Consider the following 57671-nt stretch of genomic DNA (forward strand, 5'->3'; position numbering starts at 1 on the left):
GTTCATCCTGAGCCAGGATCAAACTCTCCAATAAAGTTAGTTTGTCTAGCATCTAAAAATAAAAATTGACGTTCACGTTGTTTGTTTCGTTCAGTTTTCAAAGAACTACTTCGCCGCTCAATTGCGACTTCCTTATGTTAACATCTTCGTTTTTCGATGTCAACTAAGTTTTCTAAATTTCTTTTTTGTCGTTTACTGCGTTTCCGCATCAGCGACGTTTATTAATATATCATGCAGTATATGTAGGGTCAATACTTTTTATAAAGAAATTTCACGTCCCGTTAAAAGCTTAAAAAATCATATCTCCTTATCATTTTACTAAGTTTACACACGAGTGAAAATTCTAAATTTTATGTTATATTATTATTATAGGAGCGTGGTGAGAATGAGCATTAAATATTCGAACAAAATCAATAAAATCCGAACCTTTGCATTGAGTTTAGTATTTATCGGCCTCTTCATTGCATACTTAGGTGTCTTTTTTCGCGAAAACATCATTATTATGACAACCTTTATGATGGTTGGTTTTTTAGCTGTCATCGCTAGCACTGTTGTTTACTTTTGGATTGGTATGTTATCTACAAAAACGATACAAATTATTTGTCCAAGCTGCGATAAACCAACAAAAATGCTCGGTCGTGTCGACGCATGTATGCATTGCAATCAACCTTTAACACTTGATCGAAATCTAGAAGGAAAAGAATTTGATGAGAAATATAATAAAAAGAGTTATAAATCATAGGTATATGGAGCTTACAAAACTAAAAAAGTTTCATCTCATTAAAAAGGTGATTTCTTAACTAAGAAATCACCTCTTGTATTTGTTCTTATTAAATTTGATTCTTCACTTAACATTTTAAATCCTCATGAGTCTAACACGATTTCCATATATAATAAAGAAAGAGGGTGACTTAATCGTCACCCTCTTTCTTTATTATATATTACGCCTTATGACACTCTGGACAAACGCCATAAATTTCTAAGCGATGACTATTAATAATGAATCCTGTCGTTTTCGCAGCTTCCTCTTCAAGCTGTTCCAAACCTCCATAAGGAAAATCAACAATCTTACCACATTTTTCGCAAATCACATGATAATGTTGACTTGTAACATAATCAAATCTACTTGAAGCGTCCCCATAAGTTAATTCCTTTACAAGTCCAACTTCTTTAAACACACGTAAGTTATTATAGACAGTTGCAACACTCATATTTGGAAACTTACCTTCTAATGCTTTATAAATGTCATCCGCTGTTGGGTGCGTCATAGATTCCACAAGGTACTCTAAAATAGCATGACGCTGTGGAGTAATGCGTACACCCGTATTTTTCAGCATTTCTAGCGCTTCTTTTAATTCTTCTTTGACCACCGTCATGCACCCCGATTCTATACGGATTATTATTTTATAATTCTTATAAAGAGTGTACTCCTTTTCTTATAAATCGTCAATATTTCTACTATAAGTATGTGGTTTATTTTTGTATATAGCCTTATTCTTATGTAACTTCCCGTATTTCCTATACATTTACATAGAAAAAAGTGCGACATAATCGCACTTGGAATACTATCATCTGAGGAGGTATGCCCTACACTTTCACTTTATGTATCGCAAGAAAATATGTATAGACGCATGCCTTACATATGTATTTTTTCTCCTCATTAATATAGATTTATTTTATATAAGAAAGAACATCCTCAATATGCCCTTTCACTTTCACTTTACGCCACTCATTTACAAGCTCACCGTCTTTATTAATAAGGAATGTAGAACGCTCGATTCCCATGTACTCTTTTCCAAAGTTCTTTTTCAACTTCCAAACATCGTACAATTCTGCTACTTTATGATCTTCATCTACTAAAAGTACAAATGGAAGCTCATGCTTCTCGATGAATTTCATATGTCTGTTCACCGAATCAGGACTTACGCCAAGGATGACCGTGTCCTTCTCTTGGAATAATCCATATGCATCACGAAAATCACATGCTTCGGTTGTACACCCTGGAGTCATATCTTTCGGGTAAAAATATAAAACTACATTTTTACCGCGAAAGTCAGCTAAGCGAATTTGTTCTCCGTTACTTCCTTCCAATGTAAATTCTGGTGCCATTTCTCCTACTGTAATCATTGTTATCACTCCTTCTCTTTTCTTTTACTATATCAAATGCGACCTTATTTTTCATTGTCTATTACAGATCTCATCACAAAGGCAAACGGTAATGTATATCCAATTAGCGCTTCTCCAATTGCAATCCATCTTCCGATTCCAATCGGAGCTATATCACCATATCCAACGGACAATAAAGTAACCGCGCTAAAATATAAACATATTTCAACGAGCTGAAAGGAATGAGCACTTAACCTCTCCCCATCTTCTTTCAAAACTGCAAAACCCATTTCCTCTAGCACAACATAACTTAATCCAAACGCAATCAGTACCGTTGTATAAATCAAAAACAACGTAGCTAAATTGTACAGCGAAAAGAAACGATTGGAATTTGAATATGAACTCCATAATAATTGGACACTTCTCAAAATAGCGATTGCTGCAATTAATAGAATAAATCCCCATAACATGTCCTCCACCTCGTTTTATATGTATGAGGACTGTAGCTGATTTATCCCTTAGAAACGAACAAGCTTCTATAATTAATTTCCTGCACCACGATATCGTTTAACCCCTTGATTCCAGAGGGTAATTGCAATAGTAAAACAGATAACACCAACAATTGGAGTTGCGAAAGCATAGCTATTCCACTCTGTTTTTCTTAAAAAGTATGCTGCTGGATATACCCCAACAAATGCAAACGGTAAAACAAACGTTAAAACAAAGCCAATAACACGGTTATAAATATCAACAGGATAGCGTCCATAATTCCCTATGTTATACATAAGCGGCATAATGGAACTTTTCGCATCCGACCAAAAGCCAAGACTTGCAAGCGTAACAAATATCCCGCCGTACACAAGTGCCCCTCCCCCTACCATAAGTAGGAATAAGAAGAAATCATACCAGTAAAAAGATAATTGCAGCTCCATTGCTGCATAACCCATCACAATAATCCCCGTAATGGCTCCAATTAAAGATTCAAGTTCCATTCTTTCTAATATAATTTGAAATAAACTATGAATCGGTCTCGTTAATATACGATCCATTTCTCCTTTAATAATGTAACGATCATTAAAATCCCATATATTAAAGAAAGCCGAAAAAATGGCAAACGGTACTAAAAAGAAACCATAAATAAAGATTACTTCTTCTCGGCTCCACCCTTTTAGTGCTTGGGTATGCCCAAACACAACGAGAATGAAGATTAAATTAACAGCTTGTAGTGATAAATCTGAAAGTAATCCGACGATAAAATCGCCACGATACTCCAATTTTGTTTTTATATATTGACTTGCATATTGCAAAAATAATTTTATATATATCATCTCGTCATCCCCCTTGTACGATTAGACGTTTTCTCGCCGTTTTCCACATCAGTACAATTGGAATAATAAGTATAATTGCCCAAATCACTTGAAATAATAAAGCTTCATATAACTTATTTCCTTGTATACCTTCAGAGAAAATCATACTCGGAATATAACTAATTGCTTGAAACGGTAAAAACACCATTGCTTTTTGGGCCCATAACGGATAAAAACTAATCGGTAATAATAAACCAGAAAATAAATCGATAACAACACGTTTCGCATACATAATTCCACTATTATTAAATAAGAAGAATGTAAGCATTCCTGTCATTAAATTTATTTGTGTATTAATGATAAAACTAAATATTAAAGATAAGAAGAAATATAACCACGTTTGAAAATTTGTTGTAATTTGTAATGAAAATAATAACGTAACAATAACCATACCCGGAATTGAAAAGAAAGCAAAACGAAATATCCCTTCTCCAAGCCCTTGCATAACTTTCATACCTAAATAGTTATATGGACGAATTAGCTCTACCGCCACACGTCCTTCTTGAATTTCCATCGCAATTTCTCTATCTATATTATTGAAATAAAAAGCGCGTGCCATCCATGCGATCGCAATATACGTAGTCATTTGCGAAATAGATAAACTTTCAATATTCTCTTTCCCGCTATAAATTGCTTGCCATAAAAAATAATACGCACCAATGTTAATCGTATAAATTAAAATCCCGCTGTAATAATTTGTACGATAAGCAAGCATCATTAAAAAGCGAATCCGAATCATTTCAATATACTTACCCATGCATAATACCTTCTTCATAAATGTTACGAATAATTTCCTCTGTAGACACTTCGTTAATTTTCAAATCTTTAATTTGAAAGGCTTGTACTACTTTAGAAATCAACATAGAAATGATAACTTCTTCATTCGGTATTTTTGCAACCCATGCGTTTTCTTCTTTCGCTTTTAACCAAACAACATGGCTATCTGGCATAACCATTGATAACTCCTGGTATGAAACTGGGGCAACAAACTGAAAATGTATTTCCTTCTCTACTCCCCACTGCGTACGAAGATTATCTAAAGATCCGTCATACATAATATTCCCTTCATCAAGCATGATGACGCGTTCACATAAAGCTTCAATATCAGTAATATCATGTGTCGTTAATAAAATTGTTGTTTTATAACGTTCATTCATCTCTTTTAAGAATTCTCGTATTTTCAATTTCACAAGAACATCTAGTCCAATTGTTGGCTCATCTAAAAATAATAACGGCGGATTATGAATTAACGCCGCTGCCAATTCACAACGCATTCTTTGACCAAGAGATAATTTCCGTACCGGTTTATCTAACAAAGGACCGATATCTAACGTTTCAATAACATGTTCCATATGTTCCTTATACTGAGCGTCTGATACACCGTACACTTTCTTCAATAAACGAAATGATTCTTGTACAGCAATATCCCACCAAAGCTGGGAACGCTGACCAAACACAACGCCGATTGTTCTTACAAATTCTTCTCTCTGTTTGTGTGGATTCATTCCATTCACTGTAATTTGTCCTGATGTCGGAGTCAAAATCCCTGTAAGCATTTTAATCGTCGTTGATTTACCAGCACCATTCTCACCAATATAACCAACCATTTCACCTTGCTTTACAGTAAAAGAAACATCATTTACTGCTGGTACTATTTTATAATTACGATTTAATAAATCGCGAAATGCACCCTTTAATCCCGGACGACTTGAATAGGCTGTAAACTCTTTACGTAACCCTTGTACCTCAATTACCGATTTCATAATCGGACCCCCTTCCTAAATGTCACAACGAATAGTTTACCCAACTGCTCCTTCTATCACAAACAATACGTCTTTTCAAAAAACATGTTAGAATAATACATAGATTTTTGTAAGGAGATGAATTGTAGTGAATTTCACAAAATCAGAAGCGTTACATAAAGAAGCTTTAGAACATATCGTTGGTGGTGTTAATAGTCCTTCCCGTTCTTTTAAAGCAGTTGGAGGCGGTTCTCCTGTTGCAATGGAACGCGGAAAAGGTGCTTATTTCTGGGATGTAGATGGAAATAAATATATCGACTATTTAGCAGCGTATGGCCCTATTATTACTGGGCATGCTCACCCACACGTAACAGAAGCAATTAAAACAGCGGCTGAAAACGGCGTACTATACGGTACTCCAACAGCATTAGAAGTAAAATTCGCAAAAATGTTAAAAGAAGCAATGCCCGCTTTAGATAAAGTTCGCTTCGTGAACTCTGGTACAGAATCCGTTATGACAACCATTCGTGTTGCCCGTGCTTACACTGGCCGCACAAAAATTATGAAATTCGCTGGTTGTTACCACGGTCATTCCGATTTAGTACTTGTAGCAGCTGGCTCTGGTCCTTCTACTCTTGGAATTCCTGATTCAGCGGGTGTGCCACAAAGTATCGCTCAAGAAGTTATTACTGTTCCATTTAATAATGTAGAAACTTTAAAAGAAGCGTTAGATAAATGGGGACATGAAGTAGCAGCTATCCTTGTAGAGCCAATCGTTGGAAACTTCGGTATTGTTGAGCCAAAACCTGGCTTCCTTGAAAAAGTTAATGAACTTGTTCACGAAGCTGGTGCACTAGTAATTTATGATGAAGTTATTACTGCTTTCCGCTTTATGTATGGCGGCGCTCAAGACTTACTTGGCGTAATCCCAGATTTAACAGCACTTGGTAAAGTTATCGGCGGTGGACTTCCAATTGGTGCTTACGGTGGTAAGAAAGAAATTATGGAACAAGTTGCACCACTCGGCCCTGCATACCAAGCTGGTACAATGGCTGGGAACCCTGCTTCTATGGCATCAGGGATTGCCTGCCTAGAAGTACTTCAACAAGAAGGCGTATACGAGAAATTAGATGCACTTGGCGCAATGCTTGAAAAAGGAATTTTAGATCAAGCTACAAAACATAACATCGATATTACAGTAAACCGTCTAAAGGGTGCATTAACTGTATACTTCACAACAAATACAATTGAAGATTACGATGCAGCCAAAAATACAGATGGTGAAATGTTCGGTAGATTCTTCAAGCTGATGCTTCAAGAAGGTATTAATTTAGCACCTTCTAAATATGAAGCATGGTTCTTAACGACAGAACATACAAAAGAAGATATTGAATATACAATTGAAGCTGTTGGCAGAGCATTTTCTACCCTAGCGAACAATAAATAATCTCTTCATTACAAAAGGAAAAAAGAAAGCCCATCTTTCTTTTTTCCTTTTTTCTATTTCATAAATCCCTCATTAATAGTATAATTATTCATAATTATCTGTTTTATATTCTTTTATATCCTTACTATCCATGTATACAAGGCAGTTCACGCCTTAAATAGTAAGATTATTCAAAATCCATTTTCCAGAGGGGGGATTGACGGATGCTCAACAAAAAAAATAAATGGACACCGTCTTTATTTCGGAATTATAAAAATGCAGAACATGATGCGTGTGGAATCGTTTCCGTTATGGAAAAACGAAGAATTCCTACAAAAGAAAACATCGATCTTTGTATACAATCGCTAGTCAAAATGAATCATAGAGCTGGTTTCATTAATGGCGAAGGAGATGGTATCGGAATTCATATCGACATGCCAAAAGCACTTTGGAATGAAAAACTGAAAAGTAGCGGATATAATCCAACGATTGTGGATCATCCCCACTTTATCGTTGGACATTTTTTTCTAAACAAAAAAGAAAACATTGCTGAGTTAAAAGATTACATTCGTACGCAACTAAACAATGAAAGCTTTACAATTGTTCTCGAAAATGATGATGTAATAAACTCAGATGCACTCGGTCCTCTTGGTAAACAAGAAGAACCTTTATTTTGGCAAATTGCCCTTATCGTCGAAAGTGAAGTTAAAAATATTGAACAAACATTATTTTCTGTAACAATAAAAATCGAAGAAAATGAAGCAATTCATGTTGCCTCATTAAGTCATGAACATGTTGTATATAAAGTTCTCGGTGCTGGCGATACACTCGTTGCTTATTACAATGATTTACAACACCCACTTATCGCTTCAACTATGACACTAGGACATAATCGCTATTCTACTAATACGTTATCTAATTTTTTTCGTGTACAACCATTTAGCATTCTCGGACATAATGGCGAAATTAACACGATTGCAAAATTACGCGATCAAGCTGAAATGATTAATGTACCACTTACTGCCGGGGGCAGTGATTCCCAAGATTTAAACCGCACCTTAGAAACCCTTCTCGTTCAGTATAACTACAGTTTATTTGAAGCAATGGATATATTATTTCCACCAATTATTAATGAAATAAAACTTTACGAAACAAACTTACAAAACTTATACACTTATATACGTGAGGCTTGGGGGCATTTCGCACAAGGTCCAGCTGGTATTATTTCACGTTATAAAGATGAAGCTGTTTTCAGTGTCGATTCCCTTGGATTACGCCCAGTTTGGAAAGTAGAGACAGAGAGCTCCTATATTTTCTCTTCTGAACCTGGAGTTGTATCACCAACTGAATATGTAGCAGAGCCGAAACCACTCGCTCCTGGAGAAAAAGTTGGATTAAAATGGAATCAACAAGATGAGCTCGTTCTCTATGAATACGACAATTATCAAATTGAAGTATATAACCGTTTTAAGAAACGAATCGATGTTACCAATTATCATGTAAACTTATCTATCCCTGAAACGAAAGAAACTGAGGGATTATGTGATTCGGTTCAAGTTGAAACGAATCAATACGTCGCTTTTGGCTGGGATCGAGAACATATTCAGCTCCTTGAACAAATGGCGACAAAAGGCGTCGAACCAATTCGGTCACTTGGGCATGACTCACCACTTGCCGCACTTGATACAGATAGACGAAATATTGCTGATTTCATTAAGGAAAGTGTAGCCGTTGTTACAAATCCAGCAATCGATCGCGATCGAGAAGTTGAACACTTCTCCACACGTACTGTACTCGGAGAGCGTCCGGGTTTATTAGATAACTCTAAACAACCATTTGTAATCGAGATGCTTTCACCCATTATTTTAGAAGGGCATTTAGCTCAATCTATCGCGGCAGACTTACACACGATTACGTACGAACAACTTATACAGCTATTCATTACTCATAGCTCTGTCTCTACAATTTCTATTACATTTAGTCCATCAGAAACTCTACAAATCGCATTAAATCGAATTAGTTTCGAAGCGATAGCAGCCGTTAAAAATGGTGCTTCCCTACTATTATTAGATGATGCTAAATCTCATCAAAATGAACTGTTATGGATTGACCCACATTTAGTTACTGCTAAAGTACATCAAGCATTAACTGAAAATAAATTACGCCGGAAATGCTCTCTCGTTATACGTTCCGGTGCCCTTCGCTCCTTACACGATATCGTCACGCTATACGGATTAGGGGCAGATGGTATTAATCCATATTTATTGTTCGCAACGGTAAATGATGAAACAAAAGTACCAATTACTAATTTGTATACCGCACTTAATAAAGGACTAGAGAAAGTAATTTCAACGATTGGAATTCATGAATTACGCGGTTACGGTCGCCTCTTCTCCTCTATTGGATTACATGAGGAAATCGCAAATATATTACAAATTACAAACTTCTGCGGTTCAAATAATTTAGCTTTTTCACTTGAATCACTTGCTGAAGATGCAAAAATTCGAGCTGAGGATTTTAACAATCCAAAAGTTAGAATGCGAAAATCATTTCATATATTCCCGCGGATTTGGAAAGCAATTGGTGATGTTGCAAAAGGAAACTCTTATGATGATTACCGCGACAAGTTAAGTGAATTAGAAGAAAACACTCCCATCGCAATTAGGCACCTTGTTCAAACAAAACAAGCACAGCATGTAGTTCCGACTGAAGAAGTGTCCATCGGCATTCACAATCATGATTTACCATTTATTATTAGTTCTATGTCATTTGGTTCTCAAAATGAAATTGCCTTTCGCGCGTATGCAGAAGCTGCCAATCAGCTAAATATGATTAGTTTGAACGGTGAAGGCGGCGAAATTAAAGATATGATTGGTAAGTACCCACATACACGCGGACAACAAGTTGCATCTGGCCGATTTGGAGTAAACGCTGAACTACTAAATTCATCAAATTTAATTGAAATTAAAATAGGTCAAGGAGCAAAGCCTGGTGAAGGTGGACATTTGCCTGGTTCAAAAGTGACTGCCAAAATTGCGGAAGCACGTAATGCTACAATTGGTTCGGATTTAATTTCACCTTCTAACAACCATGATATTTATTCAATTGAAGACTTGGCTCAAATGATTACAGAAATTAAAACGGCTAATCATCTTGCAAAAGTAGCTGTAAAAGTTCCTGTCGTTCCTAACATCGGAACAATTGCTGTCGGTATCGCAAAAGCTGGCGCTGACTTTATTAACATTAGTGGATTTGATGGCGGAACAGGTGCTGCGCGTATTCACGCATTGCAACATGTTGGTCTTCCTGTAGAGATTGGTGTTAAAGCTGCTCACAATGCGTTACTAGAAGCAAATATGAGACATAAAGTAGAGATTTGGGCAGATGGCGGTATTCGAAGTGTAAATGACGCCTTAAAAATCATGCTCCTCGGAGCAAACCGGATCGGATTTGGCACATTATCAATGATTGCAATTGGCTGTACAACTTGCCGTGGTTGTCATCTTGATACGTGCCACGTCGGAATTGCAACACAAATTGAATCTGAAGCTCAAGCGAAAGAACATGGACTGCGCCGTTTCGTTCCACGTGAATTAGAAAGCGCAGTTACAGGGCTATTAAGCTTATTCACTACTTTCGGTACAGAATTGAAACGTTTAACAGGGCAGCTCGGTTACACAAACTTACAAGATATTATCGGACGATCGGATTTATTAGAACAAACTCGAGGCAAGGACTTATTAGACTTACGTAATTTAATACAAACGATAGAAGATTCATCTGTGAAAATAACGGCATCTGTACAAGAAAAACAATTTGAAACAACAAATTCTCTCCAGTCAAAAGAATTAGTAAGCGTCGGCGTAGAGCAACGCGTAATGGGCGGTCTAGAATCCTGTTATCGTATTCGTAGCAAATTATATGAAAACACTCATCTTGAACCACTTACATTAAAGTATACAAACGGATCTGTTCCTGGAAACGGATTAGGCGCGTACAATAGCGAGAACTTATTTATACACGTAAATGGTGGCGCGCAAGATGGAATTGGAAAAACTTCATTTGGCGGTGGCATTTATATAACGAAAGCAAAAGGAACAGATGGAACATATTATAACGGTTCTGTCGGAAAAGGATTTGGATACGGTGCTCAAAAAGGTGCATTATACGTGCAAGGTAACGCTGATGCTCGTGCTGGCATTCGCCTTTCTGGAGCAGATATGATAATTGGAGGCAGAATTACAAAACCACTCCGCGAAAAAGAACAAGGAAATATCGGAGTATATTCTAATATAAAAGGATTTGCTTTTGAATATATGACAAATGGTCGCGCTCTTGTTTTAGGAGATCCTGGTCCATGGATTTGTGCCGGCATGACTGGTGGTGTTGTTTATTTACATTATGAGCCAAACTTAGGTTTAACAGAGCACGCTTTAAAAAGAAGAATTGCTAAAGGTGCAAATGTAACATTGCAGCCAATTAGTAAAAATGGTTTGCAAGATGTGAATGAATTATTATTAGACTACATTCGTGTATTAAATGAGCACGAACAATATGAAGAAGTCGCTTTGTTAACACCATTATTAGATGATATCCAGCTTCACTTCTATGAAATTATCCCGAAAAAAGAACAGGCGGATCCATCTATTTCAACTGAATGATATGTACAATATTTATTTTCATAAAAAAATTGACGAAGCGAGCATCGCATAGTAATCTAGAATAACAATTTGAAACCTGCTGAAATTCAGCAGGTTTTTTTATTAAAGAATAGATGTTTAAAGAGAATTTGGAGAAATTATAAATTGATTGTAATTTATTTATTAAACTTTTTAACGTCACTAAAATATCACTTGCTAACATATTGTAATGAATGTATAGTATCATGTTGTACATTCATTATGACAAGAGAAAGGATATCAATAAGGGTATGAAACTTGGTGCTCGCATTTTAAAAACGGGTATTGCCATTACATTAGCTTTATTTGCTTGTATTTTACTTCAATTACCGAGTCCTGTATTTGCGGGAATCTCAGCTATCTTTGCTGTTCAACCGTCTGTATACCGCTCGTATTTAACTGCTCTTGAGCAAATTCAAGCAAACGTAATTGGTGCTGTATTCGCTATCGTATTTGCTACTGCTTTTGGACATAATCCTTTTATTATTGGATTAACGTGTATATTAGTAATTGCTCTTACTTTACAATTACGCTTAGAAAAAACAATATCACTCGCTTTAGTAACAGTTATCGCCATTATGGAGTATCAAGGCGAAGATTTCTTTAATTTTGCCTTACTTCGATTCGCGACGATTATGATTGGAATTATTGCGGCTTCGCTTGTAAATTTAGTATTTATGCCGCCAAAATATGAAACAAAACTTTACCATCGCATCGTTGATAATACAGAGGAAATTGTTAAATGGATTCGTATGAACAGTAGGCAAGCTTCTGATTTTACAACGCTAAAAACCGATATTGATCGCATGAAAGAAAAAATGATTAAACTAAATCATTACTATTTGCTGTATAAAGAAGAAAGAAGCTATACGAAAAAAATACAATTCGCGAAAATTCGTAAGCTCGTTTTATTCAGACAAATGTTAGCGACAACAAGCCGCGCTTTAAGCACGTTAAAATCATTACATCGCACCGAAAATGAACTGCGCTATATGCCAGAAGAGTTTCAGGAATCTATTCAAAACGAACTTGATTCATTAACGCATTATCACGAACAAGTGTTATTAAAATTTATTGGTAAAGCAAAGAAACAACAATCCGTTGAGATGCTTGATGAAGTTGAAACCGGTAAACAAGAATTGATTGATATCTTTATGGATTATCAAAATAAAGACGATGAGGAAGCATATAAAATATGGTTACACCTCTTCCCTCTTATTTCTTCAATTATTAACTACAGTGAGGAAGTAGAGCATTTAGATTTACTTGTGGATAGCTTCTACACATACCATAAACCAGAAAGCGAACTCCAAATCGAAGATAAAAAAGAAGACGAATAAAAAACAGCTCCTTTTACGCTAAAGGAGCTGTTTCTGTTATATGCTGAAGTTGATATAGATTGTAATAAAATCCCCTCTTTTTCATTAACTCTTCATGAGAACCCTTTTCTTTTATTTCACCATCTTCAACATAAATAATTGTATCAACATGCGTAATCGTCGCTAATCGATGTGCAATAATAATTGTTGTCCGATCTGCAGCTAACGTTTGCAGTGCCTCTTGAATATATCGTTCATTTTCTAAATCTAAAGCGGAAGTTGCTTCATCTAATATAAGTAAAGACGGATTCTTTAGAAAAACCCGTGCGATTGCTACACGCTGTCTTTGTCCACCAGATAATTTCACACCACGTTCCCCAACGACAGTATCATAGCCCTCTGGCAACTCTGTAATAAAATTATGAATTTGTGCAGCTTTGGCAGCTGAAATCACTTCCGCCTCTGTAGCTTTCGGATTGCCATATAAAATATTAGCCCCGATTGTATCGCTAAATAATAAATTATCTTGTAGCACAATTCCAATATGACTACGTAAATTTCTCATATTATACTTTCTTACATCTATCCCGTCTATATAAACTGCACCTTCAGAAACATCGTAAAAACGCGGAATTAAACTAGCAAGAGATGACTTTCCTCCTCCGCTTGCCCCTACAAGCGCAACCTTCTCTCCCGGGCGCATAGTTAATGACAGATTATGCAATATTTCTTTTTCATCCGCATTATAACGAAAAGAAACATTATCAAATATAACTTCCCCATCTAGCCTTTTCGTTTGCACCGCATTTGGCACATTAACAATATCGTATTTTTCATCCAACAATTCAAACACTCGATCCATCGAGGCGAAAGACTGTGTTAATGTTGTAGATGAATTAACAAGGCGACGAAGCGGACTATATAAACTATCCATATATCCAACAAAAGCAACCATCGTACCCAGTGTTAACGACCCTTGAATTACCTCATATGCCGCAAAACCAATAACAAGTAACGGCCCTAAATCCGTTAACGTATTCACTACCGAAAACGTTCTCGCTGTCCAACTCGTATGAGTTAGTGCTTTCGTTAAAAATTCATTATTTCTCTTTTCAAACTGTCCTCTTTCATACTCTTCTAATGCAAAACTACGTGTCACTTGCATCCCTTGAATACGTTCATGTAAATACCCTTGCATAGTTGCTAACGCTTGCGAGCGCTCTTTCGTCAATTTTCGAAGGCGCCCGAAAAAATATTTCACTGCAACTACATAAATAGGTAAGATTAATAAAGCAACAAAGGTTAATTTTATATTCATAGAAAACATAACGATAATGGCAATAACAATTGTTGCAGTATCTAACCAGACATTCATAAGACCAGTAATTACAAAGTCCTTCGTTTGTTCTACATCATGGATTACACGTGAAATAAGCTCCCCTGTTTTTGTGTTCGAATAATAACGTAAGCTCAATTTTTGCAAGTGCCCAAAAATGTATTTTCGTAAATCGTATAGTATTGTATTGGCAATGCGCTGCGCGAAATATTGACGATAATATTCTATCGGCGGTCTTACTACTGCAAAAATAAAAAAAGCAATCCCAATTGCGGTTATTAATTGAGACGTTTTTTCTTGAAGCGATCCCGTGCCTTGAATAACATCATCAATAATATACTTTAATAACCATGGCATAATAAGCGGGATACCGAACTTCACAAGACCAATAATAATTGTAATAGCAATAAGCCATCGATATGGTTTAACAAATTGTAAATATCTTTTTATACCTTGCACATAATCCCCCCTCTAATAGGACAAACCTGCCGGGAAATTCCCTGCAGGTTTGTTTTAATTTCTGTACATTAAATATCTTTCGTACCACATATCTACGAAATCCGGTGCGAATGGACCTTTTCTTTGATGAATCCACTGTGTTAAATGTGCTACATTTCGTTTTAAAATTGTATCGATAACAGGTGGATACTGCATGATTTGACTATGCTTTTCATACTCATCTTCATCCAAAAGTGTATATGTCATATCTGGATACACTTTAATGTCTAAGTCGTAATCAATATACTTTAATGCTTCAGAGTCATATGCAAAAGGAGAACTTAAATTACAATAATAATATACTCCTTCTTCTCTCAGCATTCCAATTACATTAAACCAATAATTAGCATGGAAGTAACAAATCGCAGGTTCGCGAGTAACCCATGTTCGACCATCTGATTCTGTAACTACTGTACGATCATTTGCTCCGATCACAAGGCTCTGCGTCCCTTTTAAAATTGTTGTCTCTTCCCACATTCTATGAATGGAGCCATTATGTTTATAACTATGTATTTGTACCTTTTCTCCTTCTTTGGGAAATCCCATATATGCTCCCTTCTTTCAACCGCAAATGCTTTTCTTAAGTTGTCTTAACTACCCCTTGAACTGCATTCACTTTTTTTCTATTATAACTTTTTTGTCAAAATTTTAAAACTAAAGCGATAGGACACTTGTTTTCATGAGGAATATAATGAAGTTTGTATTATTGAATACCACATCACTAACCCTTTTAACGAAGGAACATTTCCTATGAATTAGCAATACGTATTTTAGAAGATTAAACGAAGATATAACAAAAAGAAAAGCCCCCTCACCTCTGTTTAAGAAAGGACTTTTCACCTAAAATCAACAACATATCTCACCCTTAATTTGAAATTATTTTTTCGATTTCAAAAGATTGAATCACATTATTCGTTTGCTGTTCAAATTTTTCATGTAAAAGTTTTAATGCTATTTCTGTTCTGTATATTTCTTGACGGATAAAATGCAATTCTTTTTTATCGCACGTATCCCTTCCACTCATTTCAATTTGCTGATACTTCTCTAAATGTGATTGTAACTTTAAAAGCTCATCCATCGTTTCCAACTGCTCTCCTACCAACTTATCAAAATCGTTCATCACTTACCCCCTTTTTGATTCATTCGCCATTTATAATTCCTATTACATATTTCTAATCGTGAACTTCTTTCTCCTTTGACTACATTTGTTGACTTATTAGAAGTTATGTCGTTCCCTTTATTTTCATTACAGTGACACGCACACAAAGAAAACACTTCTCTCGAATTGGAGAAGTGTTTTTCTTTCATTACTCGTTTGAACTAGAAGATTGTGATTGTTTTGCAGCTGATTGTGCATTTTGTTTTTTCACTGCATGCACATCTGTTTCAGTTGCAAACTCTGTACCATAACTAGCATTTGCACTTTGAGCAGCAGAAGCTTGTGCTTTCTGTGCCTCTGATTGTGCGTTCGCTTGTTTTACTGCTTGTACATTCGTTTCAGTTGCAAACTCTGTACCATAGCTAGCATTTGTACTTTGAATGCTAGCACCAGAAGTTGCCTTATTATAACCTTGTTGTTTTTTACTCATCTTTCTCACCTCCACAATCAATAATGTAACCAATTCACTTAGAAGTTATCCCTAATTTTCTTTTTGAAAATTCACGTATATATCTCTTATCACTCATTCAAACTACATATGATGGAGGTGGGAATATGTATACTGGACGTGATATGACTGAGCTAACTATGATTTCCAAAAATGAATGGAAAGAGGATGAATTAGCTTATTTTCATCATTCATTTCAGCAAATTATGCCTTATCTAAATGTAGAGGGACAAACGATTTATAAAGAAGTTGTGAAAGAAATCGAGTCACGGGGCCGATTATAAACGCGTGGATTTTCAACCTCAAAATACAAACTTATTTTCAATATAAAAAAACGTGTTCCAAAGTTCTGGAACACGTTTTTTATTATTTATCCCGCTATTTGCCGGGCAGTAAGACCCCACCTCAAAATGCAGCGAAAGCAAAGAAGTTAGGTTGGGGCCTTGCTGCCCATAAAAGCCCGATTGGTGAGGGCTAATAATCAGTGGGGGATGAAGAAAACCCCCACTGATTAAAGTTTCACTTTACTGCATTGTAATTTTCTCAACACACTTTTCGTAAATTGTACGATGTGATTTCGAGAAAGGTAACTGTTCAAACGCTTCTTTCGATACAAACTTTAATGTATCCGTTTCGACAATATTACCTGTTACTTTTCCGTAAAATATGAAGATATCCCAAGTACGATGTGTAAAAGTATGTTGTACATTCATCGCGTATTCATCAATAGAAACAGAGAGATCAAAGCTCTCCTTCATATAATCCGTAAGCTGTTGTTTTTGATTACGAATACCTTCACTTAGTTCAATATTCGGGAACTCCCACATATTAGCCAGTAATCCCGTACTTGGGCGTTTATTAATTACGTAACGGCCATCTTCAGTTTGAAGTACTCCCGCAACGAGCGGTACCATTGTAGGTGCTTTCGCTTTACTCTTCACTGGTAGTTCTTTTTGAACACCTTCAGCATACCCTCTGCAATGTTCACGTACAGGACAAAGTAAACAAGATGGATTTTTCGGTATACAAATTAATGCCCCTAATTCCATCAAACCTTGGTTAAAATAAGATGGATTTTCTATAGAAATAATTTCACGCACAATCTCTTCAAAAACTTTTCTCGTTTTCGGTTTTGCAATATCATCCCACACTGATAAAATACGAGATAATACGCGCATAACATTTCCATCAACCGCTGGCTCTGGTATGCCATATGCAATACTTAAAATGGCACCTTTTGTATATGGTCCCACTCCTTTTAATTTTTCAATTTTCTTTACATCGCTCGGTACTGTCCCGCCGTATACTTCTTTTACCTCTTTTACTGCAGCATGTAAATTTCGTGCTCTAGAATAATAACCTAAGCCTTCCCATGCTTTTAATACTTCTTCATCATCGGCAGTTGCTAGCGCTTCAAGCGTAGGAAACTTCCCCATAAAATTTGCGTAATATGGTTTTACAGCCTCTACCCTTGTTTGCTGTAACATAATTTCTGAAACCCAAACACGGTATGGATCTTTATTTTTTCGCCACGGTAAATCACGTTGTTCTTTTTCAAACCAACCAATTAAATCATTTTGAAACTGTTCTATGTTAAACTCATTTAATATTTCAAGTGTCAAACTTGATCCCCCTCATTTTTTTGCATATACGTACTATTATAAAGATTTTAGGAAAAAATTTAAGTAAGATGACATAGGAAATAGAAGGCAAAGGACTTGAGGTATCGAATAAAAAGAGTTACATTAATAAAAAACGGAGGTGGATTTCTATGGACACAGCCACTCACCTTGTTATGGGCGTTACTCTAGGCAGTTTGGCAACATTAGATCCAGCTATAGCACAAAGTGATATTGGGCCACAAGCAGTGATGCTTGCAACAATTGCCGGTTCCAATATTCCTGACATCGATACAGTTTTAAAATTGCGTAATAACGCTAAATATATAAGAAATCATCGCGGGATTACTCATTCCATCCCTGCAGTGATCCTTTGGTCACTCCTTATAAGTGGCATCTCTTTCGCCTTCTTTTCAGACGCTCCCTATCTGCATCTACTACTTTGGTCATTTATTGCCGTCTTTCTTCATGTCTTTGTGGATATTTTCAATGCCTATGGTACACAGGCATTAAGGCCCTTCACAAAAAAATGGGTAGCGCTCGGCATAATTAATACGTTTGATACTGTCATTTTCTTTATCCATATACTTGCTATCGCCTGTATGCTTGTCGGAGCACATAAAGGCTATACTGCTTTAGCAGCGTATATATTAATGTTTGTTTACTACATTGGCCGCATTATGATGCATCGAAATATTAAAAGTGTAGTATACAAACGTTTCAAAAATGTAGAGAAAGTAATTATTTCTCCTTCTTACAAATTTTATCATTATCATTTAGCCGTCGTTACAACTGAATATTACTACGTAGCAAGATGGCACCGCGGTAACATCCTTGTATACGATAAATTTAATCGCGTGCCGTTCCCGAATACCGCCATTATGCAAGCCGCTGTGCGAGATGAAAATATATCTGCTTTCTTATCTTTCTCGCCTGTATATCGCTGGGATATTTTCGATTATGATAACTATTATGAAGTTCGATTCATTGATTTGCGGTATCGAAGTAAAGATTATTATCCATTCGTCGCAATCGTTCAGCTCGATCAAAATTTAAATATTATTAGTTCATATACAGGATGGATTTTCAGCGAAGAGAAACTTCGAAAGAAACTGGAATTGCTTCCACATTAAAAAAAGCGACCTACGTCGCTTTTTTTAATGTTTCAAATGATCTTCTTGATTGATTAAATGGCTATACTTCGGATTATTTGTACGCATTTCATGAAGGCGCCCTCCATGATTATTAACCCATGTTCGTACCACTTGTTCAGTCATTTCCTCACCTTGGTAACGACCTGATTTAGCATAAGTTGTTCGGAAGTCTTCCCACAGTAATTCAACCCATGCACGAGCTTGGGCGTAAGAAAGGTTGTCATTTTTATCTAATAATTCTTTCGTTAATGTTTCATAAATATCATTCATGTTCTATTCTCCTTTTACCTATTTATTCCCTTAATTTCTAAAGGATAGTTTCTTCTATTTTGCACATTCTATAAGTGATACTTCTTAAAGGGGTATCGACTGATAGTGAGGGGGCGTTCTTAATGGGTAGACAAGCCGAATTTTGGTCTGAGTCAAAAAACAACAGCAAAATCGACGGTCAACCGAAAGCGAAATCACGCTTCGCTTCGAAACGACCTAACGGCACAATTAACACGCACCCACAAGAGCGTATGCGTGCTGCAAATCAGCAGGAAGAGTAGTACAAATTAAATTCCTACACGAGGTGATAAAGATGAGCTACCGTGACCATTTAGATCGTCGTTCTGAATTATTTAACCATACGTGGACTCGTCCAAAACATGCGAAAGCGCAAGTTAATGGACAGACGCAACAAACCCAGTCTCTCATTATACTGGCAAACGAATGTAAAAAACGCCAATTTTAGAATCTCCTATCTCCTTTAACGCCTACCAAAGATGAAAACCAGAGAGATATTCACTCTCTGGTTTTTATTTTTCCTGCAGCAAGGAAATTGGTATTCCAATCTCTTCATTATCATTTTGCTTATATCCCCAAGCAAATACCCCATTGAAATACGTAATTTTAAATACCACACCAGGTTCTTCTACTAATTCATATGTCTCACCAATATGGAATTTATTTATATCTATCATATAAGCACGAGCCATAGCCATTTTTCTCATTAATACATCGAATTCATTTACAATTCCAAGTTGCTCAGCCTTTACTGCTTGCTCCTTCAAAACCCCAATTTCTTCCCTTAACTCATGTGGTGTCATTTCACTGTAGCGTTTTGGCGTACCCATCTTATTTCCTCATCCCTCTTCACGTTTCATTTGTAAAAATATATCTATCTCATCAATAGAGAATCCTTTTCGATATAACGCTTGCTTCACCTTATTTTCGAATGTCCAACCATCATACTTCTTATATTTCTCATAATATTTATTCCCATGATAGTGTAACGCTTCTTGTTGCTGTTCGTCATCTTTTTCGTCTTTCAATTCTTCCAAGCAAATTTGAATCACATCTCTAGAATATCCTTTACGAACAAGCATTTCATCTAACTTTAGCTTCATTTGTAAAAATGAATGCTTTTGATAAGATTTTTTCTTCTTTTCTATAAGAAACAAAGCATTCTCCATTTGCTTCTCCTTTGGATACTCTTGTAAACTATGTGTAATGATTAAATCCTGAACACCTTTACTTAATAGCCCTCTCCTAATAACAGTTGGACCTTTTTGATTCACATTACTTTGCGTTCGCACGTATGAAATAGCGTACTCTTTATCATTAATATATCGATCATGTAATAATTTCGAAACGACTTCAGAGATGATGGCCTGTCCCACTTCTTTTTTTCGTAAGAAATCTTCTATTTCTTGTTTTGTTCTCATTTGATAGGATAAATAGGAAATCGCTTGTAAATATGCTTTTTGTACCTCTTCATTGTACAAAATATTCCCTAACGCTACTTCATCAATTTCTAAGCCTTTTTGTAACCCATGTTTCATTAAGATTGATTGATTCACACTAAACCCGTACTCTTCGCCTTGACCTTTATCAATATAAATATTAAATCGTTCTTTCGATCGTTTTTGCACTTCTATTTTTGTAATGACAGTCATACTCTCACCTCTCTATTATTTTAACATAGTCAAGGAACGTTTTTTCTTTTCAAGAATATATATAATGAGGAGGAAATAATTGTGAAAATCGCAATTTCTGGTGGCTCTGGCTTTATAGGCAAATCCCTTTCTAGTTTTTTTATTCAAAAGGGATTTACTGTTTACATTCTTACTCGAAAAAAAATTGCTGAAACTTCACACACTAACCTTCAATACGTACAGTGGACACCGGATTTACAGACCTTCCCTCTCTCATCTATCGATGTAGTTATTAATCTAGCTGGAGAATCTATTAATAGTAGATGGACAAAAAAACAAAAAGAATCAATTTTAAACAGTAGAATTCAAACAACAAAAGGACTCATTAAACAATTACAAACCCTTGAAACAAAGCCACACACATTTATTAATGCAAGTGCCATTGGATACTATGGGACATCTGAAACCGAATCTTTTACAGAACAGCAAGAGACTCCAGGAGATGACTTTTTAGCAAACACAGTATATTTGTGGGAGCAAGAAGCATCTAAAGCCCGCTCCATTGGAATAAGAACTGTCTACACAAGATTTGGAGTCGTATTGGGCGCAGATGGAGGAGCTCTTCCAAAAATGCTACTCCCCTATCAATTATATATCGGCGGTACACTTGGATCTGGAAACCAATGGTTATCATGGATTCATATAGACGATGTCGTTCGCATGATTGATTTCATCATTCACAAAAAAGAAATTGACGGACCTTTTAATATTACAGCGCCAACGCCAATACGGATGAAAGAGTTCGGTGAAATTATTGCCACTATAACTAGGCGACCTCATTGGCTACCTGTTCCTTCATTTGTACTTCGCGCTTTACTCGGTGAGATGAGTATACTTGTATTAGAAGGGCAACATGTATTACCCAATAAAGCTATTAAACATGGATATCAATACACATTTCCAACAGTTAACCATGCATTACAAAATATCCTCTTGCATACAATGTAGTACTTTTAAAATACAGTTTTACGGGTAGTCTATCTCCTCCAAGACTTCTTACTTTTTAAACACCGGAGCATTACTACACGAAAAACCTTTCAGTTACTTTGTCTAAACCTATTCTACACATTACAAGGTGACGGAAATGAGGTCTCTATGAAAATATTGCTCAAACAAGCCATTGTATATCCTATTACATCCCAAAAGTTTCAAGGAGATGTACTCGTTATAGGAGAACGCATTGCCGCGGTCAAACCTCATATTGATACTACTCAGGATATGACCGTTATAGATGCACGAGCTCTTCATCTCTTGCCTGGATTTATTGATGTTCATACTCACCTTGGCCTCTACGATGAAGGTACTGGTTGGGCTGGTAATGATGCAAATGAAACATCCGAAGTTTCAACACCACATATCCGTTCTTTAGACGGGATTCATCCTTTTGATATTGCATTTCAAGACGCTGTACAAAATGGTGTTACGACTGTTCACGTGATGCCCGGAAGCCAAAACATTATCGGCGGTACTACTTGCGTAATAAAAACTGCTGGAACTTGTATTGATCATATGATTATTCAGGAACCTGCTGGTTTAAAAATTGCCTTTGGAGAAAACCCTAAAAAGTTCCATAGCAACGGCACAAAAGAATCAATAACACGTATGGGAATTATGGGGTTACTTCGTGAATCATTCTATGACGCACAACACTACGGGCATGAAGCTGATTTTCGAATGCTACCTATTTTAAAAGCACTCCGCCGAGAAATACCGGTACGTATCCACGCTCACCGCGCAGATGATATCACTTCAGCCTTACGCTTTGCGACAGAATTCAATCTTGATTTACGTATTGAACATTGTACAGAAGGGCACTTTATTGTTGAAGAGCTTTCGAAACACAATTTAAAAGTTTCAGTTGGACCTACTCTTACGCGACGTTCGAAAATCGAACTTAAAAACAAAACGTGGGATACTTATCATATTTTATCGAAAAATGGAGTAGAAGTTTCTATTACAACCGACCACCCTTATACACCCATTCAATATTTAAATATTTGCGCTGCCATTGCAGTAAGAGAAGGATTAGATGAGAAAACAGCGTTGGAAGGAATCACTATTTTCCCAGCTCGAAATTTACGTTTGGAGGATAGAATTGGAAGCATTGATGTTGGAAAAGATGCTGACCTCGTGTTATGGACACATCATCCTTTCCATTATTTAGCCAAGCCTGTACTCACTATGATTGACGGAAAAATAATTTACAAAAAAAATAAAAAAAACTAGTTTATTTTTTTGACTAGATACAGTATTATACGATTATAAACTGAATGAAACCATAATCAATTTGTGTCGTGATTATCATTTTCAAATTGATGAATGGGGAAGGCAAATGGTGCGCCACCAGCGTTAGAAACTGGTTCTAGTGGGTTCGATTCCCACCCCGAAATTTTTTAAAGATTGATATAAAAATTTCGAGGGTGGGTGCTTTTTCGTCATGCTACCCTCGTGTGAGGAGGAGTTAGTGTGTTGAAAAAACGCGACTTACACGACAGCCACGTTCTATACGAATTAATGGTGGATCCTGCTGTCTTCCCTTTTGTGCGTCAAAAGGCCTATTCTTATGAAGAATATTTATTTTTAACGAAACAAACAATCGAAGCCGAAGAGCGTGGAGAATTAATCTCACGCACAATTTTAGATGAATGGGGTAACCCCATCGGCACAATTACTTTATTTGATGTGCAAGAAAAAGCTGGATTCCTCGGAACTTGGCTTGGCAAACCATATCACGGTAAAGGATATAATAAATTGGCGAAAGATTCATTTTTTAGCGAACTTTTCTATGAATTAGATATTGAAACGATTTTTATGCGTATTCGTAAAATAAATATTCGGTCTATTAAAGCTGCCGAAAAACTACAATATGTAAATCTAGCAAACGAAACAAGAAAAGCCGTTTATGATGAAATTAACGCGCATGAAGAAGTATATAATTTATATGAAATTCCAAAAGATCAGTATACACTTGCAACAATGCGAGATACAACATTCCAAGAAGCACACCAATTAAAAGAAGCGTAATCTAAAAATTCAGAAATGATAATTAATCATTACTAGTTTGACATATATGTATATCACCCCATGTCTTTGGAAACGATAGATAGTGACTTTAGGACACGAGGTGATTTGTAATGGATAAAAGGAAACGTGATAAAGCAAAAAACACATTATCTAGTACACAAGAAGTTCTCTATCAGCGAGAATTTCGAAAAGCAGATCGTGCAGCGGGCTATCGCTCAAAAAGTATTTAAAGTGAAACTGAATAATTAGAAGGTTTCCCCCCTAATTATTCAGTTTCATTACATAAGATTTTCCAATGAATTAGTAAAAAAGGTTCCTTATTTATAAGGAACCTTTTTTTGTGGACAACCTTATCCACAAAAAACGTAGAATTGTGCATAAATTACAAAAGTATTTTACGAATTCATTTATTTAAATGAATTCGTAACGTGAGAATTGTGGATAATTTTCTAAAAATTGTGGATTATGTGGATATAGCTGTTAATATTCCGATTTTACTGTCTAATGAAGGCGTAATCCCTTGTGGATAAAGTGAAACTTTAATCAGTCGGAGTTTTGTTTATCCCCACTGATTATTAGCCCTCACCAATCGGGCTTTTGCGGGATAAGTTAATAATTCACGTTTATTTTTTTACAACAATAAAAAAAACCCCCTTTAAATGCTTAAAAGAGGGTTTCATATTAAGTAAAAGATTCGGCAAGAACTGGTGATTTAATAGGTATATGATTCGGCTCTGCATGATTTTCTGCCAAAATTGTATCCACAATATGACCAGCTGGCTCAGGACGATAAATACTTTTCATTGCTTCTTTCATCTGAAGAAGCTTCATATCATCTTTTAATAACGCCTCTGTTTTTGCAAAAACTTCACTATCATCACGAATTACAACTGCAGCCCCTTTTTTTTCAAAATACAACGCATTTTCATTCTCTTGTCCTGGGACAGGTTTATATAAAATGACGGGTACTTGTAATGCTGCTGCTTCGCTTAATGTAATACCACCTGGCTTCGTAATCATACAAGAAGTAACACGGAACAATTCATCAATGTTTTCAACATAACCAAATACTTTTAAAGCATCAGAACTTTGTTCCTGTAGTTCCATTAAATCCTGCTTTAAAGCTTCGTTTTTCCCACAAACGACAACTACTTGTAAGTTTGGTACTGACATAAATGACTGGCATAGCTCTTTTACACTCCCTAGCACACCATGAGCACCTGCTACAATTAGTAACATCTTTTTATCCTTACATAACTGATATTTATTATATATAATTGCTGGATTTATCTTTAGCTCAAAACTGCTACGAATCGGAATCCCTGTTTCAACAATTTGTTCTGCAGGTACACCGATATCAACCATCACTTTTTTCACATGATCGGTTGCTACAAAATAACGATCTACTTCTCGATGGATCCATATTTTATGCACGCAAAAATCCGTTAATACGTTATAAACAGGAATAGAAATACCTATTTGCTTTTTCAATTCTGGTACAGCGATGATTGGAAAGGTATTAATAACAATATCCGGTTTCTCCACCTGTAATAGCGTCTTCAAACGCTTTCTCCCAAAATTCGCATACCAAGATGCTATTTTTTTATCATAAATTTTCTCTACACCATAATAAAACAAACGATATAATTCTTTTCCTACCGTATAGCTTTTTAAATATAAATATTTTGTAATATCGGTTATAACTGGATGTGATTCTCCAAACAAGTCGCATACAATTACATCTTCGATTCCTTTTTGGCGAAATGTTTGTTCTAATGTTTTTGCCACTTGCACATGACCGTTACCGTAATGTGCAGTTAATATTAAAACCTTGGGGTTTTTTATCAAACAAATCCACTCCTAGCTTTTTGTTTCTCCATATTGCATATACGACAATAGGAAAAACATTTTCCTTAAAAACTACATACTCGGATTCTAATACTTTCCTGTTAGCTATGTATCTGTCGTGGATATGCAAAGCATATAAGATTGACCCCTTAATCCTATCTGTGCTCATATCTTTACATTATACTTTCCTATAAGAGCTTTCGCAATAACTTACAAATGTTCTATATTCCATAATACTCACTCTTTTACTTCTTAATTCTTTTTACTATTTTGATTTCCCTTTACAATTATGTAAATTTCTCCGCTTATTCTTTACAAAAATATGGATATTCCCTTTTCAGTATACTCTTTTCTAAATATATACTCTAGATTTTATTATGAAGAAACAAAAAGCCTAACCAAATGTTTAGGTTAGACTGCTTGTAAAATATGTTTTGCATGTTCAACATTTTCTTCTGTCGGTGGATTCACATCCGCAAGTGGATACTTATGTCCAAGTGCCTCCCATTTATAAACACCGAGCTTATGATATGGTAGCACTTCCACTTTCTTAACATTAGATAGACTTTGAATAAAGTTTGATAATTTTTGCAAATCCTCTTCACCATCGGTAACACCGGGAACCAATACATGTCTTACCCAAATTGGTTTCTTTATATCCGATAAATAACGAGCAAATTGTAAAATGTGTTCATTTGGTTTCCCTGTTAATTTACGATGTTTCTTTGAATCAATATGCTTCAAATCCAATAAAACTAAATCTGTATACTCCATTAAAATATCTAGCTTATTTTGGAATTCTGGTTCTTCAGAATAACAACCGCCAGAAGAATCGATTGTTGTATGGATACCAGCTTCTTTGCACTTTTTAAACAACTGGGTTAAGAAGTCTAGCTGTAATAGTGGCTCTCCACCGCTAACTGTTATACCGCCTCCAGAAGCTTCAATAAATGGAAGGTAACATGTCACATCCTGCATCACTTCTTCAACTGTTATTTCTTTACCTTTACCGATTTCCCATGTATCAGCATTATGACAATATTGACAACGTAATAAACACCCTTGTGTAAATATGACATAACGAATCCCTGGGCCATCAACAGTACCACAAGACTCTACAGAATGTATTCTTCCTTTTACCATGTTACTTCCTCCTTTATTGAAACAGCCTCCCTCCGCTATATATTAAAAGCAGAGGGACACTTTTTTCACTTACATGCTTTCATGCATTGTACGGTTTATTACATCAATTTGTTGTTCACGAGTTAATTTAATAAAGTTAACAGCGTAACCAGATACACGAATTGTTAATTGTGGATATTTTTCAGGATGCTCCATTGCATCCATTAATGTTTCACGGTTAAATACGTTAATATTTAAGTGGTGTCCTTCTTTTATTGCATATCCATCAAGCATAGATACTAAGTTGCGTACTTGTACATCATCTTCTTTACCAAGTGCTTTTGGAATAATAGAGAATGTATTTGAAATACCATCTTGTGCATCTTCATATGGTAATTTAGCTACAGATAATAATGATGCTAATGCACCTTTTGTATCACGGCCATGCATTGGGTTTGCGCCCGGTGCAAATGGTTCTCCAGTACGACGTCCATCTGGAGTGTTACCAGTTTTCTTACCGTATACAACGTTAGATGTGATTGTTAAGATTGACATTGTATGAACAGAATTACGGTATGTTTTATGTTTGCGAATCTTGTTCATAAATGTTTTCACAAGATTTACTGCGATTTCATCTACACGATCATCATTGTTACCGTATTTAGGGAAATCTCCCTCAATTTCGAAATCAACTGCAATACCATTTTCATCACGAATTGGTTTTACTTGTGCATATTTAATTGCACTTAAAGAGTCTGCTACTACAGATAATCCAGCGATACCTGTTGCCATTGTACGAAGAACATTTGTATCGTGAAGTGCCATTTCAATACGTTCATAGCTATATTTATCGTGCATATAGTGAATTACATTTAATGTATTTAAGTATAGACCAGCTAACCATTCCATTGTCATATCGAATTTACGCATAACTTCTTCATAATCTAATACTTCAGAAGTAATTGGTGCGTATTCAGGACCAACTTGTGCTTTTGACTTTTCATCTTTACCACCGTTAACCGCATATAGTAATGCTTTCGCTAAGTTTGCACGTGCTCCGAAGAACTGCATTTGTTTACCAATTCTCATTGCTGATACACAACAAGCAATACCGTAGTCATCACCGTAGTCAGCACGCATAATGTCATCATTTTCGTATTGAATTGCTGATGTTTTAATAGACATTTTTGCACAGTAGTTTTTAAAGTTCTCTGGTAATTGTTTAGACCAAAGAACTGTTAAGTTTGGTTCTGGTGCTGGTCCTAAATTATCTAATGTATGCAAGAAACGGAATGAGTTTTTTGTTACTAACGGACGACCGTCTAACGCCATACCACCGATAGATTCAGTTACCCAAGTTGGATCTCCAGAGAATAGTTCATTATAATCAGGTGTTCTTGCAAATTTCACAAGACGTAATTTCATAATGAAATGGTCAACAATTTCTTGTGCTTTTTCTTCTGTTAAAGTACCATTTGCTAAATCTCTTTCAATGTAAACATCTAAGAATGTAGAGGTACGTCCAAGGCTCATTGCTGCCCCGTTTTGCTCTTTAATTGCTGCAAGATAAGCAAAGTATAACCATTGGAAGGCCTCTTGTGCATTTGTAGCTGGCTTAGAAATATCGAATCCATGAGAAGCAGCCATCTGTTTTAACTCTTGAAGTGCACGCATTTGCTCAGATAATTCTTCACGTAAACGCATTGTATCTTCGCTCATTACACCGCCAGTTAAATTATAATCCGCTTTTTTCGCTTCAATTAAATGATCTATACCATATAGCGCTACGCGGCGATAGTCACCGATAATACGTCCACGTCCATACGCATCTGGAAGACCAGTAATAACACCTGATTTACGAGCCGCTTTCATTTCTGGTGTGTATGCATCAAATACACCTTGATTATGAGTTTTACGCCAGTCTCTGAAAATCTTGCTAAGTTCTTTATCCATTTCATATCCATACGCTTCACAAGCTTGTTCTGCCATACGAATACCACCATATGGTTGTAAAGAACGTTTAAATGGTTTATCAGTTTGGAAACCGACCACTTTTTCAATATCTTTATTTAAATATCCTGGTTCATGTGATGTAATAGAAGAAACAATTTTTGTATCCATATCAAGAACGCCACCGTTTTCACGTTCCTTTGTTGTTAAATCCATTACTTGATCCCAAAGTTGTTTCGTTGCTTCAGTTGCTTCCGCTAAGAAAGAGTCTTCTCCCTCGTAAACGTTTACATTATTTAAAATGAAATCGCGAACATCAATCTCTGCTTTCCATTTTTCACCTTTAAAGTTTTCCCACGCGCTTTTTACATTTTCTAATACTTGAGTCATCCTAATCTCCTCCATTTTTGATTAGTACAGGACTACGTTTTTTTATATAACAGCTTACACACTTAGAATACTACTTTTTTTCGGAAGTGGACGAAATAGTTGTGACATGTTTGTGAAATGTTGAGCAAACTACTACATACATAGTGTTAACCTCACATAAAACTCTTTAGAATTAACCCTTTCTTTAATTGTATTTTTTTGGTATTCTTATATACGAGTCCTATTTTGTAATATAAGAACGATACCCATTGTAGAGCTGTAATACTCTTATCTCCTAATCTGTTATAGTTTTTATAACAGAGCAAAAAAGTGTACATACGTTGTACACTTTTTTTGTTACCACTATAAAACATCTCTTTTTCTATTTCCATCGTAAAATCCACCACGACTGTTTGTTAATGCAATTAATTGCTCTAATCCTTCTATATGATCACCAATAATTCGAAGGACAGCTGGAGGATGACCTATTTTTGCGAAATGTTCACTGGGACGAATACGGTTCATCTTATCAACATCGACACGACTTACACAAGCGATTTCAAAACCTGAAAGTACAGCTTTAACTTGTGCTACACAAGGTGACAATAATGATTTATACCCTATTTCCTTCAAACAAGTACGACTAAACGCATTAGGTACAGCAATAAGAGAGCCTACTCCTAAATCTTTTCTATCACAAGCTAAATTTAATGCATATTTAAATGCTGTTACAAGATGAAGTGGTACTCTCAAATCTAAATAATGATTTAAATCATTTAATGCGACATCCGTTCCATCTGCAATAGCTTTTGCAAAGGGATATAGCTCACTAGCTGGAATAACAAAATCACCGTCTATAAATAAAACAATTTCTCCTTTTGCAAAATAAGTTCCAAGCGAACGCCCCACATCGTTTCCAAGTGCTTCTTTATACACAATTGTTGTTGCTCCCTTGTCTTTTGCAATTGTTGCCGTTTTATCGGACGAACCATTTACAACAACGATGATTTCAAAAGGTTCAATTTTGCGAAGCTCTTCTATAACGTTTCCAATTGTTTTCTCTTCATTTTGTACAGGAATAATTACCGATAATTGCTCTCCTTTATACAAATTAGATGTAACGCCCCATCCTTGATAAAAATCTTCAAAATTTAGAGTATGATAGACACTCTCTCTTTTCCTATTTCCATCATAATATCCTCCGCGCCCATCGCTGCCTAATATCCGCTCTGCTACAGCTTCTATATGATCACCTATCATTCGTTTTTCAGATTGAGAAAGATCCGTGCCATATGCAGCATGCTCGAATGGACGAAATTTATTTGGCGTAATAACGTCAATTGCACAATGACGACTAATTCTCCATTTACTTTGTGCTAGGCGTAGATGAGCCACAATAGGATTAACAAAACATTCGTCTCCAATACTTTGCACAAATTCCTTTGTCAGCGCATGAGGTACAGATAATAAAGAATCAATTTTTAATTCTTCACGCTCTAACATTGCATTTAATATCTGGCGCCATACTGTCACGGAGTGCGGTTTTTGTTTCTTTAAAAATAATGCGTCCAAATTATTTAAAACGATGTCCGCCTGATCATGTAAAATCGGATTAAGGAATAATTGTAATTTTGAAGTTTGAATAGCAAAATCTCCATCTACAAACAGTAATACATCACCTATCGCATGTTTTGCACCAACTGCGCGTCCAACGTCGTTACCAAGTGACTCTTTATGCTGGATTACTGTACATCCTAAGCTCTCAGCAATCGCTTCTGTACCATCATTACAACCATTTGCTACTACAATAATCTCTACTGGATTCAATGGTTTTACCGATTGAACCACATCTGAAATCGTATCCACTTCATTACATACGGGAATAATAACTGATAACGACTTAGCCATTGTTTTCTTCACGAAACCATTTAATAGTTTCTTTCAATCCTTGTTCCCACGTTACTTTCGCTTGAAACTGAACGAGTTCTCTTAATTTCGTTACGTCTGGTCTTCTATTTGGAATCTCTTCAAATCCATGTGGATATACTTCCTCAAATGGAACGTGCACAATTTTGGAAATAGACTTCGTTAATTTTTTTATATCTTCCGCTACTATCCTTATATTTTTTTCATTCTCAGAACCTATATTAATAATTTCACCATTTACCTTCTCATCCATTGCATGAATTGTTGCCTCGACCGCATCACTTACATACGTAAAGCAGCGTGTCTGCTTTCCATCTCCATACACGAGAATATCGTCACCTTGCAAAGCCGCACGAATAAATCGTGGAATTACTCCTGCGTACGGACCATCTTTCGCTCTTGGACCATAAATATTAAAATAACGAACAATCGTTACAGGTAAACCTTCTAATGCGTACCCTAAACATAATGTTTCCTCTAACGTTTTACAAATTGCATAACTCCAACGTATTTTGGAAGTTGCACCGTATAAACGATCTCCTTCTTCAGAGAATGGCGGCTCTCCCTTTCCATATACTTCAGAAGTAGATGCAAATACTACTTTCTTCTTCCCTTTTAACGCTGCTTGTAAAATATTTCTCGTTCCATCGAAATTTGTTTCAATAAGCTCTACACTTTTTTCCATTGTAGTTTTGACTCCCAAAATTGCAGCTAAATGAAACACCACATCATGTTGATTCACTAATTCATAAATTGAATTTTTATCTAAAACGCTTATTGGAATAACCCGGAGCTCTTTCATTAACTCATTATGATATTTATTTTTTCCTTTATAGAAGTTATCCACAATAGTAACTTCATAACCTCTTTTCACCAACTCTTCAGCTAAATGCGAACCAATAAATCCTGCTCCACCTGTAATTAAACATTTTTCACTCATACACTCACCTTCTTTACGATTCCACGTGTATCTATTAATCGCTCAATCCCTTTAAAAAGATTCCAATCGATGCTAGAGTGATCCGTTACAATTAAAATACAATTTGCTTGTTTAATTCTTTGTTCATCTAATGGAACAGATTGATATAGTGTATCTCCAATTTTCGCTGTAGAAATATACGGATCATGATATTCTATCTTGTATCCTTCTTTTATTAATAATTGAATAATTGGCAACGCCGGTGATTCTCTCAAATCATTTACATCTTTCTTATATGCAATCCCTACTATTAAAACCGTTGCGGGTGATTGCACCACACCTTTTACTTTCCCGATTATTTTCGCTGGCATTTCTTCATTAATTACATGTGCTGCCTCAATTAATTGACTAATTGCTCCAGCCTTTCTTATTCTCCATTGAAAATATAAAGGATCTACCGGAATACAGTGTCCTCCTATTCCTGGTCCTGGCCAATACGGAGTAAATCCAAACGGTTTTGTAGATGCCGCTTCAAGCACCTCATAAAAATTAATATTCAAACTTTCACAAAGTATATTTAACTCATTTACTAATGAAATATTAACTAAGCGCTGAATGTTTTCAAATAGCTTACACATCTCCGCTACTTTCGGAGAACTAACTGGAACAACTACATCAAATATAGTGCTATACAAATCCTGTACTTTTTGTTTACACTGCTCGGTTTGTCCACTAATAACTTTTGGAATTGTTTCAACTGAATACTGGCTATTCGCTGGATCAATTCGCTCTGGAGAATACCCAATATAATAATCTTCTCCTACCTTTTTACCTGTTTGAGAAATAATAGGAATGATAACTTCCTCCAGTGTACCTGGATATGTGGAGCTTTCAAAAATGAAGGTTTGTCCTTCTTGAAGGTGTTGTTGTATATAATGGGAGGCTGAAACGAGTGCACTTAAATCGGGTTCTTTATTCTCATTAATTGGCGTAGGCACAGTCACAATAACATACTCACTATTTTGGAACTCCGCAAAACCTTTATCTGGTGTATTTACCATTAATTTTCTCTCGTTCAATAAATTTTGTAATACGTTAGAAGAAACATCAGGAATATAACTTTCTCCTTTAATTATTGATTCTATCTTCCTATTATCTTTATCTAATCCAAGTACAGCATGTCCTCTTTCTGCAAAAAGGACCGCTAAAGGAAGGCCAACATATCCTAATCCAATAATGGTTACTTTACTACTAGCATTCATCTATATTCTCTTCTTCCCTTCTCAATTGTAGTATTATATCTCTATCCCTTTCTCCGTCTGTAAAACTCCCGCGCCCATTCGTATGTTGTAATAAATAAGCAATCGCCTCAAGCTGATCACCGAAAATACGATCGAATGCAGGAATTCTTCCCTTTACAAACCCATGTTGCTCTGGACGTACTCGATTTGTTTTTATAACATCTACAAATTCCACTGCTGTAATAGAGCATTCTTCTAAAATAGCTTTCATTTGAGCTAATGGTGGAATGATAAGGGAATCATATCCAATTTTCTCTATTACCTTTTTATGCATAGCATGTGGCACTGCCGTTAATGAGTTGTTCCATAAATCTGGTCGTTTCGCTACCAAATTCACGAAATATTTCCCCATACTAATTGGATCTGCCGGGTGAAACATATCTAACAAACATTGCAAATCATTTAACGCCACATCATTTCCGTCTTCAATAGCATGCAAAAATGGAATTAGCTTTTTTGCCGGAATAGCAAAATCACCATCAACAAATAAACAAATATCTGCCGTAGCATGCATAGCCCCTATCGCTCGTGCTACATTATGTCCAAGTGCCTTCGCGAATTCAACTACAATAACATTCTCTAGCTTTGCTTGTTTAATTGTCTCGGTATCTGCTCCATTCGCAACAACTATAATTTCATCTACACCTGCCTTTTTCACTTCCTGTATGACAGATCTTATAGTCATTTTTTCTTCTGATACGGGTATAATAGCACTGTATTTCGCTTTTTCCTTTTGTAATAAAACTGGTTTATACTTCCCTATAAACCCTCTATCCCTGTTTCCCTCCGAAAAACCGCCACGTTTACCATATGTTTCGATTACGTATTGCAAAGCACACAAATGATCACCCATAATACGACTAGTCGCCTTCGGATAAGGAGAACCAGGTGATGTACCCGTATGCACAGGACGAACCTTATTCGTGTGAATTACATCGACCGAAGCCATATCGGCAATATCTACTCCTCTAGACATCGCCATCGCTTGAAATAGTGCTGGATCTGCTAAATTCCACCACCCAAGATTCTCAATAACATCTCGATTCATCGCATGTGGAATTGCGATTAAAGAACCAACAACAAGCTCTTTTTTATTCAAATAACGATTCAACATGAATTTTCCAACTGTCGTATAGTGTGGTCTCATCTTTAAATAAACAGACCATGTTAAATTATTCACAACAATTTGATGCCCTTGCTGAACTCCTTTCACGAAACGTTGTAGCTCTTTACTCTCAATAACGATGTCACCATCTAAAAACAATACAATTTCACCTTTTGCTTCTCTAGCTCCAATTGCCCTTCCTACATCATTACCAAGAGAATGTTTATAATAAATTACATGGCAACTATGCTGTAATGCGACTTCATTCGTTCCATCTGTCGATCCATTATCTACTACAATAATTTCATACGGCTTCAGCTTCTCCACTTCTACTAAAACTTGTGATAAAGTACTTGCTTCATTATGCGCTGGAATAACAACTGATATTCTCATACTTGTATCACTCTTACCCTTCCAAGCGAACATAAGCAATAATAGGAATACGCACAAGTACATCTTCAGGTGGTCCATAAGAAGGAGATGTACGAACACTTACTGCCCCGTCCGTCACAGATAAAAGAATACCTGCAACAATTTCGGCCGCTGTCACAACTTGCACTAATTCACCAACATGGTTACGCAATTCATCAGTAAATAACATATATAAGTCTCCTTTCTTACGCTTCTTTCATTGATATAATACTTGTAAATGGTAATAAAACTTCTGTTCCTATTCCTTCTTGCAGCGTTAAGAAATCGTCACCAACGGCTACAATAACACCTGTTAACTGTCCAACTGTCACAGTAATTTCTACGTTTTTACCTAAATATTGCTTTGCAATTTCTTTAAATGGTGATGTATTGCATTCTTTTAAAATGTTACAAATAATAGATTGAAATTGACTTGATTCTATAAACTCTTCCGTAGCTTGCTTAGAATTTCTTTGAATAAACTTTGCAAAGTTTTGCGAAAATAAAAGTCGTTCCACAGCAGGCAGTAACTTGTCATCTAAAAAATAGCCTAATTGTCTATTAAACAGTCTGGATAATTTATGCCAATATTTTCTGAACAGACACATATGCTTCTCCTCCTATTATTTTTAAAGTATAAAAAATTACATCCATACATCTTAATTTATACAAAGCAGACTTTTTTTGTGATAGGTAAGACATACATTTTCTAAAAGAAATAATTGTTTCAGAGCATAAAAAAAGATAGATGGTTTCCCATCTATCTCTTTGCTAATCTTTAATTTTTAATTGTCACAATGGCAGCTACGCCGTAATATACCGCTCTTGATAATTCTGCTTGTCCGGATATAGAAGCTGTAACAAGGGATCCACCACTTGCCGAAAAATATTTTGCAGCTTCTAACGGAATACCATCTTCTTTCACATCAATATGTGTTCCATCTTGCCAGTCTATTTTCTGCATTGTTGCTGAAAAGTCCCCAGTCACTTTACCAATTTCCTTACCATTCATCTCTAAAAATATCCATTCCCATTTTGTTAAACTTAGTACTTGTTTCAACTCTCCAATTTTCTTTCCATTTACACTATAAAATATATAGAAGTTACGCACGCCCATCTTCTTTTGAACACGCAGCAATCTTTCTCCCGATTGATTATATAAATAAAATTGTTGCTTATGTAGTCCCTTAAAAAGAAAAGAAAGTGCACCTTTCCATATACTTTGAATAACGGAATTATACTCTTCTTTTAAAAACCCTACTGCACTGCCATCTAATCCAAAGTACGTTATTACTTGAAATACCCCTACCTCTCTACGAACAACGAACTTTTGTTGTTCAAATAATCTAGAGCTCCCTATATTACAATTATCCTGTCTAAGCATTTTTGCTCTTCGTTTTTCTATAAAACTATATATTAGTAATCCAAACGCTGGTAGCAAAATACCTATTAATTTCAGAATTTCTTTATCTGAAGTGAATATTGTTCCTTTTTTATATTCCATAACTAATCCAATTACAACGATAATCCATACAATGATAGCTATAAACAAAGTTCGTTTCGCATTGCGTGCATGATGCTTATGTATACTCATAAACCTCCCCCTTTTCCATTTATTTCATTATCGCACCGCACATATATTTCCTCAATGCAAAAAAGACTATCCAAAAGGACAGTCTTTTACACTTCTATATTTCGTAACATCGTATAAATGTCGTTATTCACTTTACCAAATGATTTAATGTTATTTTGAATGTTAGATAATAAAACCACATATACACTACCATTTTTACTAAAACCATTTAAGCAATTCCAACCTGGCATTACACCGTGATTTGAATAGCTTCCTGGATCTACATACCAGCCAAATCCATAATCCTTTTTCACGGCTGTAAACATTTGATTATAACTCTCTTTTGAAATTAATTTTCCAGAAAAGAGTGCTTCATTAAATAAATATAAATCATGCGCGCTCGTATATATATCACCACAACCATATAGTTGTGACATGCTCGGAATATTAGGTGTTGTCATATTGTTATTCACTATTTTATAACCCGTTGATGGGAATCTTGTTTGTTCCAACGCTGTACCGAAACCAGAATGTTTCATACCCGCAGTCGCAAAAATATGTTGTTTTATATATTCTTCGAGCGACTGTCCACTTACCTTCTCAGCAATGTAAGCAAGTATAGAGTAGTTCGAATCGGAATACTTCCATTTCTCTCCTGGACTCCCGATACGCTTTTGATTTCCTATCCGCTTTATCAGTTCTTCATGAGAAATATCCTCTTTTCCCTGCTCATATTCCGGAATGCCTGATGTATGTGTTAATAGATGTTTTAACTGAATGCTATTACCTTGAGGAAAGTCTGGAATATACTTTGCAACTGTATCCTCTACTTGTAACTTATTTTGATCTTTGAGTTGCATAATAGCAGTCGCCACAAATGCTTTTGAAATAGAACCAATATAAAAGGTCGTCTCTGAATTATTCGGCACTTGCTTCTCTTTATTAGCCATGCCGTATCCTTTATTCACAAGAACTTTCCCATTCTTCACAATAACAGCTGTCCCACTAAATCCCATGCTCTGTAAATATTGATCCAATTGAGCGTTTTCATTAATTTCTTGAGGCGGTCCCTCAGCAGGTTTCTCTATAACTTGCGCCTGTTTTATCTGTTCTTCCTGTTCTTTTTGTTTTCTTTGTTTTTCAGCTTCTTGCCTTTTCACTTCTTCTATCTTTTTTATCTCTTCTTGCTTCTTCATTTCTGCTGCTGCTTTTAAAGTTTCCTCTTTTTTATTATGCGCAACAATTTTTGTATACATGAAATATACAAGTGACAGTAGTAGGGCTAGAATGATTGTTCTTTTTATGTATACAATCGACCGATTTGCTTTCCCATTAACAGTATTTTTTTCCTGATCCATGATTACCTTTTTCCCCTTATTTACCGATAATTTAATTCATCTACACAAGACTTATTTCAAATCATTTCCGCAGATTATGGACACTCCATTTTATGTCATCACTACTGTATCACGCACCGAACATATTACCAACCTATATGTTCAAAAAAGAAAAAGAAAATTTATAAAAGTAAGATTCCCTTTAAAAAATTAACAAAAAAAGAGGATATCCTGTAAAAGACTGTTGTTATCAATCTTTTTGGATATCCTCTTATCTAACTATTTACACGTGTTTTTTCATATCATCGGCAACAGATTCAACATTTGTACCTACGATAACTTGTACACTTGTGTTACTTAATTTCATAACGCCTTTTGCACCTGCGCGTTTTAATGCTGGTTCATTTACTAAACCTGCATCTTTCACTTGTAAGCGTAAACGCGTTGCACAGTTATCAATAACTGTTAAGTTTTCTTTTCCGCCTAAAGCTGCTACGTAAGTTTCACCAATTGAACCTGCAACTGGTGCATCACCCTCTTCAGCTAACTCATCTTCATCTTCATCTTCACGACCAGGAGTTTTCAAGTCGAACTTCTTAATTAAGAAGTAGAATACTACAAAGTAAATTGCTGCGTAAATTAAACCGATTCCTGCTAGTAACACTGGTTTTGTTGCAATACCAAAGTTTAAGAAGTAATCAATTGCACCGGCACTAAATGTGAAACCATCGTGAATGCCAAGTGATGTTGTTACGAATAAAGATATACCTGTTAACACGGCATGAATACCATATAATAATGGTGATAAGAACATGAATGAGAATTCAATAGGTTCTGTAATACCAGTTAAGAATGAAGTTAATGCTAGGCCACCTAACATACCTGTAACCATTTTACGTTTTTCTGGTTTAGCAGCTGCAATCATTGCGAAACATGCTGCTGGTAAACCGAACATCATAACTGGGAAGAAACCAGTCATAAACATACCTGCTGTTTTGTCCCCTGCAAGGAAACGAGCGATATCACCATTTACAACATTACCTGCTGCATTTGTAAAGTCACCAAATACGAACCAGAAGTATGTGTTCATTACGTGGTGTAAACCAATTGGGATTAATAGACGGTTTAATAGACCGAATAGACCTGAACCAATTGCACCTAAATTAACAATTCCATGAGCTAATGCATCGATGCCATTTTGAATTGCTGGCCAAATTTGTGCGAATAGAATTCCTAATATTAGCATCACAACCGATGTAACAATTGGAACGAAACGTTTTCCAGCAAAAAAACCTAACCATTCTGGAAGTTTAATTTTATGGAATTTATTATAAAGGAATCCTGCTATAACACCGACAATAATACCACCTAAAACTTTCATATCCACTTTAGTCGATAATTCGGCTGCCTTAGATACTTGTGTCATTGTATCTGCAAGCTTAGATGGATCTACATTTGCGCTATTACCTATTAAATCTTGAACTTTACCTAATTTATCTTGTAATTCTGCAGCAGAATATCCCTTACTAAGTGCATCAATACTGTTTTTCATAACCAGATAACCAATTGCACCTGCAAGACCTGCGGCACCACTACCATCAACTGAAAGACCGATTGCAATACCGATTGCAAAAATAAGTGCTAAATTATCAAAAACAGCTGCACCGGCCTGTGCCATAACAGGAATATCAAATACATCTGGTTGCCCTAAACGAAGCAATAATCCTGCTGCTGGTAGCACTGCGATTGGAAGCATTAACGCTTTACCAATACGTTGTAAAAACTGCAACATTTTAATTCCCCCTATCAAATTTATGAAATCGTTATCATTATAAGTACGCCTTAGAAAACGCTTTCTATTTACATAACCATAATAACATATAGTTGTATAGATGTGTAGTTTTTATTTCCGAACTTTTTATGGATAAATCTCCTATTTCCAAACTGTTATATAAAAGGAAAATTTTCCTTTTATAACACGGAATAATCGAAACTGAAGACTCACTATAGAACATTCAACTTTCGTTTTATCATTCCACTTTTTCATGTTATTATTTATTTCCGAGCATATCGGGAAAAGTAAACTTAGTTAATTCGAAATAGGAGCGTTGGTACTATGCAGTGCATTGAAACAAACAACTTACAGCAGTTGTTAGAACAAGTAAAACCATATACGAAAAAAGGAAAACTTGCTACTTATATCCCCGAACTAGGAAATGCAAATCCAAATGATCTAGGGATTGCCATTTTTCATAAAGAAACAGAATATATCCATGCTGGTAACTCACAAACACTATTTACTCTTCAAAGTATTTCTAAAGTAATTACACTTGCTCTTGCCCTTTTAGACCGTGGTGAAGAATATGTATTTTCTAAAGTTGGAATGGAACCAACTGGTGACCCATTTAATTCTATTATTAAGCTTGAAACAACAAGTTCTTCCAAGCCTCTTAATCCAATGATTAATGCGGGTGCATTAGCTATTACAAGTATGCTAGCTGGTAATGATAACGAGGAGAAGATGGAACGCATTCTTCAATTTGTGCGTGATATAACAGACAATCCTACTATTAGTTATTCTTCTAAAGTTGCCACTTCTGAATTAGAAACAGCTTACTTAAACCGTTCACTTTGTTACTATATGAAACAAAATGGCATCATCGATAACGATATTGAAGAACTTATGGATTTATATACGCGTCAATGTGCAATTGAGGTTAACTGTATCGACCTAGCACGTATTGGTTTAATCTTTGCAATGGATGGATATGATCCTTATAAAAAGAAACAGATCATCCCTAAACATATTACGAAAATTTGTAAAACATTTATGGTTACTTGCGGGATGTATAATGAATCTGGTGAATTTGCAATTCGTGTTGGAATCCCTGCAAAAAGTGGTGTAGCGGGCGGCATTTTCGGCTGCGTAAAAGGCGAAATGGGAATCGGTATTTTCGGACCAGCTTTAGATGCAAACGGAAATAGTATCGCTGGTTTTAAAATTCTTGAATTACTTTCTGCCCAAGAAGGTTGGAGTATGTTTTAATTTAGAAGTTATCCTGCTATATTGGCAGGATTTTTTATTTCACAAAAATCCGTTCTACTAGGCATCAACACACTTCAAAAAACAGTAATAAAAGTTCTCTTTATTATGCATATTTGCTCCCCCCTCCTGAATAATATAGTACAACCTAGCGCTGTATGTGGAGGTGTAAAAGATGAAACTCATATTTCAAATGGAGAAACAACCTGTTCTCGAAAAAACAATTCTTCTTTTCATATTGAGTATTGTAGAAAGTTTGAAACTAAAAGTTGTTTCACTCGATGAAGCTCACCGATACATATTCAATTTAGAAGTGCTTGAACTATTAATGGATCGGAACATCGATGATCAAGTACTAGAACTTATTCATTTCGGAATGGGACTTGAAGACATTTACCATGTACTTCCCGAAGAACTTGAGCATAGTATCGAAGAACTGAAATGGCTTTGTATTCAAGTTTTAAGTGAGTACAGTATGCATGATGATGAATGTGCACAACTAATTGAAGATATACGCTAAAAAGCACCTATGCAGGTGCTTTTACTTTTTTAAACCTTTTTACACACAAAGATTTGTATAATACTTACAATCTTTCATTACCGTGAAAAGATTTCACGTCGATATATGCAATTTTTTAGTGTATTTCCAAGGAAATACTCGAATACTGTTTTCCCTATCATTCTTACAACAATTGATCAATTCCAATAAGAATTAATAACACACCTGCAATTATAGTTGCCCATTTCCCTAAGTATTCAGCTAAAAATCTTTTACCAACATACGTAAAACCACTAATACAAATAAAACTAAAAAATCCAGAAATACATGCCGTAAGCCAAAGATTTAAATTTGTTACTCCAGCATCAAATCCACCTGCAATATTGTTTATGGACAATGCAACTCCTAAAACAATTGCTTCAGAAAAACTAATTGTTTTAGAACCATCAAAATCTGCTTTTTCTGGATCACGTAAAACCCCCATAAGTACACTACTATCTTTAGATTCTACGGTATCTTTTTGACTCAAGAAAGGCTGACATAAAATAAACACCCCGATTATTCCTAAAACGATTGCTCCAATAATGTTTGCTGTGAACTCTGAAATAAATAATGCGATCCAATTCCCAAAAAATCCAGCTAGTAAAGTAAATAAAAATCCAAAAAATGCGATGATAAAATTGTTAAGCCACGAAATTCTAATTTTACGAATGCCATATGCAATCCCAACACCTGCATTATCTAAATTAGACGCAATCCCGATTAAAAAAATTGAAAATAAACCTGCCGTACTCATCATGCAGTCACCCCTTTTCTCACTTTTCATTGCATATTATGAAAATGTTGAGCAACTGTGCCTGTCTGTTTCATATACTTGTAATAAATGCTCAACATTTTTTCAACGATAGACAATAGAAAAGGAGTGCCTACATTATGCCCAATGAAAATCCAAATGAGCGGCTCGGTAAATTAATAAAGAAACTGTTAAAGGAGCGGGCTCTATCTATGCGTCAACTAGGAACACTTACAAATATTGATCCTGCAACAATTTCAAGAATAATTAATGGCAAACAACAACCGAAGCAAAACCATTTACAAAAATTCGCAAACTGTCTACAAGTTCCACCGCAATTATTACTTGATGAAATGTACCCTGACTCTCCACACATAAATAAGGAAAAAGCAGATATGTACACATCTCTCGATACAATTCAACAAACATTACAATCCTCTAACCTATTCGACTTCGAATACACAACAACTCGTGTAAAACAAGAACTTGAAAATTACGAGCGCTATGCTCAAACTACTGAAGGCGAAAAACGTATTCACGAGAGTTTCAAAAGTAAAATAGAACAAATTGATAGTGCTGGTCCTTTCATTGAGCAATTAACAAATATGTACCAACAATTTTGTACAGAAACCATTTCAACCGAAGAGCGTGCAATTATTGGGGGTGCCTTACTATATTTCATTTTATCAACAGACATTATCCCCGATTACCTTTTTCCAATCGGCTATTTAGATGATGCGATTGCCGTTGAATTAGCTAAAGAGAAATTAATTGAAATAAAACGAAAAACATAGAAAAATAAAGAACTATTTCAGTTGTTTATGTTCAACTCTGAAATAGTTCGCTAAAAAAGCGTACAAGTACATACCTGTACAATTTCAATATACTAATCTATTTTTTTGTATGACACCATTCATATATGAACGCTGTTATTACTTTTGTAAATTCAATTAACTGCTCAACTTCAACTTTCTCATTTATTGAATGAGCTTCTTCTAATGTACCTGGTCCGTAAATAACAGCTGGAATGTTAAACTCACTAAACCATCCGCCATCAGTTACCGTTGCTGACATATTTAAAATTGCATTTTTAGATAAAATAGATTCATGTACTGAACTTAGCGTTTTGACAGCAACATGTTCGCTATCTACTTCTAAAGAAGGAAAAATTTCGCCACGATCCACAATCATTGATTCTCCGCCCCACTTAAATTGTGGTGGGTTCTCTCTTAACCATGGATCTGCTGCTGCCACTTTTCCTAAATACTCTTCTATTTCTTCTATTATTTGTTCATGCGTTTCATTTGGATAAAAATGTACGGTTATCCACAATCGGCACTCATCCGCAATAAATGCCGCATGACGTCCTCCTTCAATAACAGCTGGATTAATTGTTGTTGTTCCAGATGGATAGCCTTCATATGTTTTCATGACTGCCCAATGACGCTCTAATTCTTGTAAGCTTTGGACAATCTTCATCATTTTCTCAATCGCACTCGCTCCAAATAGACGTCCTCCAGCATGGATCATTTGTCTACGTGTTGCATCATGAAACGTTTGCGGGCTTTTCACTGTAATCCATCCAGTAATTACGCCGCCCTGCCCTTGCATATGTAAATTACTTGTATCAACTACTACTGCAAAATCAGCATCATAACCACGCTTACAACATTGAAGTGTCCCTGCTTCTCCTACTTCTTCGCCAATTACCGATTGAAAAATTAAATCTCCAGGTAATTCAATCCCCACTTCTTCTAAAAGCTGAATAGCAAATAAGGCTCCAGCTAGTCCACCTTTCATATCTGCCGCGCCTCTCCCAACTAACCAACCATCTTTTATAAACGGCTCAAACGGCTTTGTTTCCCACGGTTCGTCCTTTGATACTTCTGCAACATCTATATGTCCATTAATAATGAGACTTTTATGTGACTCACTTGCTGTCCCTTTTTTCACTCCAACAGCATTCGGATCATTCGGATATACATCCCACTTATCAATACTAAAATTTCGTTTTTTTAGAAACTCTGCCACAAATTCTTGCGCCTCATTTGTATTTCTTGCTGGTGGTGCTGGTGTTTCAAAGCGAATTAAAGCTTTTGTAAGTTCTAGTAGCTCGTCTTTTCGTAAATCAATCTGTTTTAATAGCTGTGAAACTTCTTGATTCATTGCTAATTCCCCTTTGCATACGTAGTATGTTTCCAGCTTTATTTTTACAAAAAAAGAGACTGTTTACAATTCTACAGTCTCTAAATTCCTTGTTATTATAAATTCAATTTCAACTATAAACTTTCTAATTCTGTTGTATTCATCTTTTCGATATGTTCTATTTTACTTTTCTTACTTCTTGTAGCACGGTAAAACAGTAAACAAACGATCATAAATGGAATACCACAATATAATGCCATTCTTTGTTCTGGAATAAAAGCCATAGCTACAATTACTGTTAAATTTAATACTAAAGCAAGAATTGGAACAAATGGATACAGTGGTGTTTTAAATTTCAAATCCTTAATATCTCCCCCTTGCTTCACGTATGTCCTTCTAGCTAATAGGTTAGATAAAGCAATAGATGCCCAAACTAATATCGCTCCAAACCCAGCAATAGAAAGAAGCCATAAATAAACTGTATCTTCCGCATAAATACCTGATAGTAATGAGAGACACCCTACAAACGTACTTACAATCAATGCATAAATAGGAACACCGTTTTTAGATAACTTACCAAAAATCGGGCTAATCATTCCTTGATTAGACATAGACCATAGCATACGGGAAGTTGCATATAATCCTGAATTCGCAACTGATAGTACAGCTGTAATAATAACAAAATTTATAATATCAGCCGCATAAGGAATACCAATTTTATCAAATACAACTACGAATGGACTTTCTATCACTCCTGCTTGCTGCCAAGGAAATAGTCCCGCAAGAATAAAAATAGATAGTACAAAGAAAATAAGTATGCGCCAAACTGTATTATTAATTGCCTTCGGGATAGTTTTCTCTGGATTTTCACTCTCACCAGCTGCAATACCAACTAGTTCTGTTCCTTGGAAGGAAAAATTAACTGCAATCATCGTAATTAAAATGGCTGATAATCCATTTGGGAACAATCCACCATAATCAGTAAAGCTAGAAAACATCGGCGCTGGTTCATTTCCTTTCATATCTAGAAAACCAAACATTGCTGCCCCGCCCAAAATGATAAATGCAATAATTGTAATTACTTTAATACTTGCAAACCAGAATTCAACCTCCGCAAAACTTCTTGAAGATAACGCATTAATAACAAAGAGTAATACGGCAAACACTACGCACCAAATCCATGATGATACATCTGGAAACCAACGTTTCATTAATATACTAACTGCAATTAATTCAATGCCTATCGTAGCCGTCCAGTTTAGCCACGACATCCATCCCACTACATAACCCGCTGCAGGTGAAATATGTTTTGTAGCATATGTTTGATACGATCCTGCATCAGGCATCGCAACCGCTAACTCTCCAAGACAGAGCATCGTTAAATACATAACAAATCCACCGACAAGATACGCTACAATCGCTCCTCCAGGTCCAGCTTCATGAATTGTATAACTGGATCCTAAAAAAAGCCCAGTACCAATAACCCCTCCGAGTGCAATCATAAATATGTGCCGACTTTTCAATTCTCTTTTTAATCCCTGGTTTTGATCCATCATATAAATCCCCCCTTTTCACTTTGCAAACCCATTTAATGTAAGCGTTTTTAAAATTCTTCATAGTAAAAATAATTATTTAAAAGAGCAAAATACATATTACTACTATTAATCACTACCTGTTATTAATAGGTCATCCCTCACTGTTATTAATAGTTTTTGATCAGCGATAGCTTGTCCTTCTACCACTTCTAATGATTCGATATAACCACTGATTCCCACTTTAATTTCCACCTGCTGCTTATCTATTGTTTCAATTAACGCTAATTTTTCCCACTCATATACGTAAGAACTTTCAGTAACAAATAATTTCTCTACTTTCCCGTAACAAGGACTATACACGCCTTCTATAACCGTCTTCACTTTATAAATTCCTCCCTCTTATTAATTGAAACTGAAACGTTGCATACACTATAAAGATTCATAATCCCCCTACTCTTTAAATTTAGAGATCTTAACTACTATTCATGCAAAATACGTACCAACCTCAATACCTATGTAAAATTAGGATTTCTTACGAAAAAAATCTGCATAACCGCAAAAATTTTCTATTATTTGAAAATTTTTAAGAGAAAATAGCAAAAAAATTTTGCGATTTTATAAGAATTTTAATAAAATTATAAAAAGTCAGTCTTCATAGGGTATAACGAGGAGAAGATAATACATGCATACAGAAGAAATCAATTTTAAAAAGATTATTGAAATGAATGTGCTATATGAAACTTTACTCAATGAACTAGATATTGGGATTCATATTATTAATGAGGAAAGTAAAACGATTATCTATAACCGTAAAATGATGGAAATTGAATCAATGGAACGCTCAGATGTGCTATATAAAAACCCTTTAGAAGTATTCGCATTTGAAGAAAATAAAAATAGTACTCTTATAGAGGCATTAAAATTAGGAAAAACAAACAAAAATATAAAACAAACGTATTTTAACAATAAAGGGCAAGAAATTACGACAATTAACAATACTTTCCCTATAATAGAAAACGGAAAAATTAAAGGCGCTATTGAAATTTCAACAGAGATTAGCCATTTCAAACAAACAATGAAAACGAACCTTTCTCGAAAACAAAATAACAAGTTTACCTTTGATCACATAATCGGTGATTCTAGTGCTATTCAATCGGTCATTACAGAAGCGAAGAGGGTAATTCGTACCTCCTCATCCATACTTCTCGTAGGAGAAACAGGGACCGGTAAAGAACTATTTGCACAAAGTATCCATAATGAAAGTCAGCGTTCAACAAAACCATTTATTTCACAAAACTGTGCCGCTATACCTGATACACTCATGGAAAGCTTATTATTTGGTACGAACCGAGGTGCATTTACAGGAGCTATCGATAAAGCTGGTTTATTTGAAGAAGCAAACGGAGGAACTTTGTTATTAGATGAGATCAATTCATTAAGTCCATCACTTCAAGCGAAGTTATTACGAGCTATACAAGAAAAAACAATACGAAGAATCGGAGGCACACAAGAAAAAGAAATTGATATTCGTATTATAGCAACTATTAATGAAGATCCTCTTGAAGCTATTACGCACAATCGCTTAAGGGAAGACTTATATTACCGATTAAGCGTCGTTACTTTATGTCTTCCACCTTTACGTGAAAGAAAAGAAGATATTTCAGCTCTTATTCAGCACTTTATCGAAAAGTATAACACTCAATTTGGGCTCAGCGTAACGGATATAGATGTACATGTAAGAGAATTCTTTTATGCACACGATTGGCCCGGAAACGTACGAGAATTGGAACATATAATAGAAGGTTCAATGAACTTAATAGAAGATGAAAATATCATTACAGCGTTTCATCTTCCCACTCGCTTTCGCGAACGAATAAAAAAAGAATTCCATATACAACCTTCCCTAACTAGTCCGAATACTGATACACCTAAAACTTTAAAGCGCACAATAGAAGAAATGGAAAAGAACTACATCAATCAAATCCTTAAAGAGAATCATGGTAATATCTCACAAGCCGCAAAGTTTTTAGGATTGAGTAGACAAAACTTACAATATCGAATAAAAAAACTGCATTTGCACATATAAAATGAAAACACTACTAAGTGTAAATAAATGGAAGACTTTGTTATAATAAACATATAACATGCTAGAAAGGGGCGATATATATATGAGTAATGATAAAAAATTAAAGTTATTACAATACTTATACCTTCTTCCTGCCGTTCTATGTATGATGTTATTCATTAATGCTGATATGAGCAGCTCTCCTTATGCAAAGTTCTTAGGAACAATTAGCGGCTCCTTTGCGGCTATTATGCTTGCTGCTTTTTGGAATTTGAAGCTACGTATGAAGAAAGAGAAATCTTCTTAATTTCAGAGTGCAAAAAAATCGAGCCTTATCAGCTCGATTTTTTTACTTATTATTAAAATTCAACATTCTCCAAATACAATCCACTCGCCTCAGCAAGACAATTAATTTGATTACGTTGTTTTTCCTCTAAAATGTTTGGAATTGCGTCCGCCTCTAATTGCCCTAATCCAACTTCAATTAATGCTCCAACAATTTTCCGCACCATGTTATGAAGGAATCCGTTACCACTTACTCTAATTTGTACAAATCCTGATTCTTCGGAAACATCAAGTGTATACACTTCTCGAACCATAGATTTTTTCTTAGACTTTGCATTTGAAAAGGCAGTGAAGTCATGTGAACCAATTAAATGTTTCGCAGCTTCTTTCATGCTTTTCACATTTAATTGTTTATTCACGTGCATGCTGTATTTACGCATAAATGGGTTCGTATGCTCTTCATTCCAAATTTTATAAAGATATGTTTTTGCTTTAGAATTGTAACGAGCATGGAAACGATCTGGTACTTCTTCTACACTCGTAATACTAATATCATTTGGTAAATATTGATTTAAATACTTTTTCACTTTATGTTCTACTAACTTCTCATCACTTTGAAAGTTAGCTACTTGATTCAAAGCGTGTACACCAGCATCCGTTCTACTACAGCCGATAATTTCAATTTCTTTTCCGACCATTTCAGATATTATACTTTCGACTTTCCCCTGAATCGTATTGTCATTATTACCAAGACGTTGCCACCCTTTATAACGCGCACCATCATATTGAATCGTCAATTTATAATTGTTCATTATATTCTCCTTACTTCCATTCGCTAAATAAAATATACCCTCACATAGCTCTTGCTTTGTGAGGGACATATCCTTATTGAATGTTACTTTCTAACAAGTTTCACTACATTTTCTACATGCGCAGTATGCGGGAACATATCAACTGGTTGTACATACTCCACTTCATAGCTCTCCATTAATGTTTCCACATCACGTGCTAATGAGGAAGGGTTACAAGACACGTAAACAACTTGTTTCGGTTTCACTTTTAAAATCGTTTCAAGTAATTTATCATCACAACCTGTACGCGGTGGGTCGACAACAATGACATCTGGACGCCAGCCTTCTTTTACCCACTTTGGTAACCATTGTTCCGCTTTACCAGCTTCATACTTTGCATTTGTGAATCCGTGGCGTTTTGCATTTTTCTTTGCATCTTCAATCGCTTCTGGAATTACATCCATACCACGTACTTCCGCTGCATCATTCGCAAGCCAAAGTCCAATCGTACCGACACCACAATACGCATCCACAATCTTCTCGTTTCCTGTTAAAGCAGCTGCTTTTTTCGCTTCATCGTATAAAACAACTGTTTGTTCTGGATTTAATTGGAAGAATGCGCGTGCTGATAATTCAAATGATAAATCACCTAGTGTTTCTTGAATTACTTCTTTTCCAGCTAATTTAAATGTTTTATCACCGAAAATAACAGATGTTTTACGCCAGTTTACGTTTTGCATAATTGATTTAACACTTGGCATTTGTTTTTGCACTTCTGCGATAAATTGATCTTTATTTGGTAATTCTTCTTTTGTTGTAATAAGTGTGACTTGCACTTCCCCTGTTTGAACTGCAGTACGTGTCACAATTGTGCGTACTAAACCTTTTTGTTTTTTCTCATTGTAAATAGAAACATTTAATTTTTCTAATATACGTCTTACAACTTTTGTCGCTTCATTCGTTGCTTTATGTTGAATCATGCAATGAGAAATATCAATTAACTGATGTGAGTTTTGCTTATATAACCCTGTAATAACCTTTTCGTCTTTACGCCCCACTTGCAATTGACTTTTATTACGATAATGCCATGGATTTTCCATACCAAGCGTCGGACGAATTTTCTCTTCCAGACTGTTATTCATGTACTTCTCAAATGCTTGTACAACGATATCACGCTTTTGATTTAATTGTTCTTTATAATCTAAATGTTGCAATTGACAGCCACCACACTCCTCATATACTGAACATGGTGCTTTCACACGATGTGGTGAGGATTTACGAACTTTTTTCACTTTCGCTTCAGCGAAGCCACGCTGAATTTTCGTTGCTTCAGCAACAACTTCTTCTCCTGGTAATGCCCCTGGAATGAAAACAACTTGTCTCTTAAAATAACCAACGCCTTCTCCGTTAATCCCAAGACGTTTAATTGTCACAGGAAACGTTTGACCAACTTCCAACTTACTCTCTTGTTGCTTTTGTATCATTATTACACCTCTACTCTATACTTTTCCATAAATATAACGCTGCATAACTGCAATATGGTTCACACTCTTGTTTCACTTTTTCTAAAAATGCATCATCAGGCTTATTATCTAATTGAAATACACCTTGCACTGCGCGCTGAATTCCAATGTCTGCTTTTGGAAACATATTTTTCCGACCAAGCCCAAACATTAAAAAGTTTTGCACTGTCCATGCTCCAATACCCCTTATTGGTAACAATTGTGCCGATACTTCTTCTTCTGTTTCGTTTTGTATCCTTGCTAAATCTAATTTACCGCCTACAATATGTTTTGCTAATCCTACTATATATTCGGCTTTTCGCTGACTAAACTTCTGCTCTCTCAATTCTTCTATTGAAATGTTTGCTACTCTTTCTGGTGTTGGGAAAAAGAAAACGCCGTTCTTCTCTGTCCCATATCGTTTTACAAATTGATCTGTTAGCACAGTAGCAAATTTCAAATTTATTTGTTGATGAATAATACAGCGAAGAAGACAAGCGAAATAATCAAATTCTAAAATAATTGGAGTATAAGCATATGTTTCAAATAGTGGACGTAATGATGTGTTTAAAAAATGATTTTGTATATTTTGAAACGGTTCATTCCAGTGAAAAATGGATCTCATTCGTTTCATTACTTTCTCTTGATCTCCTGCCTGACTAGAGATCCAAAACTGTGGATTTTGAACAGTACCAATCCCTTGCAAACGAACAACAATCTGTTCTTCGTCTATAAAAAGCGGGACATAAATTACTTTCTCGTCTAATTGAATAACGTTTAACGGGTCGAAAGATAAACGCTTTAGTACTTCCTCAAAATGGTACGGATATTCTAACGTAACATGTTCGCTCCACATACGTTTCCCCATCCTTTTTACACATCATTATAGCATGAGAAAACCGCAAGCATACATGCTTACGGTTGATTGCTTTTTACTAAATCATCTAGGCTTTTAAAATGATACCCTTTCTCGCGCAAATCATCAATGATTTTCGCAAGTGCTTCTGCATTATCTTTTGATATTGCATGAAGTAACAAAACAGATCCTGGATGAATCATAGTCATTACATTATTATGAGCGTATTGCCATCCTCTTTGCTGATCTACTTTCCAATCAAGAAATGCAAGCGACCAAAACACGTTATAATATCCCATTTCTTTCGTAAGCGCTAGCGTTCTTTCACTAAACACGCCTCGCGGAGGGCGTACATATTTCACTTCTTTTTGCCCAGTAACTTTTTTAATCTCTTCCGTTACGCTCGTTAATTCTTCACGAAGTTTTGCATCATTTACTGTTGTAAAATCTGGATGATTCCAAGAATGATTACCAATAATATGTCCTTCATTTTTCATTCTTAATAATAAATCTTTTTGTGTTTTTATATAATGTCCCGTCACAAAGAAAGTTGCTGGTACTTTTTTCTCCTTCAGTACATCTAAAATCTTTCCTGTATATCCATTTTCGTATCCATTATCAAATGTTAAATAAATATCTTTTTTCTTCGTATCTCCTAAATAAAACCCACCATTTTTTTGTAGTAATTCTGTATATAGTTTCCCTGCATCTGGCACCGTTTCATTTTTAGGACGTGGGATTCCCCAGTTATGTGGTGTATTCGTATAAGCAAATGTTGAAACTGGAACAAGTGCCATCATAATTGAAAAAATGAGACCTATATATAACCATTTATATTTCATAAATAGTCTCCTTTCCATATATAATCGTACCTGTAGTTTCTGTTTCCCTGCTTTCTTTCATGCTGAACATGTTTTTCTATATATACCAAAAAAATGCACCTCGAATAATTCGAGATGCACTTCTCTTTACTTAAATACAGGTTCTTTAAAGCTCGCCAATTTTTCAAGTGATGTTTTATCAACATCAGCATGTAGACTTTTACCATGAGAATCCATCGTTACAACTGCTTTAAAACCATCGATACGTAAATGCCACATTGCCTCTGGGATACCGAATTGTAAGAAATCAACATCTTTCACTTCTTTAATACATTCAGCATAATATTGCGCTGCACCACCAATTGCATTTAAGTACACACCACCGTGTTCTTCTAAAGCTGCTAATGTTTTAGAACCCATACCACCTTTACCAATTACAGCACGAATACCGAACTTTTTCATAATATCGCCTTGATATGGCTCTTCACGAATACTTGTCGTTGGACCTGCCGCTTTAATTTGCCAATTATCATTTTCATCTTTCACTACAACTGGACCACAATGATAAATAATTTGTCCCTTTAAATCTACTGGACAATCGTTATCCATTAAATGTTTATGAATCGCATCACGTCCTGTATACATCATGCCGTTAATTGTAACAACATCACCAACACGAAGTTCACGAATTTGCTCTTCTGTAATTGGAGCTTGTAATACGATTTCACGCTGCTCTGTTTGTTCTTGCGCAGCATCTTGCTGAAGTGTATCTTCACCTTCCTGGTACAACCAATCCATAATTTCACCTGTTTCAGGATGAATTGTTACACCAAGACGACGATATGCCCAACAATTATACGCAACAGATACGTAGAAGCTCGCTGGCAAACGATTATATACTCCAATTTTGCAACCTAATAAAGTTGTTTCTCCGCCAAATCCCATCGTACCAATGCCAAGCTTATTCGCATTCTCTAATACATACTCTTCAAGCTTGTGTAATTCTGGAACTGGATTTACATCATCTAATGTACGGAATAATTGATTTTTTGCTAATTCGTAACCTGATGTGCGGTCTCCCCCGATACCGACGCCGATTACTCCTGCGCTACACCCTTGACCTTGCGCTTGATATACTGCATGAAGAAGGCATTTACGAATTCCTTCTAAATCACGCCCAGCTCGTCCAAGTCCTTCTATTTCACAAGGCAGGCTATATTGAATATTTTTATTCTCACAACCGCCGCCCTTTAAAATTAAACGTGCATCAATGTAATCTTTTTCCCATTGTTCAAACTTAATAACAGGTGTACCTGGTCCTAAATTGTTTCCGCTATTGTCTCCAAAAAGAGAATCAACAGAGTTTGGACGAAGTTTACCATCTTTTGTCGCCCGCTCAAGCGCACTATAGATAGCTTCCTTCAGTTTTAATTGATTCACACCAACTGGTGTATAAATTTTAAACGTTGGCATCCCTGTATCTTGGCAAATTGGCGAGATATTATCATCTGCCATTTTAATGTTATTCGTAATTGTGCCAAGTGCCATCGCCGAACGAGTTCCTGCATTTTCTCGTTCTTTCGCTTGTTGAATTGCGCGACGAACATCTTTCGGTAAGTTCGTTGACGTTTCAACAATTAGTTGATACATGCTTTCTTGAAGCTTTTCCATTGTTACTTCCCCCTCAATTGTGAACGCTACCAAAACGTTATGAAATGAAAATTCCATTGTTATACTCTTCAGCTGTTTATTTATTTCACGCCATTAAAGGTTAAATGAAATTTTTCACAACTTGATTATACCTTTTTTTCTATATTCCTTCTATTATCCGTACAGAAAAAGGCTGCCAATTTTGTAGTGGCAGCCTTTTTAATATATTATTCGTCTTTTTTAAATTGCTCACATTTCAGTTCTAATTCATCTAACATTGCAAGAAGACGATCTACATCTTCTAATTCTACCTCTTCTGGTTCAATCGTATCAATTACTTCAATGAACATATTTAAACGTTCTTTCAAATATACTAGTTGTGAATCTTTACCTTGAATTGCTTTTCCCATGAAGGCACTCTCCTTTTAATTCGAGTTGCTTTTATTATACCGCAAAAATGATTGCTATGGGCATGTAATTTCATCAATTTCGTCACAGTAATTCATTATAATGTAAGCCCTCTCTCTTTTTTCACAAAAAAGTTTCACTTTATAAAAAGCTCATATTCTTCTATTATAGAGAATGGACAAATTGTTATTTCAATAGTCAAAGGAGTATTTCATATGACGATATCACAAATAATGAAGCCGATTACTCCTTCTTACGATCCATGGGAAGCGTATATGGACCTTGAAGAGTACGGCAAACTACTATTAACAAACGTTGAGTTTACAACGACGACGTTATGCAATATGCGTTGCGAGCATTGCGCTGTTGGTTACACATTACAGCCGAAAGATCCAAACCCGCTTCCGATGGAGCTTTTATTAAAACGATTAGATGAGATTCCTCATTTACGTTCTTTAAGTATTACAGGCGGAGAACCTATGCTTTCAAAAAAATCCGTCGACAACTATGTAACACCACTCTTAAAATACGCCCATGAGCGAGGCGTTCGCACTCAAATCAACTCAAACTTAACTATAGATTTAGCACGTTACGAACAAATTATTCCCTACTTAGATGTATTGCACATTTCACATAATTGGGGAACAATCGATGACTTCGTTGAAGGCGGATTTGCAATGATGGAGCGTAAGCCTACTTATGAACAGCGCGCTAAATTATTTGAAAGAATGATTACAAATAGTAAAGCCCTATCAGAGGCAGGTGTACTCGTATCAGCCGAAACTATGTTAAACAAACGAACTCTACCACATATTGAACATATTCACCGTCAAATCGTTGAAGAAATGGGCTGTAAACGTCATGAAGTTCACCCGATGTATCCGAGTGACTTCGCTAGCACACTTGAAATTTTAACAAAAGAAGAAATTCGAAATGCAGTTGAACATTTATTAGAGATCCGTGATGAAAATGTGTGGATGTTATTCGGAACATTACCTTTCTATGCATGTAGTGATAATGAACACGATTTAGCTACACTAAAGAAATTACATGAAAGTAAAAATGTAACTGTCCGCAATGATCCAGATGGTCGTTCTCGTTTGAACGTAAATATTTTCGATGGAAATATTATCGTGACCGACTTCGGTGATGTCCCGCTTCTAGGTAATGTACAAACAAATACACTACAAGAAGCTTACGACAAATGGTGTGACTCAAAAACAGCAAAATCATTAAGTTGCCATTGTCCTGCCGTGAAATGCCTTGGACCGAATGTTCTTGTAAAAAATAGCTACTATCCAAAAGAAGATTTCTTATCAAAAACATCAAACATTATGTTATAAATAAAAAACGTCAGCTTATAGGCTGACGTTTTTTATTTCATTGTGCATGCGATGAAGAAACAAATTTAAAAAATAAATGATCATGAATTGGAATAGCGGCTCCGATTCCTTGAGATGTAATATTTTTCACGACAAGCTTTTTTTGATTCCCTTTTAACACAAGGTAGACTTCTCCAAATGTTACTTTTCCTTTTTCATTTACTGCTGGTGTATACGCATATAAATATCCAAGTTGACTTGGACTAATATTATAAACACGCTCATGTCCGGTACCATAACCAATGGTTGTTTTAAATGAAAGTGGCAATTGTACTTTTTCAAGCGCTTTTAGAAGCATCATTTTTTTCACATCTGTAGTATCTTTCATATCTGCTGTTAAATCACCTTCGATTGTCTTTTGGGTTTCTTGCTTATAGCGAAGTGGGTATAAGCGATCCCCTCCACGATTATCATATACATTTCGATTTACTTGCTTATATTCCCAATTAATCGATGTGTCTATTGACTCATAATTTAATGCCCATTGCCCTAAATAAATTTTCGCTCGGTACCCTACTGCAAGCGGTGCATTCGAAATTGTCGTTTCATTAAACATTCGAATTAAATCTGGGTTTTCAATTTTGATATTTGCTGTTTTCAATAGTTCTTGCGCAAACTTACTTGGCTGTAAACGCGGTAAATCTTGTGCGTCATTTGGAAATGTATTATCCTTTGAAATATTTAAAACAGATGAAGGCATTTTTACTTCTACCGTTGTCTTTGCAAAACTACTGTTAGGAAATAATAAAATAAACGAGACCATGGTTGAAAGACATATGCTGTATACTCGTTTCACCTGTCTGGCTCCTTCCTATGTAAAGGTATATAAATTACTGTATTTAGTGTTTTCCCTCTGAAGCATTGTTATCCCTATTTTTCATAATAAATAAAAACCAATTCCCATAATGACATACGCAGCTAATAAAGTGCCTCCTTCAAACCAGTTTGTATCCCCATCATTTGAAATAGCAATAGTTAAGAAAACAGCTGTAATCATGGAAACAAGCTCTGGTATTGTAAATACTAGAGGCATCTTTTGTGCAAAAAGCATCGAAAGAAGTACTAACACAGGAGCAACAAACATGGCGATTTGTAATGTAGAACCTACTGCAATTTCTACTGCGATATTTACTTTATTTTTATATGCCATAATAATCGCAGATGCATGTTCTGCTGCATTACCAACAATCGCAACGATGATAACCCCTATAAATAACTCTGACCAGCCAAATGACTTTGCAACCGTTTCAAAAGTATGTACGAGTGCCTCTGAAACATAAGCTACCGCAATTGTTGCTATCGCTAAAACGAGTAGCGCTTTACCTTTCGACCACTCAGGCTCCTCCTCATGTACTTCTTCATCGCTCTTATGTTGATATACACCGCGGTGCGTAACTAACTTAAATAGCAATGCAGCAAGGTACATAATGATCATGATAATAGAAACACCAATACTTAATTGATACGTCTTTCCAGCATCCATCTTCATTGAAAAAATCTCTGGAATAACAAAAGCTACGACAACAGCAAATATTAATAAAGCTGAATTATGTCTTGCATCATAAACATTGAAACTTTGTCTCTTATACTTAAGGCCACCTATAAAGAAGGATAGCCCTCCTACCAGTAATAAATTTCCAAGTACAGAACCAGTTAAGGAAGCTAAAACAACTTCTGTTAATCCTGCCTGAAGTGCAAAAATTGAAATGATAAGTTCAACGGCATTACCGAAAGTGGCATTTAATAAACCACCTATCCGAGGCCCAGAAACGATTGCTAAACTTTCTGTCGCCCTCCCCATAAAACCAGCTAATGCAATAATAGTAATGCAGTATACAGCAAACATAATAGTTTGTGACCAATGAAGTGTTTTTCCGATTACAGAAAGTGGTACACCTATAAGCGCTACTATAAGAAATATTTTATTAAACATGCTTTCCATCCTTCCATCGTATGTATTTCTCCTCGATATTATTATTATTCATCTCCTAACTTGTCCGATTTCATCACAATTACGTTTAAAAAATCGGATTGAAGAAAACAGTATGAAAGATATTTAAATTATCTTGTTCAGACAGAAAAAATTATGAATTATGAAAAGAGGCTAAAAATATGCACTTAAAAGAAAAAATCGCAACTATTATTCAAGGTCAACGCACTGGTGTATTATCTACTGTAC

Annotated in this window: 58 protein-coding genes (1 of these 58 running past the window's edge); 19 read left to right on the forward strand and 39 right to left on the reverse strand. The window is 35.6% G+C overall.

The window, feature by feature from the left end; all coding sequences use genetic code 11:
- The first annotated feature begins 385 nt into the window (after window positions 1-385).
- Window positions 386-742 (forward strand): YgzB family protein, encoded by a 357-nt coding sequence (locus MR066_RS23720; protein ID WP_044444349.1) that lies wholly within the window; start codon window positions 386-388, stop codon window positions 740-742.
- 199 nt (window positions 743-941) lie between these two features.
- Here MR066_RS23720 and perR read toward each other — a convergent pair whose 3' ends face one another.
- From perR to MR066_RS23750, 6 genes are all read right to left on the reverse strand, one after another.
- Window positions 942-1370, reverse strand: coding sequence for a peroxide-responsive transcriptional repressor PerR (perR, locus tag MR066_RS23725; RefSeq protein ID WP_165762387.1), 429 nt, complete (start codon window positions 1368-1370; stop codon window positions 942-944).
- Window positions 1371-1671: 301 nt separating this feature from the next.
- Entirely contained in the window at window positions 1672-2127 is a 456-nt protein-coding gene (gene bcp / locus MR066_RS23730; RefSeq protein ID WP_201065825.1) for a thioredoxin-dependent thiol peroxidase, read from the reverse strand.
- 44 nt (window positions 2128-2171) lie between these two features.
- Window positions 2172-2576, reverse strand: a complete 405-nt coding sequence (locus tag MR066_RS23735) for a potassium channel family protein (protein WP_242248716.1) — start codon at window positions 2574-2576, stop codon at window positions 2172-2174.
- 72 nt (window positions 2577-2648) lie between these two features.
- The gene (locus MR066_RS23740) at window positions 2649-3434 is read right to left on the reverse strand and encodes an ABC transporter permease (protein WP_002091114.1); all 786 of its coding nucleotides are present in this window, start codon (window positions 3432-3434) and stop codon (window positions 2649-2651) included.
- A gap of 4 nt (window positions 3435-3438) precedes the next feature.
- Window positions 3439-4230: an ABC transporter permease gene (locus MR066_RS23745; protein WP_002140292.1), complete on the reverse strand. Its 792-nt coding sequence runs from the start codon at window positions 4228-4230 to the stop codon at window positions 3439-3441.
- Window positions 4223-5236, reverse strand: a complete 1014-nt coding sequence (locus MR066_RS23750) for an ABC transporter ATP-binding protein (protein ID WP_002010347.1) — start codon at window positions 5234-5236, stop codon at window positions 4223-4225. Before MR066_RS23750 ends, MR066_RS23745 begins: the two co-directional genes overlap by 8 nt.
- Before the next feature lie 127 nt (window positions 5237-5363).
- On the opposite strand from MR066_RS23750, the gene hemL reads away from it, so the two are divergent.
- The 3 genes from hemL to MR066_RS23765 all read left to right on the forward strand — a co-directional run bounded on the left by hemL (window position 5364) and on the right by MR066_RS23765 (window position 12660).
- Window positions 5364-6662, forward strand: coding sequence for a glutamate-1-semialdehyde-2,1-aminomutase (gene hemL, locus MR066_RS23755; RefSeq protein ID WP_242248720.1), 1299 nt, complete (start codon window positions 5364-5366; stop codon window positions 6660-6662).
- A 203-nt stretch (window positions 6663-6865) separates the two neighbouring features.
- Entirely contained in the window at window positions 6866-11302 is a 4437-nt protein-coding gene (locus MR066_RS23760) for a glutamate synthase-related protein (protein WP_242248721.1), read from the forward strand.
- Between the two features lie 269 nt (window positions 11303-11571).
- Window positions 11572-12660, forward strand: coding sequence for an aromatic acid exporter family protein (locus MR066_RS23765; RefSeq protein ID WP_002063696.1), 1089 nt, complete (start codon window positions 11572-11574; stop codon window positions 12658-12660).
- A 13-nt stretch (window positions 12661-12673) separates the two neighbouring features.
- On the opposite strand, the gene MR066_RS23770 is transcribed toward MR066_RS23765, so the two are convergent.
- The 4 genes from MR066_RS23770 to MR066_RS23785 form a co-directional block, all read right to left on the reverse strand.
- Window positions 12674-14434, reverse strand: coding sequence for an ABC transporter ATP-binding protein (locus tag MR066_RS23770; RefSeq protein ID WP_002091119.1), 1761 nt, complete (start codon window positions 14432-14434; stop codon window positions 12674-12676).
- A gap of 54 nt (window positions 14435-14488) precedes the next feature.
- A complete protein-coding gene (gene ntdP / locus MR066_RS23775) occupies window positions 14489-15019 on the reverse strand; it encodes a nucleoside tri-diphosphate phosphatase (protein ID WP_000506630.1) in 531 nt (176 codons plus the stop codon).
- Window positions 15020-15338: 319 nt separating this feature from the next.
- Window positions 15339-15593, reverse strand: a complete 255-nt coding sequence (locus MR066_RS23780) for a YgaB family protein (protein ID WP_098636266.1) — start codon at window positions 15591-15593, stop codon at window positions 15339-15341.
- Between the two features lie 187 nt (window positions 15594-15780).
- Window positions 15781-16062, reverse strand: a complete 282-nt coding sequence (locus MR066_RS23785) for a gamma-type small acid-soluble spore protein (RefSeq protein WP_002125062.1) — start codon at window positions 16060-16062, stop codon at window positions 15781-15783.
- A gap of 125 nt (window positions 16063-16187) precedes the next feature.
- Between MR066_RS23785 and MR066_RS23790 the strand changes: the two genes are divergently transcribed.
- Window positions 16188-16364 carry a hypothetical protein gene (locus MR066_RS23790; protein ID WP_201065814.1) on the forward strand — a complete coding sequence of 59 codons (177 nt, stop codon included), beginning with the start codon at window positions 16188-16190 and terminating at the stop codon, window positions 16362-16364.
- Window positions 16365-16604: 240 nt separating this feature from the next.
- Here MR066_RS23790 and mutY read toward each other — a convergent pair whose 3' ends face one another.
- Window positions 16605-17702 carry an A/G-specific adenine glycosylase gene (gene mutY / locus MR066_RS23800; RefSeq protein ID WP_002091125.1) on the reverse strand — a complete coding sequence of 366 codons (1098 nt, stop codon included), beginning with the start codon at window positions 17700-17702 and terminating at the stop codon, window positions 16605-16607.
- Between the two features lie 149 nt (window positions 17703-17851).
- On the opposite strand from mutY, the gene MR066_RS23805 reads away from it, so the two are divergent.
- Window positions 17852-18832, forward strand: a complete 981-nt coding sequence (locus MR066_RS23805) for a metal-dependent hydrolase (protein ID WP_098636265.1) — start codon at window positions 17852-17854, stop codon at window positions 18830-18832.
- A gap of 24 nt (window positions 18833-18856) precedes the next feature.
- On the opposite strand, the gene MR066_RS23810 is transcribed toward MR066_RS23805, so the two are convergent.
- Window positions 18857-19123 (reverse strand): YfhJ family protein, encoded by a 267-nt coding sequence (locus tag MR066_RS23810; protein WP_002010328.1) that lies wholly within the window; start codon window positions 19121-19123, stop codon window positions 18857-18859.
- 122 nt (window positions 19124-19245) lie between these two features.
- On the opposite strand from MR066_RS23810, the gene MR066_RS23815 reads away from it, so the two are divergent.
- Window positions 19246-19404, forward strand: coding sequence for a small, acid-soluble spore protein K (locus MR066_RS23815; protein WP_002010326.1), 159 nt, complete (start codon window positions 19246-19248; stop codon window positions 19402-19404).
- Window positions 19405-19436: 32 nt separating this feature from the next.
- Window positions 19437-19589: a YpzG family protein gene (locus MR066_RS23820; protein ID WP_002010325.1), complete on the forward strand. Its 153-nt coding sequence runs from the start codon at window positions 19437-19439 to the stop codon at window positions 19587-19589.
- Window positions 19590-19653: 64 nt separating this feature from the next.
- On the opposite strand, the gene MR066_RS23825 is transcribed toward MR066_RS23820, so the two are convergent.
- Both MR066_RS23825 and recX read right to left on the reverse strand, forming a co-directional pair.
- Window positions 19654-19971 carry a YfhH family protein gene (locus tag MR066_RS23825; RefSeq protein ID WP_002029631.1) on the reverse strand — a complete coding sequence of 106 codons (318 nt, stop codon included), beginning with the start codon at window positions 19969-19971 and terminating at the stop codon, window positions 19654-19656.
- A gap of 9 nt (window positions 19972-19980) precedes the next feature.
- Window positions 19981-20793, reverse strand: a complete 813-nt coding sequence (recX, locus tag MR066_RS23830; RefSeq protein WP_002029629.1) for a recombination regulator RecX — start codon at window positions 20791-20793, stop codon at window positions 19981-19983.
- Window positions 20794-20874: 81 nt separating this feature from the next.
- On the opposite strand from recX, the gene MR066_RS23835 reads away from it, so the two are divergent.
- The 4 genes from MR066_RS23835 (at window position 20875) to MR066_RS23850 (ending at window position 24086) form a co-directional block, all read left to right on the forward strand.
- The gene (locus tag MR066_RS23835; RefSeq protein ID WP_002140287.1) at window positions 20875-21780 is read left to right on the forward strand and encodes a TIGR01777 family oxidoreductase; all 906 of its coding nucleotides are present in this window, start codon (window positions 20875-20877) and stop codon (window positions 21778-21780) included.
- 147 nt (window positions 21781-21927) lie between these two features.
- On the forward strand, window positions 21928-23058 hold the full coding sequence (locus MR066_RS23840; RefSeq protein ID WP_242248722.1) for an amidohydrolase: 1131 nt from the start codon (window positions 21928-21930) through the stop codon (window positions 23056-23058).
- A gap of 240 nt (window positions 23059-23298) precedes the next feature.
- Window positions 23299-23856 carry a GNAT family N-acetyltransferase gene (locus MR066_RS23845; RefSeq protein WP_002091129.1) on the forward strand — a complete coding sequence of 186 codons (558 nt, stop codon included), beginning with the start codon at window positions 23299-23301 and terminating at the stop codon, window positions 23854-23856.
- 110 nt (window positions 23857-23966) lie between these two features.
- Window positions 23967-24086, forward strand: coding sequence for a YfhE family protein (locus MR066_RS23850; RefSeq protein ID WP_002029627.1), 120 nt, complete (start codon window positions 23967-23969; stop codon window positions 24084-24086).
- Between the two features lie 451 nt (window positions 24087-24537).
- Here the strand turns inward: MR066_RS23850 and MR066_RS23855 are convergent, their stop codons facing one another.
- From MR066_RS23855 to nagE, 13 genes are all read right to left on the reverse strand, one after another.
- Complete coding sequence (locus MR066_RS23855; RefSeq protein ID WP_088038355.1) at window positions 24538-25704, reverse strand: diglucosyl diacylglycerol synthase; 1167 nt, start codon at window positions 25702-25704, stop codon at window positions 24538-24540.
- 411 nt (window positions 25705-26115) lie between these two features.
- A complete protein-coding gene (gene pflA, locus MR066_RS23860) occupies window positions 26116-26847 on the reverse strand; it encodes a pyruvate formate-lyase-activating protein (RefSeq protein WP_002029624.1) in 732 nt (243 codons plus the stop codon).
- Window positions 26848-26916: 69 nt separating this feature from the next.
- The gene (pflB, locus tag MR066_RS23865) at window positions 26917-29166 is read right to left on the reverse strand and encodes a formate C-acetyltransferase (RefSeq protein WP_002029623.1); all 2250 of its coding nucleotides are present in this window, start codon (window positions 29164-29166) and stop codon (window positions 26917-26919) included.
- A gap of 152 nt (window positions 29167-29318) precedes the next feature.
- Window positions 29319-29537: a hypothetical protein gene (locus MR066_RS23870; RefSeq protein ID WP_201065806.1), complete on the reverse strand. Its 219-nt coding sequence runs from the start codon at window positions 29535-29537 to the stop codon at window positions 29319-29321.
- A complete protein-coding gene (locus MR066_RS23875) occupies window positions 29509-31053 on the reverse strand; it encodes a glycosyltransferase family 2 protein (protein ID WP_201067290.1) in 1545 nt (514 codons plus the stop codon). Before MR066_RS23875 ends, MR066_RS23870 begins: the two co-directional genes overlap by 29 nt.
- Window positions 31046-32011 (reverse strand): NAD-dependent epimerase/dehydratase family protein, encoded by a 966-nt coding sequence (locus tag MR066_RS23880; RefSeq protein ID WP_242248723.1) that lies wholly within the window; start codon window positions 32009-32011, stop codon window positions 31046-31048. The genes MR066_RS23875 and MR066_RS23880 overlap by 8 nt, the downstream gene beginning before the upstream one ends.
- A complete protein-coding gene (locus MR066_RS23885) occupies window positions 32008-33252 on the reverse strand; it encodes a nucleotide sugar dehydrogenase (protein ID WP_242248725.1) in 1245 nt (414 codons plus the stop codon). Before MR066_RS23885 ends, MR066_RS23880 begins: the two co-directional genes overlap by 4 nt.
- A complete protein-coding gene (locus MR066_RS23890; RefSeq protein ID WP_242248727.1) occupies window positions 33242-34789 on the reverse strand; it encodes a glycosyltransferase family 2 protein in 1548 nt (515 codons plus the stop codon). Before MR066_RS23890 ends, MR066_RS23885 begins: the two co-directional genes overlap by 11 nt.
- A 13-nt stretch (window positions 34790-34802) precedes the next feature.
- Window positions 34803-34997, reverse strand: a complete 195-nt coding sequence (locus MR066_RS23895) for an LSm family protein (protein ID WP_002125042.1) — start codon at window positions 34995-34997, stop codon at window positions 34803-34805.
- A gap of 16 nt (window positions 34998-35013) precedes the next feature.
- Window positions 35014-35415: an LSm family protein gene (locus MR066_RS23900; RefSeq protein ID WP_033715617.1), complete on the reverse strand. Its 402-nt coding sequence runs from the start codon at window positions 35413-35415 to the stop codon at window positions 35014-35016.
- A gap of 170 nt (window positions 35416-35585) precedes the next feature.
- Window positions 35586-36401, reverse strand: coding sequence for a hypothetical protein (locus MR066_RS23905; RefSeq protein WP_002029609.1), 816 nt, complete (start codon window positions 36399-36401; stop codon window positions 35586-35588).
- Between the two features lie 86 nt (window positions 36402-36487).
- A complete protein-coding gene (locus MR066_RS23910; protein WP_088038351.1) occupies window positions 36488-37738 on the reverse strand; it encodes a serine hydrolase domain-containing protein in 1251 nt (416 codons plus the stop codon).
- Window positions 37739-38000: 262 nt separating this feature from the next.
- The gene (gene nagE, locus MR066_RS23915) at window positions 38001-39509 is read right to left on the reverse strand and encodes an N-acetylglucosamine-specific PTS transporter subunit IIBC (protein ID WP_088031659.1); all 1509 of its coding nucleotides are present in this window, start codon (window positions 39507-39509) and stop codon (window positions 38001-38003) included.
- A 324-nt stretch (window positions 39510-39833) separates the two neighbouring features.
- Between nagE and glsA the strand changes: the two genes are divergently transcribed.
- Together glsA and MR066_RS23925 are read left to right on the forward strand one after the other, a co-directional pair.
- Window positions 39834-40763 (forward strand): glutaminase A, encoded by a 930-nt coding sequence (glsA, locus tag MR066_RS23920; RefSeq protein WP_002029606.1) that lies wholly within the window; start codon window positions 39834-39836, stop codon window positions 40761-40763.
- Between the two features lie 172 nt (window positions 40764-40935).
- The gene (locus tag MR066_RS23925) at window positions 40936-41280 is read left to right on the forward strand and encodes a DUF3969 family protein (protein ID WP_002091149.1); all 345 of its coding nucleotides are present in this window, start codon (window positions 40936-40938) and stop codon (window positions 41278-41280) included.
- A 163-nt stretch (window positions 41281-41443) separates the two neighbouring features.
- Here the strand turns inward: MR066_RS23925 and ytaF are convergent, their stop codons facing one another.
- Window positions 41444-42055 carry a sporulation membrane protein YtaF gene (ytaF, locus tag MR066_RS23930; protein WP_242248729.1) on the reverse strand — a complete coding sequence of 204 codons (612 nt, stop codon included), beginning with the start codon at window positions 42053-42055 and terminating at the stop codon, window positions 41444-41446.
- Between the two features lie 137 nt (window positions 42056-42192).
- On the opposite strand from ytaF, the gene MR066_RS23935 reads away from it, so the two are divergent.
- Window positions 42193-42846, forward strand: coding sequence for a helix-turn-helix domain-containing protein (locus MR066_RS23935; protein ID WP_002091151.1), 654 nt, complete (start codon window positions 42193-42195; stop codon window positions 42844-42846).
- Between the two features lie 97 nt (window positions 42847-42943).
- Here MR066_RS23935 and MR066_RS23940 read toward each other — a convergent pair whose 3' ends face one another.
- The 3 genes from MR066_RS23940 to MR066_RS23950 all read right to left on the reverse strand — a co-directional run bounded on the left by MR066_RS23940 (window position 42944) and on the right by MR066_RS23950 (window position 46113).
- Window positions 42944-44218 carry an acetylornithine deacetylase gene (locus tag MR066_RS23940; RefSeq protein ID WP_242248732.1) on the reverse strand — a complete coding sequence of 425 codons (1275 nt, stop codon included), beginning with the start codon at window positions 44216-44218 and terminating at the stop codon, window positions 42944-42946.
- Window positions 44219-44331: 113 nt separating this feature from the next.
- The gene (locus tag MR066_RS23945) at window positions 44332-45753 is read right to left on the reverse strand and encodes an amino acid permease (RefSeq protein ID WP_002139532.1); all 1422 of its coding nucleotides are present in this window, start codon (window positions 45751-45753) and stop codon (window positions 44332-44334) included.
- A gap of 105 nt (window positions 45754-45858) precedes the next feature.
- Window positions 45859-46113 carry a biotin/lipoyl attachment domain-containing protein gene (locus MR066_RS23950; protein WP_002010281.1) on the reverse strand — a complete coding sequence of 85 codons (255 nt, stop codon included), beginning with the start codon at window positions 46111-46113 and terminating at the stop codon, window positions 45859-45861.
- Window positions 46114-46414: 301 nt separating this feature from the next.
- Between MR066_RS23950 and MR066_RS23955 the strand changes: the two genes are divergently transcribed.
- The gene (locus MR066_RS23955; protein WP_242248735.1) at window positions 46415-47818 is read left to right on the forward strand and encodes a sigma-54 interaction domain-containing protein; all 1404 of its coding nucleotides are present in this window, start codon (window positions 46415-46417) and stop codon (window positions 47816-47818) included.
- A gap of 82 nt (window positions 47819-47900) precedes the next feature.
- The gene (locus tag MR066_RS23960; protein WP_242248736.1) at window positions 47901-48104 is read left to right on the forward strand and encodes a hypothetical protein; all 204 of its coding nucleotides are present in this window, start codon (window positions 47901-47903) and stop codon (window positions 48102-48104) included.
- 52 nt (window positions 48105-48156) lie between these two features.
- Here MR066_RS23960 and truA read toward each other — a convergent pair whose 3' ends face one another.
- From truA to MR066_RS23990, 6 genes are all read right to left on the reverse strand, one after another.
- Window positions 48157-48894 (reverse strand): tRNA pseudouridine(38-40) synthase TruA, encoded by a 738-nt coding sequence (gene truA, locus MR066_RS23965; RefSeq protein ID WP_242248737.1) that lies wholly within the window; start codon window positions 48892-48894, stop codon window positions 48157-48159.
- 83 nt (window positions 48895-48977) lie between these two features.
- On the reverse strand, window positions 48978-50357 hold the full coding sequence (rlmD, locus tag MR066_RS23970; RefSeq protein ID WP_002029595.1) for a 23S rRNA (uracil(1939)-C(5))-methyltransferase RlmD: 1380 nt from the start codon (window positions 50355-50357) through the stop codon (window positions 48978-48980).
- 10 nt (window positions 50358-50367) lie between these two features.
- Window positions 50368-51231, reverse strand: coding sequence for a DNA-3-methyladenine glycosylase family protein (locus MR066_RS23975; protein ID WP_002125025.1), 864 nt, complete (start codon window positions 51229-51231; stop codon window positions 50368-50370).
- A gap of 59 nt (window positions 51232-51290) precedes the next feature.
- Window positions 51291-52073, reverse strand: coding sequence for a delta-lactam-biosynthetic de-N-acetylase (gene pdaA / locus MR066_RS23980; RefSeq protein WP_242248738.1), 783 nt, complete (start codon window positions 52071-52073; stop codon window positions 51291-51293).
- Between the two features lie 126 nt (window positions 52074-52199).
- Window positions 52200-53723, reverse strand: a complete 1524-nt coding sequence (fumA, locus tag MR066_RS23985) for a class I fumarate hydratase (protein ID WP_088038340.1) — start codon at window positions 53721-53723, stop codon at window positions 52200-52202.
- Window positions 53724-53929: 206 nt separating this feature from the next.
- A complete protein-coding gene (locus MR066_RS23990; protein WP_002010264.1) occupies window positions 53930-54112 on the reverse strand; it encodes an SE1561 family protein in 183 nt (60 codons plus the stop codon).
- Window positions 54113-54325: 213 nt separating this feature from the next.
- Here MR066_RS23990 and yfkAB point away from each other — a divergent pair, with 213 nt between their 5' ends.
- On the forward strand, window positions 54326-55453 hold the full coding sequence (yfkAB, locus tag MR066_RS23995) for a radical SAM/CxCxxxxC motif protein YfkAB (protein WP_002125019.1): 1128 nt from the start codon (window positions 54326-54328) through the stop codon (window positions 55451-55453).
- 37 nt (window positions 55454-55490) lie between these two features.
- Here the strand turns inward: yfkAB and MR066_RS24000 are convergent, their stop codons facing one another.
- Both MR066_RS24000 and cax read right to left on the reverse strand, forming a co-directional pair.
- Window positions 55491-56288, reverse strand: coding sequence for a YfkD famly protein (locus MR066_RS24000; RefSeq protein ID WP_002125017.1), 798 nt, complete (start codon window positions 56286-56288; stop codon window positions 55491-55493).
- A gap of 81 nt (window positions 56289-56369) precedes the next feature.
- On the reverse strand, window positions 56370-57425 hold the full coding sequence (gene cax, locus MR066_RS24005) for a calcium/proton exchanger (protein ID WP_158664757.1): 1056 nt from the start codon (window positions 57423-57425) through the stop codon (window positions 56370-56372).
- Between the two features lie 179 nt (window positions 57426-57604).
- On the opposite strand from cax, the gene MR066_RS24010 reads away from it, so the two are divergent.
- Window positions 57605-57671, forward strand: the beginning of a protein-coding gene (locus MR066_RS24010; protein ID WP_002140268.1) for a pyridoxamine 5'-phosphate oxidase family protein. It continues 350 nt past the right edge of the window; 67 of the gene's 417 nt are visible here — the first part of the coding sequence; its start codon is at window positions 57605-57607; its stop codon lies off the right edge, out of view.

The organism is Bacillus cereus group sp. BfR-BA-01523 (genome assembly GCF_022662615.1).
Lineage (GTDB): Bacteria > Bacillota > Bacilli > Bacillales > Bacillaceae_G > Bacillus_A > Bacillus_A mycoides.

Excerpts from the sequence above, each read along its gene's own strand:
- pdaA (WP_242248738.1), bottom strand. The coding sequence starts at position 52,073 with ATGAAATATAAATGGTTATATATAGGTCTCATTTTTTCAATTATGATG.
- nagE (WP_088031659.1), bottom strand. The coding sequence starts at position 39,509 with ATGTTGCAGTTTTTACAACGTATTGGTAAAGCGTTAATGCTTCCAATC.
- MR066_RS23790 (WP_201065814.1), top strand. The coding sequence starts at position 16,188 with ATGTATACTGGACGTGATATGACTGAGCTAACTATGATTTCCAAAAAT.
- MR066_RS23740 (WP_002091114.1), bottom strand. The coding sequence starts at position 3,434 with ATGATATATATAAAATTATTTTTGCAATATGCAAGTCAATATATAAAA.
- yfkAB (WP_002125019.1), top strand. The coding sequence starts at position 54,326 with ATGACGATATCACAAATAATGAAGCCGATTACTCCTTCTTACGATCCA.
- MR066_RS23895 (WP_002125042.1), bottom strand. The coding sequence starts at position 34,997 with ATGTTATTTACTGATGAATTGCGTAACCATGTTGGTGAATTAGTGCAA.
- MR066_RS23990 (WP_002010264.1), bottom strand. The coding sequence starts at position 54,112 with ATGGGAAAAGCAATTCAAGGTAAAGATTCACAACTAGTATATTTGAAA.
- MR066_RS23780 (WP_098636266.1), bottom strand. The coding sequence starts at position 15,593 with ATGAACGATTTTGATAAGTTGGTAGGAGAGCAGTTGGAAACGATGGAT.
- MR066_RS23870 (WP_201065806.1), bottom strand. The coding sequence starts at position 29,537 with ATGGAAATAGAAAAAGAGATGTTTTATAGTGGTAACAAAAAAAGTGTA.
- glsA (WP_002029606.1), top strand. The coding sequence starts at position 39,834 with ATGCAGTGCATTGAAACAAACAACTTACAGCAGTTGTTAGAACAAGTA.
- ytaF (WP_242248729.1), bottom strand. The coding sequence starts at position 42,055 with ATGAGTACGGCAGGTTTATTTTCAATTTTTTTAATCGGGATTGCGTCT.
- MR066_RS23955 (WP_242248735.1), top strand. The coding sequence starts at position 46,415 with ATGCATACAGAAGAAATCAATTTTAAAAAGATTATTGAAATGAATGTG.
- MR066_RS23805 (WP_098636265.1), top strand. The coding sequence starts at position 17,852 with ATGGACACAGCCACTCACCTTGTTATGGGCGTTACTCTAGGCAGTTTG.
- MR066_RS23890 (WP_242248727.1), bottom strand. The coding sequence starts at position 34,789 with ATGAGAATATCAGTTGTTATTCCAGCGCATAATGAAGCAAGTACTTTA.
- MR066_RS23735 (WP_242248716.1), bottom strand. The coding sequence starts at position 2,576 with ATGTTATGGGGATTTATTCTATTAATTGCAGCAATCGCTATTTTGAGA.
- MR066_RS23765 (WP_002063696.1), top strand. The coding sequence starts at position 11,572 with ATGAAACTTGGTGCTCGCATTTTAAAAACGGGTATTGCCATTACATTA.
- cax (WP_158664757.1), bottom strand. The coding sequence starts at position 57,425 with ATGTTTAATAAAATATTTCTTATAGTAGCGCTTATAGGTGTACCACTT.
- recX (WP_002029629.1), bottom strand. The coding sequence starts at position 20,793 with ATGACTGTCATTACAAAAATAGAAGTGCAAAAACGATCGAAAGAACGA.
- MR066_RS23900 (WP_033715617.1), bottom strand. The coding sequence starts at position 35,415 with ATGTGTCTGTTCAGAAAATATTGGCATAAATTATCCAGACTGTTTAAT.
- MR066_RS23810 (WP_002010328.1), bottom strand. The coding sequence starts at position 19,123 with ATGAATGATATTTATGAAACATTAACGAAAGAATTATTAGATAAAAAT.
- MR066_RS23975 (WP_002125025.1), bottom strand. The coding sequence starts at position 51,231 with ATGTGGAGCGAACATGTTACGTTAGAATATCCGTACCATTTTGAGGAA.
- bcp (WP_201065825.1), bottom strand. The coding sequence starts at position 2,127 with ATGATTACAGTAGGAGAAATGGCACCAGAATTTACATTGGAAGGAAGT.
- MR066_RS23875 (WP_201067290.1), bottom strand. The coding sequence starts at position 31,053 with ATGGCTAAGTCGTTATCAGTTATTATTCCCGTATGTAATGAAGTGGAT.
- MR066_RS23880 (WP_242248723.1), bottom strand. The coding sequence starts at position 32,011 with ATGAGTGAAAAATGTTTAATTACAGGTGGAGCAGGATTTATTGGTTCG.
- MR066_RS23940 (WP_242248732.1), bottom strand. The coding sequence starts at position 44,218 with ATGAATCAAGAAGTTTCACAGCTATTAAAACAGATTGATTTACGAAAA.
- MR066_RS23760 (WP_242248721.1), top strand. The coding sequence starts at position 6,866 with ATGCTCAACAAAAAAAATAAATGGACACCGTCTTTATTTCGGAATTAT.
- MR066_RS23960 (WP_242248736.1), top strand. The coding sequence starts at position 47,901 with ATGAGTAATGATAAAAAATTAAAGTTATTACAATACTTATACCTTCTT.
- fumA (WP_088038340.1), bottom strand. The coding sequence starts at position 53,723 with ATGGAAAAGCTTCAAGAAAGCATGTATCAACTAATTGTTGAAACGTCA.
- MR066_RS23745 (WP_002140292.1), bottom strand. The coding sequence starts at position 4,230 with ATGGGTAAGTATATTGAAATGATTCGGATTCGCTTTTTAATGATGCTT.
- MR066_RS23935 (WP_002091151.1), top strand. The coding sequence starts at position 42,193 with ATGCCCAATGAAAATCCAAATGAGCGGCTCGGTAAATTAATAAAGAAA.
- MR066_RS23820 (WP_002010325.1), top strand. The coding sequence starts at position 19,437 with ATGAGCTACCGTGACCATTTAGATCGTCGTTCTGAATTATTTAACCAT.
- MR066_RS23785 (WP_002125062.1), bottom strand. The coding sequence starts at position 16,062 with ATGAGTAAAAAACAACAAGGTTATAATAAGGCAACTTCTGGTGCTAGC.
- MR066_RS23815 (WP_002010326.1), top strand. The coding sequence starts at position 19,246 with ATGGGTAGACAAGCCGAATTTTGGTCTGAGTCAAAAAACAACAGCAAA.
- MR066_RS23910 (WP_088038351.1), bottom strand. The coding sequence starts at position 37,738 with ATGGATCAGGAAAAAAATACTGTTAATGGGAAAGCAAATCGGTCGATT.
- MR066_RS23905 (WP_002029609.1), bottom strand. The coding sequence starts at position 36,401 with ATGAGTATACATAAGCATCATGCACGCAATGCGAAACGAACTTTGTTT.
- pflB (WP_002029623.1), bottom strand. The coding sequence starts at position 29,166 with ATGACTCAAGTATTAGAAAATGTAAAAAGCGCGTGGGAAAACTTTAAA.
- pflA (WP_002029624.1), bottom strand. The coding sequence starts at position 26,847 with ATGGTAAAAGGAAGAATACATTCTGTAGAGTCTTGTGGTACTGTTGAT.
- MR066_RS23885 (WP_242248725.1), bottom strand. The coding sequence starts at position 33,252 with ATGAATGCTAGTAGTAAAGTAACCATTATTGGATTAGGATATGTTGGC.
- rlmD (WP_002029595.1), bottom strand. The coding sequence starts at position 50,357 with ATGATACAAAAGCAACAAGAGAGTAAGTTGGAAGTTGGTCAAACGTTT.
- MR066_RS23720 (WP_044444349.1), top strand. The coding sequence starts at position 386 with ATGAGCATTAAATATTCGAACAAAATCAATAAAATCCGAACCTTTGCA.
- truA (WP_242248737.1), bottom strand. The coding sequence starts at position 48,894 with ATGAACAATTATAAATTGACGATTCAATATGATGGTGCGCGTTATAAA.
- MR066_RS23825 (WP_002029631.1), bottom strand. The coding sequence starts at position 19,971 with ATGGGTACGCCAAAACGCTACAGTGAAATGACACCACATGAGTTAAGG.
- MR066_RS23840 (WP_242248722.1), top strand. The coding sequence starts at position 21,928 with ATGAAAATATTGCTCAAACAAGCCATTGTATATCCTATTACATCCCAA.
- MR066_RS23945 (WP_002139532.1), bottom strand. The coding sequence starts at position 45,753 with ATGATGGATCAAAACCAGGGATTAAAAAGAGAATTGAAAAGTCGGCAC.
- MR066_RS23850 (WP_002029627.1), top strand. The coding sequence starts at position 23,967 with ATGGATAAAAGGAAACGTGATAAAGCAAAAAACACATTATCTAGTACA.
- ntdP (WP_000506630.1), bottom strand. The coding sequence starts at position 15,019 with ATGGGATTTCCCAAAGAAGGAGAAAAGGTACAAATACATAGTTATAAA.
- MR066_RS23925 (WP_002091149.1), top strand. The coding sequence starts at position 40,936 with ATGAAACTCATATTTCAAATGGAGAAACAACCTGTTCTCGAAAAAACA.
- MR066_RS23750 (WP_002010347.1), bottom strand. The coding sequence starts at position 5,236 with ATGAAATCGGTAATTGAGGTACAAGGGTTACGTAAAGAGTTTACAGCC.